Annotated in this window: 52 protein-coding genes and 3 pseudogenes (2 of these 55 running past the window's edge); 24 read left to right on the forward strand and 31 right to left on the reverse strand. The window is 69.8% G+C overall.

The window, feature by feature from the left end; all coding sequences use genetic code 11:
- Positions 1-759 carry the 3' portion of a DUF2855 family protein gene (locus ACN263_RS01575; RefSeq protein WP_422738052.1) on the forward strand. The gene continues 309 nt to the left of window position 1, outside the view, so the window shows 759 of its 1,068 coding nt (coding positions 310-1,068); the start codon falls outside the window, past its left edge; its stop codon occupies positions 757-759.
- Positions 760-772: 13 nt separating this feature from the next.
- Here ACN263_RS01575 and ACN263_RS01580 read toward each other — a convergent pair whose 3' ends face one another.
- On the reverse strand, positions 773-1,573 hold the full coding sequence (locus tag ACN263_RS01580; RefSeq protein WP_422738053.1) for an SDR family NAD(P)-dependent oxidoreductase: 801 nt from the start codon (positions 1,571-1,573) through the stop codon (positions 773-775).
- A 223-nt stretch (positions 1,574-1,796) separates the two neighbouring features.
- Between ACN263_RS01580 and ACN263_RS01585 the strand changes: the two genes are divergently transcribed.
- Genes ACN263_RS01585 through ACN263_RS01595 form a run of 3 tightly spaced genes read left to right on the forward strand, consistent with a single transcriptional unit; the run spans position 1,797 to position 4,937 of the window.
- Entirely contained in the window at positions 1,797-3,629 is a 1,833-nt protein-coding gene (locus ACN263_RS01585; protein ID WP_422738054.1) for a sigma-70 family RNA polymerase sigma factor, read from the forward strand.
- Positions 3,629-4,255: a DUF305 domain-containing protein gene (locus ACN263_RS01590; RefSeq protein ID WP_422738055.1), complete on the forward strand. Its 627-nt coding sequence runs from the start codon at positions 3,629-3,631 to the stop codon at positions 4,253-4,255. The genes ACN263_RS01585 and ACN263_RS01590 overlap by 1 nt, the downstream gene beginning before the upstream one ends.
- Positions 4,242-4,937, forward strand: a complete 696-nt coding sequence (locus ACN263_RS01595) for a hypothetical protein (RefSeq protein WP_422738056.1) — start codon at positions 4,242-4,244, stop codon at positions 4,935-4,937. The genes ACN263_RS01590 and ACN263_RS01595 overlap by 14 nt, the downstream gene beginning before the upstream one ends.
- 270 nt (positions 4,938-5,207) lie before the next feature.
- On the opposite strand, the gene ACN263_RS01600 is transcribed toward ACN263_RS01595, so the two are convergent.
- From ACN263_RS01600 to ACN263_RS01610, 3 genes are read right to left on the reverse strand one after another with little or no spacing between them, the layout of a single operon-like run.
- Positions 5,208-8,075 (reverse strand): FAD-binding and (Fe-S)-binding domain-containing protein, encoded by a 2,868-nt coding sequence (locus ACN263_RS01600; RefSeq protein ID WP_422738057.1) that lies wholly within the window; start codon positions 8,073-8,075, stop codon positions 5,208-5,210.
- A 25-nt stretch (positions 8,076-8,100) separates the two neighbouring features.
- Positions 8,101-9,276, reverse strand: coding sequence for an anhydro-N-acetylmuramic acid kinase (locus ACN263_RS01605; RefSeq protein WP_422738058.1), 1,176 nt, complete (start codon positions 9,274-9,276; stop codon positions 8,101-8,103).
- A gap of 11 nt (positions 9,277-9,287) precedes the next feature.
- Positions 9,288-10,847 carry a sodium:solute symporter gene (locus ACN263_RS01610; RefSeq protein ID WP_422738059.1) on the reverse strand — a complete coding sequence of 520 codons (1,560 nt, stop codon included), beginning with the start codon at positions 10,845-10,847 and terminating at the stop codon, positions 9,288-9,290.
- 243 nt (positions 10,848-11,090) lie between these two features.
- On the opposite strand from ACN263_RS01610, the gene murQ reads away from it, so the two are divergent.
- Positions 11,091-11,984, forward strand: a complete 894-nt coding sequence (gene murQ, locus ACN263_RS01615; protein ID WP_422738060.1) for an N-acetylmuramic acid 6-phosphate etherase — start codon at positions 11,091-11,093, stop codon at positions 11,982-11,984.
- A gap of 10 nt (positions 11,985-11,994) precedes the next feature.
- Here the strand turns inward: murQ and ACN263_RS01620 are convergent, their stop codons facing one another.
- From ACN263_RS01620 to ACN263_RS01655, 8 genes are all read right to left on the reverse strand, one after another.
- Positions 11,995-13,287 carry a GAF domain-containing protein gene (locus ACN263_RS01620; protein WP_422738061.1) on the reverse strand — a complete coding sequence of 431 codons (1,293 nt, stop codon included), beginning with the start codon at positions 13,285-13,287 and terminating at the stop codon, positions 11,995-11,997.
- A 93-nt stretch (positions 13,288-13,380) separates the two neighbouring features.
- Positions 13,381-13,650, reverse strand: a complete 270-nt coding sequence (locus ACN263_RS01625; RefSeq protein ID WP_422738062.1) for a hypothetical protein — start codon at positions 13,648-13,650, stop codon at positions 13,381-13,383.
- A 28-nt stretch (positions 13,651-13,678) separates the two neighbouring features.
- Positions 13,679-15,541: a hypothetical protein gene (locus tag ACN263_RS01630; protein WP_422738063.1), complete on the reverse strand. Its 1,863-nt coding sequence runs from the start codon at positions 15,539-15,541 to the stop codon at positions 13,679-13,681.
- Complete coding sequence (locus ACN263_RS01635) at positions 15,538-15,861, reverse strand: hypothetical protein (protein ID WP_422738064.1); 324 nt, start codon at positions 15,859-15,861, stop codon at positions 15,538-15,540. Before ACN263_RS01635 ends, ACN263_RS01630 begins: the two co-directional genes overlap by 4 nt.
- On the reverse strand, positions 15,851-16,282 hold the full coding sequence (locus tag ACN263_RS01640) for a YbaB/EbfC family nucleoid-associated protein (protein WP_422738065.1): 432 nt from the start codon (positions 16,280-16,282) through the stop codon (positions 15,851-15,853). Before ACN263_RS01640 ends, ACN263_RS01635 begins: the two co-directional genes overlap by 11 nt.
- A 171-nt stretch (positions 16,283-16,453) precedes the next feature.
- Positions 16,454-18,895: a ricin-type beta-trefoil lectin domain protein gene (locus ACN263_RS01645; RefSeq protein ID WP_422740564.1), complete on the reverse strand. Its 2,442-nt coding sequence runs from the start codon at positions 18,893-18,895 to the stop codon at positions 16,454-16,456.
- A gap of 306 nt (positions 18,896-19,201) precedes the next feature.
- Positions 19,202-20,569 (reverse strand): ricin-type beta-trefoil lectin domain protein, encoded by a 1,368-nt coding sequence (locus ACN263_RS01650; RefSeq protein ID WP_422738066.1) that lies wholly within the window; start codon positions 20,567-20,569, stop codon positions 19,202-19,204.
- Positions 20,570-20,913: 344 nt separating this feature from the next.
- Positions 20,914-21,330, reverse strand: coding sequence for an ATP-binding protein (locus ACN263_RS01655; RefSeq protein ID WP_422738067.1), 417 nt, complete (start codon positions 21,328-21,330; stop codon positions 20,914-20,916).
- Between the two features lie 182 nt (positions 21,331-21,512).
- On the opposite strand from ACN263_RS01655, the gene ACN263_RS01660 reads away from it, so the two are divergent.
- Positions 21,513-21,863 (forward strand): STAS domain-containing protein, encoded by a 351-nt coding sequence (locus ACN263_RS01660; protein ID WP_422738068.1) that lies wholly within the window; start codon positions 21,513-21,515, stop codon positions 21,861-21,863.
- 7 nt (positions 21,864-21,870) lie between these two features.
- Here ACN263_RS01660 and ACN263_RS01665 read toward each other — a convergent pair whose 3' ends face one another.
- Entirely contained in the window at positions 21,871-22,830 is a 960-nt protein-coding gene (locus ACN263_RS01665) for a PP2C family protein-serine/threonine phosphatase (RefSeq protein ID WP_422738069.1), read from the reverse strand.
- Positions 22,722-23,111: a hypothetical protein gene (locus ACN263_RS01670; RefSeq protein ID WP_422738070.1), complete on the reverse strand. Its 390-nt coding sequence runs from the start codon at positions 23,109-23,111 to the stop codon at positions 22,722-22,724. The genes ACN263_RS01665 and ACN263_RS01670 overlap by 109 nt, the downstream gene beginning before the upstream one ends.
- Before the next feature lie 140 nt (positions 23,112-23,251).
- Here ACN263_RS01670 and ACN263_RS01675 point away from each other — a divergent pair, with 140 nt between their 5' ends.
- Together ACN263_RS01675 and ACN263_RS01680 are read left to right on the forward strand one after the other, a co-directional pair.
- Positions 23,252-23,785 carry a SigE family RNA polymerase sigma factor gene (locus ACN263_RS01675; RefSeq protein ID WP_422738071.1) on the forward strand — a complete coding sequence of 178 codons (534 nt, stop codon included), beginning with the start codon at positions 23,252-23,254 and terminating at the stop codon, positions 23,783-23,785.
- A complete protein-coding gene (locus tag ACN263_RS01680) occupies positions 23,772-25,004 on the forward strand; it encodes a hypothetical protein (protein ID WP_422738072.1) in 1,233 nt (410 codons plus the stop codon). Before ACN263_RS01675 ends, ACN263_RS01680 begins: the two co-directional genes overlap by 14 nt.
- A 56-nt stretch (positions 25,005-25,060) precedes the next feature.
- Here ACN263_RS01680 and ACN263_RS01685 read toward each other — a convergent pair whose 3' ends face one another.
- The 4 genes from ACN263_RS01685 to ACN263_RS01700 all read right to left on the reverse strand — a co-directional run bounded on the left by ACN263_RS01685 (position 25,061) and on the right by ACN263_RS01700 (position 28,128).
- Positions 25,061-25,561 (reverse strand): cupin domain-containing protein, encoded by a 501-nt coding sequence (locus ACN263_RS01685; protein ID WP_422738073.1) that lies wholly within the window; start codon positions 25,559-25,561, stop codon positions 25,061-25,063.
- Between the two features lie 31 nt (positions 25,562-25,592).
- Positions 25,593-26,540 (reverse strand): NADP-dependent oxidoreductase, encoded by a 948-nt coding sequence (locus ACN263_RS01690; protein WP_422738074.1) that lies wholly within the window; start codon positions 26,538-26,540, stop codon positions 25,593-25,595.
- 114 nt (positions 26,541-26,654) lie between these two features.
- Positions 26,655-27,158, reverse strand: a complete 504-nt coding sequence (locus ACN263_RS01695) for a MarR family winged helix-turn-helix transcriptional regulator (protein ID WP_422738075.1) — start codon at positions 27,156-27,158, stop codon at positions 26,655-26,657.
- A 61-nt stretch (positions 27,159-27,219) separates the two neighbouring features.
- Positions 27,220-28,128, reverse strand: coding sequence for an alpha/beta hydrolase family protein (locus ACN263_RS01700; RefSeq protein WP_422738076.1), 909 nt, complete (start codon positions 28,126-28,128; stop codon positions 27,220-27,222).
- 77 nt (positions 28,129-28,205) lie between these two features.
- On the opposite strand from ACN263_RS01700, the gene ACN263_RS01705 reads away from it, so the two are divergent.
- Positions 28,206-28,799: a TetR/AcrR family transcriptional regulator gene (locus tag ACN263_RS01705; RefSeq protein WP_422738077.1), complete on the forward strand. Its 594-nt coding sequence runs from the start codon at positions 28,206-28,208 to the stop codon at positions 28,797-28,799.
- A gap of 13 nt (positions 28,800-28,812) precedes the next feature.
- Here the strand turns inward: ACN263_RS01705 and ACN263_RS01710 are convergent, their stop codons facing one another.
- Positions 28,813-29,478: an alpha/beta fold hydrolase gene (locus tag ACN263_RS01710; protein ID WP_422738078.1), complete on the reverse strand. Its 666-nt coding sequence runs from the start codon at positions 29,476-29,478 to the stop codon at positions 28,813-28,815.
- Between the two features lie 116 nt (positions 29,479-29,594).
- Here ACN263_RS01710 and ACN263_RS01715 point away from each other — a divergent pair, with 116 nt between their 5' ends.
- Together ACN263_RS01715 and ACN263_RS01720 are read left to right on the forward strand one after the other, a co-directional pair.
- Positions 29,595-29,987, forward strand: coding sequence for a YrdB family protein (locus ACN263_RS01715; RefSeq protein WP_422738079.1), 393 nt, complete (start codon positions 29,595-29,597; stop codon positions 29,985-29,987).
- Between the two features lie 193 nt (positions 29,988-30,180).
- Positions 30,181-31,530 carry a glycoside hydrolase family 6 protein gene (locus ACN263_RS01720; RefSeq protein WP_422738080.1) on the forward strand — a complete coding sequence of 450 codons (1,350 nt, stop codon included), beginning with the start codon at positions 30,181-30,183 and terminating at the stop codon, positions 31,528-31,530.
- A 12-nt stretch (positions 31,531-31,542) separates the two neighbouring features.
- Here ACN263_RS01720 and ACN263_RS01725 read toward each other — a convergent pair whose 3' ends face one another.
- Positions 31,543-32,778 carry an MFS transporter gene (locus ACN263_RS01725; protein ID WP_422738081.1) on the reverse strand — a complete coding sequence of 412 codons (1,236 nt, stop codon included), beginning with the start codon at positions 32,776-32,778 and terminating at the stop codon, positions 31,543-31,545.
- A gap of 223 nt (positions 32,779-33,001) precedes the next feature.
- Between ACN263_RS01725 and ACN263_RS01730 the strand changes: the two genes are divergently transcribed.
- On the forward strand, positions 33,002-33,655 hold the full coding sequence (locus ACN263_RS01730; RefSeq protein ID WP_422738082.1) for a CGNR zinc finger domain-containing protein: 654 nt from the start codon (positions 33,002-33,004) through the stop codon (positions 33,653-33,655).
- Positions 33,656-33,685: 30 nt separating this feature from the next.
- Here ACN263_RS01730 and ACN263_RS01735 read toward each other — a convergent pair whose 3' ends face one another.
- Positions 33,686-34,516, reverse strand: a complete 831-nt coding sequence (locus tag ACN263_RS01735) for a M23 family metallopeptidase (RefSeq protein WP_422738083.1) — start codon at positions 34,514-34,516, stop codon at positions 33,686-33,688.
- A gap of 743 nt (positions 34,517-35,259) precedes the next feature.
- Here ACN263_RS01735 and ACN263_RS01740 point away from each other — a divergent pair.
- The 3 genes and pseudogenes from ACN263_RS01740 to ACN263_RS01750 form a co-directional block, all read left to right on the forward strand.
- Positions 35,260-35,364, forward strand: a pseudogene (locus ACN263_RS01740) (superoxide dismutase); the annotation flags it as partial.
- 131 nt (positions 35,365-35,495) lie between these two features.
- A pseudogene (locus tag ACN263_RS01745) lies at positions 35,496-35,815 on the forward strand (superoxide dismutase).
- Positions 35,816-35,820: 5 nt separating this feature from the next.
- Complete coding sequence (locus ACN263_RS01750) at positions 35,821-36,081, forward strand: superoxide dismutase (protein ID WP_422738084.1); 261 nt, start codon at positions 35,821-35,823, stop codon at positions 36,079-36,081.
- Positions 36,082-36,129: 48 nt separating this feature from the next.
- On the opposite strand, the gene ACN263_RS01755 is transcribed toward ACN263_RS01750, so the two are convergent.
- From ACN263_RS01755 to ACN263_RS01765, 3 genes and pseudogenes are all read right to left on the reverse strand, one after another.
- A complete protein-coding gene (locus tag ACN263_RS01755; RefSeq protein WP_422740565.1) occupies positions 36,130-37,392 on the reverse strand; it encodes an ATP-binding protein in 1,263 nt (420 codons plus the stop codon).
- Between the two features lie 134 nt (positions 37,393-37,526).
- A pseudogene (locus tag ACN263_RS01760) lies at positions 37,527-37,904 on the reverse strand (hypothetical protein); the annotation flags it as partial.
- A 53-nt stretch (positions 37,905-37,957) separates the two neighbouring features.
- A complete protein-coding gene (locus ACN263_RS01765) occupies positions 37,958-40,306 on the reverse strand; it encodes a TOTE conflict system archaeo-eukaryotic primase domain-containing protein (protein ID WP_422738085.1) in 2,349 nt (782 codons plus the stop codon).
- A 61-nt stretch (positions 40,307-40,367) separates the two neighbouring features.
- Here ACN263_RS01765 and ACN263_RS01770 point away from each other — a divergent pair, with 61 nt between their 5' ends.
- The 3 genes from ACN263_RS01770 to ACN263_RS01780 all read left to right on the forward strand — a co-directional run bounded on the left by ACN263_RS01770 (position 40,368) and on the right by ACN263_RS01780 (position 42,441).
- Positions 40,368-40,679, forward strand: coding sequence for a hypothetical protein (locus tag ACN263_RS01770; RefSeq protein WP_422738086.1), 312 nt, complete (start codon positions 40,368-40,370; stop codon positions 40,677-40,679).
- Positions 40,680-40,685: 6 nt separating this feature from the next.
- Positions 40,686-41,837 carry a hypothetical protein gene (locus ACN263_RS01775; protein WP_422738087.1) on the forward strand — a complete coding sequence of 384 codons (1,152 nt, stop codon included), beginning with the start codon at positions 40,686-40,688 and terminating at the stop codon, positions 41,835-41,837.
- A gap of 130 nt (positions 41,838-41,967) precedes the next feature.
- A complete protein-coding gene (locus tag ACN263_RS01780) occupies positions 41,968-42,441 on the forward strand; it encodes an RNA polymerase sigma factor (protein WP_422738088.1) in 474 nt (157 codons plus the stop codon).
- Positions 42,442-42,523: 82 nt separating this feature from the next.
- Here ACN263_RS01780 and ACN263_RS01785 read toward each other — a convergent pair whose 3' ends face one another.
- Positions 42,524-43,225 (reverse strand): DUF6308 family protein, encoded by a 702-nt coding sequence (locus ACN263_RS01785; RefSeq protein WP_422738089.1) that lies wholly within the window; start codon positions 43,223-43,225, stop codon positions 42,524-42,526.
- A gap of 238 nt (positions 43,226-43,463) precedes the next feature.
- Here ACN263_RS01785 and ACN263_RS01790 point away from each other — a divergent pair, with 238 nt between their 5' ends.
- The 5 genes from ACN263_RS01790 to ACN263_RS01810 are packed head-to-tail and all read left to right on the forward strand — an operon-like array spanning position 43,464 to position 47,320.
- Positions 43,464-45,122, forward strand: coding sequence for an AAA family ATPase (locus ACN263_RS01790; RefSeq protein ID WP_422738090.1), 1,659 nt, complete (start codon positions 43,464-43,466; stop codon positions 45,120-45,122).
- Positions 45,079-45,609, forward strand: coding sequence for a hypothetical protein (locus tag ACN263_RS01795; RefSeq protein ID WP_227457532.1), 531 nt, complete (start codon positions 45,079-45,081; stop codon positions 45,607-45,609). The genes ACN263_RS01790 and ACN263_RS01795 overlap by 44 nt, the downstream gene beginning before the upstream one ends.
- The gene (locus ACN263_RS01800) at positions 45,606-45,824 is read left to right on the forward strand and encodes a DUF2997 domain-containing protein (protein WP_011905833.1); all 219 of its coding nucleotides are present in this window, start codon (positions 45,606-45,608) and stop codon (positions 45,822-45,824) included. The genes ACN263_RS01795 and ACN263_RS01800 overlap by 4 nt, the downstream gene beginning before the upstream one ends.
- Positions 45,808-46,665 carry a ComEA family DNA-binding protein gene (locus ACN263_RS01805; RefSeq protein WP_422738091.1) on the forward strand — a complete coding sequence of 286 codons (858 nt, stop codon included), beginning with the start codon at positions 45,808-45,810 and terminating at the stop codon, positions 46,663-46,665. The genes ACN263_RS01800 and ACN263_RS01805 overlap by 17 nt, the downstream gene beginning before the upstream one ends.
- Complete coding sequence (locus ACN263_RS01810) at positions 46,658-47,320, forward strand: 4Fe-4S single cluster domain-containing protein (RefSeq protein WP_422738092.1); 663 nt, start codon at positions 46,658-46,660, stop codon at positions 47,318-47,320. The genes ACN263_RS01805 and ACN263_RS01810 overlap by 8 nt, the downstream gene beginning before the upstream one ends.
- Before the next feature lie 262 nt (positions 47,321-47,582).
- Here the strand turns inward: ACN263_RS01810 and ACN263_RS01815 are convergent, their stop codons facing one another.
- The 5 genes from ACN263_RS01815 to ACN263_RS01835 form a co-directional block, all read right to left on the reverse strand.
- Positions 47,583-48,623: a restriction endonuclease gene (locus ACN263_RS01815; protein ID WP_422738093.1), complete on the reverse strand. Its 1,041-nt coding sequence runs from the start codon at positions 48,621-48,623 to the stop codon at positions 47,583-47,585.
- 182 nt (positions 48,624-48,805) lie between these two features.
- Positions 48,806-49,246 (reverse strand): Mov34/MPN/PAD-1 family protein, encoded by a 441-nt coding sequence (locus ACN263_RS01820; RefSeq protein ID WP_422738094.1) that lies wholly within the window; start codon positions 49,244-49,246, stop codon positions 48,806-48,808.
- Positions 49,243-50,817 carry a ThiF family adenylyltransferase gene (locus ACN263_RS01825; RefSeq protein ID WP_422738095.1) on the reverse strand — a complete coding sequence of 525 codons (1,575 nt, stop codon included), beginning with the start codon at positions 50,815-50,817 and terminating at the stop codon, positions 49,243-49,245. The genes ACN263_RS01820 and ACN263_RS01825 overlap by 4 nt, the downstream gene beginning before the upstream one ends.
- A complete protein-coding gene (locus ACN263_RS01830) occupies positions 50,814-51,830 on the reverse strand; it encodes an SMODS domain-containing nucleotidyltransferase (RefSeq protein WP_422738096.1) in 1,017 nt (338 codons plus the stop codon). Before ACN263_RS01830 ends, ACN263_RS01825 begins: the two co-directional genes overlap by 4 nt.
- A 199-nt stretch (positions 51,831-52,029) precedes the next feature.
- Complete coding sequence (locus ACN263_RS01835; RefSeq protein ID WP_422738097.1) at positions 52,030-53,112, reverse strand: SAVED domain-containing protein; 1,083 nt, start codon at positions 53,110-53,112, stop codon at positions 52,030-52,032.
- Between the two features lie 1,086 nt (positions 53,113-54,198).
- Here ACN263_RS01835 and ACN263_RS01840 point away from each other — a divergent pair.
- Positions 54,199-54,897, forward strand: a complete 699-nt coding sequence (locus ACN263_RS01840) for a GIY-YIG nuclease family protein (RefSeq protein ID WP_422738098.1) — start codon at positions 54,199-54,201, stop codon at positions 54,895-54,897.
- A gap of 90 nt (positions 54,898-54,987) precedes the next feature.
- Here the strand turns inward: ACN263_RS01840 and ACN263_RS01845 are convergent, their stop codons facing one another.
- On the reverse strand, positions 54,988-55,923 hold the final stretch of the coding sequence (locus ACN263_RS01845; protein WP_422738099.1) for a Z1 domain-containing protein. 1,968 nt of this gene lie beyond the right edge of the window; 936 of the gene's 2,904 nt are visible here — the last part of the coding sequence; its start codon lies off the right edge, out of view — the gene reads right to left on this strand; its stop codon occupies positions 54,988-54,990.

Below are 55,923 nucleotides of genomic sequence, written 5' to 3' on the forward strand. Positions count from 1 at the left end.
GCCGGCCACCTGGTGGTCCGGCCGGACCGGGTGGACGCGTCCGGGTTCCGCGACGCGAGCCCGCACCGCGCCGGGTTGCCCTCGCCGTACAACGCGTACCGGGCGACCGACGGCGACCCGGCCTACCGGGCCGAGCAGGAGGATCTGCTGATCCTGTTCCGGCCGCTCTTCTTCACCTCGTTCATGCTGGCCGACCAGGTCGTCGACAACGACTTCTACGGCGCGCAGGCGCTGGTCCTGTCGTCGGCGTCGAGCAAGACGGCGTACGCCGCCGCGTGCGAACTGCACGGCCGCGGCACCCGCCTGATCGGGCTCACCTCACCGGGCAACGTCGCGTTCACCCGATCACTGGGCTGCTACGACGACGTCCTGCCGTACGACGCGATCGACACCCTCGACGCGGTCGACACCGTGTACCTCGACCTGTCCGGCGCGCCCGCGACCCGGGCCGCGCTCCGCGAACGCCTCGGCGACCGGCTCGTGCGCGACATCGCCGTCGGGCTCACCACCCAGACGCCCAACGCCGAGGCCGCCGGGGAGGTCTTCTTCGCGCCCGTACAGATGCGCAAGCGCAGCCAGGACTGGGGGCGCGACGGGCTCGACGCGCGGTTCACCGACGCCTGGCAGCGCTTCGTCCCGAAGGTGAGCGGATGGCTCGACGTGCGGGTCGGTCACGGTCCGGAGGCGCTGCGGGACGCCTGGCTCGACGTCCTCGCCGGCCGTACGCCCCCACGGGTCGGTCACGTCGTCCAGTTCTGAGCGCCCGCCGCCATCACGGCACGATGGCGTCCACGTACCCGCCGTCGACCCGGACCGCCGCGCCCGTCGTCGCGGAGGCGAGCGGCGAGGCGAGGTACGTGACCATGTTGGCGATCTCCTCGGGCTCGATGAGCCGCTGGAGCAGCGACTGCGGCCGGTGCAGGCGCATGAACTCCCGCTGGGCCTCCTCCCAGGGCAGGCTGTCACCCACGAGATCGGCGACGAGGTCCTCCACGCCGCCGGTGTGGGTCGGCCCGGCGAGCACCGAGTTGACGGTCACGCCGGTGCCGGCCGCGGCCTTCGCGAACCCGCGCGAGACGCCGAGCAGGGCGGTCTTCGAGACGCCGTAGTGGATCATTTCGGTGGGGATGACGACCGCCGAGTCACTGGCGATGTACTGCACCCGCCCCCAACCGCGATCCATCATCGCCGGCAGGTAGGCGCGGGTCAGCCGGACGCCGGCCAGCACGTTCACCTCGAAGTAGCGACGCCACTCGTCGTCCGAGATCTCCAACGCCGCCGTGGGACCGAAGACGCCGAGGTTGTTGACCAGGATGTCGACGCTGGGCAGCAGGTCGAGCGCGCGAGCCGTACCCTCGTCGGTCGACACGTCCGCGGCCACCTCGACGACCTCCGCGCCGGGGACCTCGTCGCGCAGCGCCTTCGCCGCGCGCTCCACGCCGGCGGCGGTACGGCCGTTCACGGCCACCCGCGCCCCCGCCCGCGCGAGCCCCACCGTGATGGCCGCGCCGATGCCCTGGGTCGAGCCGGTGACCAGTGCGGTCCTACCGGCGAGATCGATCTGAACCGTCATGTCCCATCCCCGTCCTTGCGCGCCACGCCCGCTTACCGCAGCCTCGACCGTATCGGTGCCGGCCGGACCCGGCAGGGTGAGTCGGACAGATCACGCCCGCCGCCGAGGCCGGTGTCCGGTCCGAGCAGAAAACCGTAATCTGACCTGCCACCGCTCGTCTCCGATCAGGAGCGGTCAGCGCGCACCGGCGCTGTTCTCGTCGAGCGCACAAGGAGTGGAACCCATGTCGTCAGCCGGTCGGGCAGTACCCGATTCCGGGTTGGTCGTCGCGGCGCGACAGGGCGACCGGCGCGCTCTCGACGACCTCGTGGCGGCCTCGCTTCCGCTGGTCTACAACATCGTCGGGCGGGCGCTGCGCGGCCACGCCGACGTCGACGACGTGGTCCAGGAGACCTTGGTACGGGTGATCCGGCACCTGCCCACCCTCAACGACCCGACGGCGTACCGGTCCTGGCTGGTGGCGATCACCATCCGCCAGGTACGCGACTGGGACCAGCGCCGACGGGTCGCCCTCAACCGGGACGCCGGACTGGACGCGATCCACAACGTGCCCGACCCCGCCTCCGACTTCGCCGGCATGACGATCCTCCGGCTCGGCCTCACCGACCAGCGGCGGGAGGTCGCCGAGGCCACCCGGTGGCTCGATCCGGACGACCAGGAACTGCTCTCGCTGTGGTGGCTGGAGGAGACCGGCGAGCTGACGCGTACCGAGATCGCCGAGGCGGCGAATCTGTCGCCGGGGCACGTCGCCGTACGCATCCACCGGATGAAGGAGCAGATCCAGAGCGCCCGAGGTGTCGTCCGCGCACTGAACGAACGACCCGGGTGCCCGGACCTGCGCGCCGCGACGGCCGAGTGGGACGGCAACCCCAGCCCGTTGTGGCGCAAGCGGTTGGCCCGGCACGTCCGCGACTGCGCGTTCTGTGGCCGCCTGGGCGCCGCCTTCCTGCCGATCGACCGGCTGCTCGCGGGGATGTCGCTGCTGCCGCTGCCGGCCGGCCTCAGCGCTCACATCCCGCAGGCGACCGCGCCCATGGTCGTCGCACCGGCCGTCGGACCGTCGTCGAACGTCGCCGGCCTGGCAGCGCACGCGCCCAGTGGCCTGCTGCCGTCCCTCGCGGCCTCGGTGGCGGTGGCGGTCACCGCGGTCACCGCGTTGGTGGTGCTGCTGCCGGCTGATCCGGCCGCCGCGCCACAGGCCGCGCCCTCCTGGGCCGCCGCGCCGCCCGCCTCGCCCACCGTCGTCGCCTCGCCGAGCAAGTCGCCGTCACCGAGCGTTCGTCCGTCCCCCTCGAAGGCGCCGGTGGTGCCGGCGGTCAGCTCCGCGCGCAAGGGCGTCGGGGTGTGGGACTTCGCGGGTGCGAGTCAGGCGTTGGCCAACTCGAAGGCCGGTTGGTACTACACCTGGGGCACCCAACATCCCGGCATCACCACTCCGCGAGGCGCGGCGTTCGTGCCCATGATCCGTAGTGCGGAGAACGTCAACGCCACAGACCTTGCCCGGGCTCGGGCGGCCGGGCCCTACCTGCTCGGCTTCAACGAGCCGGACCTGGCCGAGCAGGCGGGCATGACCGTCGAGCAGGCACTGGACCTGTGGCCGCAACTGATGGCGACGGGCAGCAAACTGAGCAGCCCGGCGGTCGCCTTCGGTGGCGCTGACCCGCAGGGTTGGCTGGGCCGGTTCATGGCCGGCGCCGAGGCCCGGGGTCACCGGGTCGACTTCATCGCCCTGCACTGGTACGGCGGCGACTTCACCACGGCGGCGGCGGTGAACCAGCTCCGGCAGTACCTGCAAGCCGTGTACCAGCGGTACAAGAAGCCGATCTGGCTGACCGAGTTCGCGTTGATCCGCTACGACGGCGGGCGTCAGGTGTTCCCGAGTCAGGAGCAGCAGGCCGCCTTTCTCACCGCGGCCACCAGCATGCTCGGCCAACTCTCCTACGTGCAGCGGTACGCCTGGTTCGGGCTGCCCGCGACCGACAAGGACAAGTCCGGGCTGTTCAGCGACGGCACCAGGGCCACGGCTGTGGGCCGCGCGTTCCAGGCCGCGCGCTGATGATCGCCCGCAGGGCCCCCGCCTGGCGGATCGCCGGTGTCGTCGTGACGCTGGCCGTGACGACGCTGGCCGTCGGCCTGACCCGGCACGCGAGCCGTACCGACCAATCCGCCGCGCCCGCGTCGTCGGCCGCCGCTCCTGCCGCGTCGGTGCTGCTCAACGGCACCGACGACGCCTTCATCCAACTGCTGCTCCCGATGGACGAGGGCGCGCTCGCGCTGATCGACCACCTCGACACCCGTCCGTCGGCCACCGACCCCGCGCTGCGCGCCGTCCTCGGTGACATCCGGACGGCGCACCGGACGGAGGTGTCGGAGCTGCGGCGTCTGCTGGCCGCCGGCAACGTCCCGGAGCAGAACATCCACGAGGGGCACCAGATGCCCGGCATGGTGACCGACGACCGCCTCGCCGAGCTGCGCGCCGCCCCCGACGCCGAGGTGCCGTCCCGGGCCGTGGGCCTGCTCCGGGCGCATCTCGAGCAGACCGTCGTGCTGTGTCGGGGCGAGCAGAACGCCGGGGGCAGCCCGGAGGTGCGGGCGCTCGCCGGCCGGATCCAGACGACGCGGGCCGCCGAGCTGAGCGCTCTGGCGGGTCGACCCGGCGCGACCGGCGATGCGGACCACTGACCGGTACGACACGGTGGGCGGTCCGGCGCGGGTGCCGCGGGCTGCCCACCGTGCCGCGACGACCGCGTACGCGGACAGCGTCCGGCGCGGTCGTACCGGTGGGGCGGTGCCGCGCGGCCAGGGTGCGGCGACCATACCGACGGCGGGTTGGCGCGGCGGTCACCGCCGTGCCCCGAGCCACGGCACCCTCGTCGGCGCGACCGCGATGGTGGGCCTGGGGTGGCTGCTCGCGATCCTCGCCGCGCCGCACGTCGACCTCTCCCCGGCCGGGCGGACGGTCGCCCTCTTCGGTCACCTGACCTGCCTGGTGGTGGGCTTCGGCGCGGTGTTGACGGTGGACTGGTTCAGCCTGCGCTGGTTGATGCGCCGCGAACCGCTCGACGCCGTGCTGAACGCGGCACGGGCGGCTCACCCACTCATCTGGCTGGGCCTGGTCGGTCTCGTCGTCAGCGGCGCGGCGTTGGGACCGGACACGTCCTCCGCGCTGGTGTGGGTCAAGCTGTTCGCGGTGCTGGCGGTCGGCGTCAACGGGCTCTTCCTCGGCCGGGTGCGGGACCGGCTCGTCGCGGCCCAGGGCCGTCCGCCCTGGGCCGCACTACTGCCCGGCGTCGCCGCCGCCCTCACCTCTCAGCTCGGCTGGTGGGCCGCGACCCTGATCGGGTTTCTCAGCGCCAATCGCTGACCCACAAACGCCCTGCGCTTCCTGCGCGCGGCGCTGACGGCGTACCCCCGGTTCTGTTGCCTTTGCTCTGCTTCACTCCACGCAACACCGCGTGTCCGGTAATCGGACGTCTGCCGTTGCCTATGGTGAAGCAGAGCAAAGGATGCGCAGGACATTGCCGGGAGGCGCGGCCGGCAGCGCAGTCCGGCCCCCAACGGGGGCTGTCGCGGACTGCCCAGCGTGCTGCGACGACCGGTACGCGAACACCGCACGGGCGTCGACTCTCGTCGGCTAGGCCGGCGGCTCGACCGCCTCGGCGAGCACCTCCAGCACGTGCCGGTACGGCTGCCCGGTGGCCCGGCTCATGCCCAGCTCGCAGGTGCGGTTGCAGGAGGCGTACGCGTCGTGCGGGCGCTCGTTCACCTCGGCGGCCTGGGCGGCGGTCGCGCCGGCGGTGACCTCGGGATGCAGCAGACCCCGGTCACCGGCGAAGGCGCAGCACCCCCAGCTGTCCGGCACGGTCACCGTGTCGGCGACCGCCCGGGCCACCGTGTGCAGGTCGTCGACACCGTCGAGGTGCACGGTCGAGCAGGTGGGGTGCAGCGCGAGCGAACCGAGCCGCCGGGGTTCGGGCAGCGCCGGCAGCAGGTGTTGGGCGGTGAAGGTGACGCTGTCGACGACGCGCAGTCCGGCGTACCGGGCCCGGTCCTCCTCCGGCAGGGCGGCGGTCAACTGGGCGAGGCCGTGGGTGCAGGACGACGCGTCGCACACCACGGGCAGCCGGCCCTGGTCGCTGGCGGCCCAGAGCACGGCCAGGGTGCGCTCGGCCATCTCGCGGTGCCCGGCCGGGTAGCCCTTGGACTGCCAGGGGGTTCCGCAGCACAGGCCCGCCGTGCCGGCCGGTACGACGACCGGCACCCCGGCCAGCTCGCACAGCCGCAGGAACGCCGCCGCCGAGCCACCGGACGGGCCGTCCTCGGCCGCGAAGACGCTGCCGATGCAGGCCGCGAAGAACACCGCCTGGGCGTCCGGCGTGCTGCGCGGCGTGGGACGGGGTGCGCCGGCACGCGGGATGTCGTCGCTCCACTGTGGAACGAGTTCGGTGCCGCCGAGGGACCGGAGCACCCCGGTGGCGGCGCGGACCACCGGCGTCGGGGTGACGTGCGCGGTGTTCAGCCCGACCCGGACGCCCGCCACGGCGGCCTTCCAGTGCCGGGCGACACCGGCGGCCGTGCGCTGGGCGCGCGGGCTGTGCCGCTCGGCGCGCAGTCGCTTCATCGCCGCCCCGGTGTCGATGCCGACCGGGCAGGCGGTGACGCAGAGACTGTCGGCGGCACAGGTGTCCACCGCCGCGTACGCGTAGTCGTCGGTCAACTCCCGGCGGCGCTCCTCGTCACCGGCGGCGGTGGCGAGGGCGATCTGCCGTTGCAGCACGATGCGCTGCCGGGGGGTGGTGGTGACGTCGGCGGTGGGGCAGACCGGTTCGCAGTAGCCGCACTCCACGCACGCGTCCAGCTCCTCGTCGACCGTCGGCACGGCCTTGAGCTGCCGCAGGTGCACGCTCGGGTCGTCGTTGAGCAGCACGCCCGGGTTGAGCAGGCCGGTCGGGTCGCACAGGCGCTTCAGCTCGCGCATGACGTCGTACAGTTCGTCGCCGTACTGGCGGCGGACGAAGGGCGCCATGGCCCGCCCGGTGCCGTGCTCGGCCTTGAGGGTGCCGCCCTCGGCGAGCACGAGGTCGACCATGTCGTCGGTGAACCGCGCGTAGCGGTCGACCTCGGCCGGCGTGTCGAACGACTGGGTCAGCATGAAGTGCAGGTTGCCGTCGCGGGCGTGCCCGAAGATGACCGCGTCGGGGTAGCCGTGCCGCTCGAACAGGTCGATCAGCCCGTCGCAGGTGCCGGTGAGGCGGGCCATCGGCACCGCGATGTCCTCCAGCAGCGCGGTGGTGCCGGGCGGGCGGGCCCCGGCGACCGCCGTGTAGAGGCCCTTGCGCAGGTGCCAGAGCTTGGCGCGTTCGCGCGGGTCACGGGTCAGCTCGGTGCCGGTGACGGCGGGCAGCCGATCGAGTACACCCCGGGCGTCGGCGAGCGTCGCGGCCAGGTGCTCCGCGCTGTCCTCGGCGAACTCGACGAGCAGCGCCGCGTGGCCGGTCACGGTCAGCCCGCGCAGGGCCGCGCTCGCGCCGGGGTCGCGCTGGCTGACGCGCAGCGCGGCCGCGTCCAGCAGTTCGGCGGTACGCGCGCCGGCGGCGAGCAGGGCGGGCAGCGCGTCGGTGGCGTCGGTGAGTCCGGGCAGGATGAGCAGCCCGGTGGCGGCATGCGGGTGGATCTCGACGGTACGGAAGACCGCCTCGGCGACGAAGCCGAGCGTGCCCTCGCTGCCGATCATCAGGTGGGCGAGCATGTCGACCGGGTTGCTGTGGTCGAGCAGCGAGTTCAGCCCGTACCCCATGGTGTTCTTCATGGCGAACAGCCGCTCGACGGTGGCCCGCGAGCCGGGGTCGGACCGCACCCGGTCGCGCAGCCGCAGCAGCCCGGCGTGCAGCTCCGGTTCGGCGGCCCGCAGCCGCTCGTCGGCGTCGCGGGCGGCGGAGTCGACGACCGTGCCGGACGGCAGCACGAAACGCAGCGACTCCATCGTGCGATACGCGTTGTCGGTGGTGCCGCAGGTCATCCCGCTGGAGTTGTTCGCCACCATGCCGCCCACCGTGCAGGCGGCCTCGCTGGCCGGGTCCGGGCCGAGCCGACGGCCGTAGCGGGCCAGCCGGGCGTTGGCCTGCCGGATCGTCAGCCCCGGTTGGAGCCGGATGCGCCGCCCGTCGTCGAGCACCTCCGCGGCACGCCAGTCGGTACGGACGTCGACCAGCACGCCCGCGCCGCCGGCCTGCCCGGCGAGGCTGGTGCCGCCGCCGCGCAGGGTCAGCGGCACCCCGGCCTCCCGGGCGCCGGCCATCAGCGCGCCCACCTCGGCCGCCGAGGCGGCGCGGACCACCGCCTGCGGCTCGAACAGGTACGGCGAGGCGTCGTGTGCCGCCGCGAGCCGCCGGGGCAGTTCGGCGCTGGCCCGGCTCGGGTCGTCGAGCCGGGAACGCAGCAGGTCGGCGACCTCGCGGGCACGGACGCCGGCGGCGGTCGGCGCGGGTACGACGGTGCTCATGGCGGATCCTCCCGGAAGGGGGCGGTCAGTCGGCCGTGTCGATCAGCAGCCGGTTCGGGGCGGTGCCGGCCGGGGCGGGCAGCCGCAGCGGCTCGCGGCCGGGGGTGATGCTGCCGAGCACCGAGGCGTGCCGCGCGCCGGTGCCCGAGGGCAGGGTGCCCGGCAGCCCGTGCACGGTCAGGTAGCCCAGCAGCGCGAACGCCAGCGCCTCCTTGGCGTCCGACGCGACACCCACCTCGTCGCTGGACGTCAGGTCGACGCCGGGCAACTCGTCGACGAGCATGCCCATCAGCGTCGGGTTGTGCGCCCCGCCGCCGGAGACCACGAGCCGGGTGACGCCGTGCGCGCGGCAGGCGTCAGCCACCGTGAGCGCGGTCAGCCGGGTGAGCGTGGCCAGCACGTCCCGTGGGTCCGGGGTGGGCACGTCGGCCAGGGCGGCGAGCAGGTACGGCAGGTGGAACAGCTCCTTGCCGGTGCTCTTCGGGCCGGTCAGCCGGTAGTACGGCTCGTCGAGCAGCCGCCGCAGCAGCGCCGGGCTCACCTGCCCGGCGGCTGCCCCGCGCCCGTCCCGGTCGTACTCCTCGGCGCCGCCGGTGAAGTGGCGTACGGCGGCGTCGAGGAGCGCGTTGGCCGGTCCGGTGTCGAACGCGAGGGGATCGGCGTCCGGCGCGACCACCGTGATGTTGGCGATCCCGCCGAGGTTCAGGGCGGCCGGGACGCCGGGCAGCCCGCGCAGCAGCAGCGTGTCGAAGAGGGCGACCAGCGGTGCGCCCTGCCCGCCGGCGGCGACGTCGCGGCTGCGCAGGTCGGCCACGACCGGAAGACCGGTGGCCTCGGCGATCCAGGCCGGCTGACCCAGTTGCAGGGTGCCCCGGACCACGCCGCCCTCGACCCAGTGGTGCATGGTCTGGCCGTGCGAGACGACCAGGTCGGCTCGACCGTCGCACAGCTCGGCGAGGGCCCGCGTGCCGGCCTCGGCGAACGCCTGGCCGATGCCGGTGTCCAGCACGCAGATCGCCTCGGTGGTGGTCGGCGCGGGTGGCAGGGCGGCGGCGATCCGGGCGCGCAGCTCGTCCGGGTACGGGTGGCTGAGCCGGCCCAGCGGTCGCATCCGCAGGGTGTCGCCGGTCAGCGTGAACTCGGCGGCGGCGGCTTCGATGCCGTCGTACGAGGTGCCGGACATCAGGCCGATCACGCGCATGGCGGTCTCCTTCACGCCCGGCCCACGGGTGCCGCCGCCGTCTCGTCGTCATCGTCGACGCGGCGGTGGTCGTACGGCTCCGGCGCCGGGTGGAACAGGCTCGACACCGCGCCGACGGCCAGGGTGATCAGGACACCGATCGGCACCAGCCACTGGGCGGCGATGGCGGTCGCGGTGGTGGTGCCGGCCGTCGTCACATCGATCTTGACGTAGCGGACGATGTAGGTCATCACCGCGACCGTGACGAGGAAGGCGATCACCGCGTCGACCTGGTTGGCCCGCTTGACGAGGCGGCCGAGCAGGAAGGCCCCGAGCAGCGCGCCGTAGGTGTAGCCGGCGATGGTCAGACCGGTCAGGTAGACGTTTCCGGTGCTGGAGCTGAACGCGCAGGCGAAGATCGCCATCAGCACCGCCCAGACCAGGGTCATCACCCGGGCCAGCCGGAGCATGGTGTCGTCCGACGGGACCTTCTTGAAGAAGCTGTGGATGAAGTCGGCGACCGTGGAGTTCGACATCGAGTTCAGCGCCGACGACAGCGACCCCATCGCCGCGCCGAGGATGCCGGCGACCAGCAGGCCGGAGATGCCCACCGGCAGGGCGTGCAGGATGAAGTTCGGGTACAGGTTGTCGGTGCTGTTCAGGCCCAGCTCCTTGAAGGTCTGGCCCTTGTTGTACGACCACAGCAGCGCACCGACCAGCGAGAACGCCGCGAACTGGATGACCACGAAGATGCCCGAGGAGACCATCGCCAACTGACCCTCGCGCAGCGTACGGGTGGACAGGATGCGCTGGACGATGAGCTGGTCCGAACCATGGCTGGCCATGGCGAAGATGGCGCCACCGATGATCGCGGTCGGCAGGGCGAACGGGCTGGTGAGCACGTGCGCGAGGTCGAAGTTGGTGTCGAAGAGCTGGAACTTGCCGGCGTCCAGCGCCTGCGAGTAGCCGTCGAACCCGATGGCGTGGCTGAGCACCGCGATGGCCAGGATCGCCCCGCCCAGGTACAGGCCCATCTGGATGGCGTCGGTCCAGATGACCGCCTTGATGCCACCGAGGTAGGTGTACACCACCGTGATCAGCGTCAGCACGACGATGATCGCCTGGTAGCCGACGTTCAGCCCGAACTCGTCGAGGAGCAGCTTGATCGGGATGGCCGAGGCGAACAGTCGTACGCCCTCGGCGAGCAGGCGGGTGAAGACGAAGGTGACCGACGCCAGGCCCTGGAGTTTCAGGCCGAACCGCTCACCGAGGTACTGGTAGGCGCTGACGAAGCCACCCCGTTTGTAGAGCGGGATGAGCACCGCGGCCACGATCACGCGGCCGATCACGTAGCCGAGGGCCAGTTCGACGTTGCCGAAGCCCTGACTGCTGTACGCGCCGCCGGGCACGCTGATCACGGTCAGGACGCTGGTCTCGGTGGCGACCACGGAGAACGAGACGGTCCACCAGGGCAGCTTGCCCTCGCCCACGAAGTAGTCCTTGGACGACTTCTGTTTGCCGGACAGGCGTAGTCCGACAGCGGCGATCACCACGAGGTACAGCACGATCACGACAAGGTCGAGTTGACGCACGGTTCACTCCCAACCAGCGGGGTTGTCAATAAGTGACGTTGGCCCACACTATCGCGAAACTTTTTGCCAGTGCCCCTCCGGTCTGGTTACGCTGTGGTCTCAGCCTGCTGATACGGGGCGGACGCGAGGCCCAAACGGTGCGTTGCCGACGGATTCTCAACGATCTGGCACGCGTCGCCGAACTGGTCAGGAAGCACTCGCCCGGTCGGCGACTGAGACACCAGCGGAAGGAACGAACACCCCGTGGACCTCAGCACCCTCGGCACCGAGACCCGCAACGACAAGACCACCGACCTCGACCGGATGTCGCCCACCGAGATGCTCCTCGCCATGAACGACGAGGACCGTACGGTCGCGGACGCCGTCCGCCGGGCCGTGCCGGACATCGCGGCCGCCGTCGACGTCATCGTGGCGTCGCTGCGCCGAGGCGGTCGGTTGATCTACCTGGGCGCCGGCACCAGCGGCCGGATCGGCATGCTCGACGCCGTCGAGTGCCCACCCACCTTCGGTACGCCGCCCGAGCGGGTCATCGGGCTGCTCGCCGGCGGGGCGGGCGCGTTCGGTGTCGCCGTCGAGGGCGCGGAGGACGACCCGGCCCGCGCCGTCGCCGATCTCGACGCGATCGGCGTCGACGACCGCGACACCGTGGTGGGGCTCGCGGCCAGCGGTCGTACCCCCTATGTGGTGGGTGGACTGGCGCACGCCCGCACGCGCGGGGCGACCACCGTCTCCGTCGCCTGCAACACCGACGCGGTGGCCAGCCGGCACGCCGACGTCGCCATCGAGGTGCCCACCGGCCCCGAGGTGCTCACCGGCTCCACCCGGCTCAAGGCCGGCACCGCCGAGAAGCTCGTCTGCAACATGCTCTCCACCGCCACGATGGCCCGGCTCGGCAAGGTCTACGGCAACCTGATGGTGGACATGAACGCCACGAACGAAAAGCTCGTCGACCGGGCCCGCCGCATCGTCGCCGAGGCCGCCGAGACCGATCTCGACACCGCCGCCGGTGCGCTCGCCGCGGCGCACGGCCACGCCAAGACGGCCATCGTGCTGTTGCTCGCGCACTGCACCGCCGAGGAGGCCGCGGCACGGCTGCGCGACGCCGACGACGACGTGCGGGCCGCCGTCGCGGCCTGACCGGCAGCGGTCAGCGGTTGACGTACGCGGCGAGGCCGCCGAGTTCCTCGCTGGCGATGAACACCGACCGGACGTTGAGGATGGCCTCCTCCACGTGTGCGTCGCAGCCCCAGGCCGAGTCGCCCCACGAGTCGGCGATCTTGATCCGGGCGGGGGCGGAGCAGCCCTGGCCGCCGCCGAGCTGGCAGTGCTCCGGATGCGGTCGCGCTGCCTGGGCCGCCGCGGCGGTCCGCATCCGCTCGGTGAGCTCCGCGGCGGCGGCGGCACGTTGCTCCGCCTCGGCGCGCAACTGCCGCTCCGCGCGTACCGCCCGGGCCAGCTCCTCGTGGGCTGCCCGGGCTTGTGCCTCGGCGGCCGTCTTCGCCTGCTCGACCCGGTGCCGCTCGATGGCCAGGGCCGCGGTGTCGGCGAAGACCCGGGCCAGGGCCAGGTCGGTGTCCTGCGGGACGCGCGGCGTGCGGTGGTACATGGCGAAGGTGCCCAACAGGCCGCCGTCGCGGGCCAGGATCGGCATCGACCAGCAGGCGGCGAGACCGGCCCGCTCCGCCAGCTCGCGGAAGTCCGCCCAGAACGGGTCGGTGGCGATGTCGGTGACGATGACCGGCTCCCGCCGGTGCGCGGCGGTGCCGCACGAGCCGACGCCCTCGCCGGTGGCGATCCCGTCGATGGCCTCGTTGTAGAACTCGGGCAGGCTCGGCGCGGCACCGTGGCGCAGGTGCCGACCGTCCGCGTCGGCGAGCAGCACCGAGACGAGCACCTGCTCGGGCGCCAGGTCCTCGATGCAGCGGGCCATCCCGTCCAGCACCTCGGCCAGGGGCGCCTGGCGCGCGATCTGCTCCAGCAGGGCGCGGTGCTCGGCCATCAACCGCTGGGCGTGCTTGACCTGGGTGATCTCCACGCCGATCACCCGGATGCCGGTCACCGTGCCGTCGACGTCGCGGCGCGGCTCGTAGGTGAAGTCGAAGAACGCCTCCCGCGCGTGCGGGCCGACGCCCAGCACGATCCGGGCGTCCCGGCCGGTGTACGGCTCGCCCGTGCGGTAGACCTCGTCCAGCAGGTCGAGAAAGCCCTGACCGGCCAGCTCGGGCAGCAGTTCGGCGACCGTGATGCCGGTACGCGCGCGTTCGGAACCGACGGCGGCGAAGAACGCCGGGTTCGCCGCCTCCACCACATGCGTGGGCCCCGCGAGGGACGCGAACACCGCGATGGACTGCCCGAACAGCGTCCGCAGATCCTCCTGCGCCGCCTGCCCGGCGTCCGAGGTGCGTACGGCGGTCGCCCGCTGGTCCGGTACCGCCGTCATGCTGTGGTCACCCCTTCCCGGTCCGGCGGGTCGGATGCCCACGCCCCGCCAGGATACGAAAAGGGCGGCGGAGTCGCCGGGGGAGGGCGCGGGTCAGCCGCTCTCGTCCACGAACTTGTAGTAGCTCATCCGGAACCGTTGCAGCAGGGCGCGCATGAACTCCGGACCGGCCTCCGGCGACACCCGCTCCGCGCCGACCGGCACGCCGTTGTCGTAGAAGTCCTGTGCGAGCGCCCCCCACTCCGGGTCGAGGACGGTCAGCGACACCGGTTGGCCCGGCTGCCACCGGAACTCGGCCACCCGACGATTGGTGTGTTGGGCGAACGTGTACAGGGCCACCCTGGTCGCCGCCTGCTCGGTCATGCCTGCCTCCTGGTCCACCACGGCTTGTTCACCACGGGCTCGGCGGGCGGAAAGCGTTCCACGCCTCGCCCGTGATCATGCCTCGGGCACGGATCTCGTTGAACCGGTCCATCGCACCGGAGAGCGCCTGCTCACTCAGGCCGGTGCCGCGCAGCCGGTCCGCCAGCACCGCCGGGTCGGTGTCCTGGAGTCGGGCCATCGTCTCCGGGCTGAGCGGCCGGTTCATCTGCTGCGTGACGAAGTCCGAGCGCAACGGCTCGGCGTTCGACTCCGGGAACGAGTAACCGTGGTCGATGGCGACCAGCCGACCGTCGGGCCCGGTCAGGTAGTTACCCATGTGCCGGTCGGTGTTGCCGCTGATGTAGTCGAGCACCGCCATCCGTTCGCTCTCGGCGGCCGGGTACGCGTTGGCGGGGCGGCCCGGGCTCGCGTTCTCCACGAACTCCTGCATCGACCCGGCCCCGTGTGGACCGTCCCAGCGCGCCGTCGTCGGCACCAGACCGAAGCCCAGATCCTCGTCCAGGCGCGAGGCGGCGACCTCACGCGCGGCCAACTGGTTCTCCGGAATGGTGGAGCGCACCTGCACGAACTCGTTCTCCGGCACGTTCGGCTTGTAGACGCCGTGCGTGCCGTCGGTGAACGTGACGTCGTACGCGTCGTTGACGTGTCCGCCGGGGTCGAGCTCGGTCATGCTGTGCACCTCCCTGCCGAGCAGCCGCAACTCGGCCTCGCTCGCATGATCGGGCAGCCGCGGATCGGCGTCGGCACCGGCCTCCGGCGTGGCGCTCCCGTCGGGGTCCGTCGGCTCCCCGCCGTCGTGCGACGTACCTCCGTCGTGCCCAGTACCGCCGTTGGAACCTGCACCGCCGTTGGAACCTGCACCGCCGTCGTGCGGCGGTCCGCCGGGTCCGCCGCCTGCGGGGGGTCCGCCGGCTCCGGGGGGTCCGCCGTGTGCCGGGCCGCCGCCGGCCGGTCCCGGCTCGCGGTCCACGTCGGGAGGCCAGTCGTCCTGCCGGGCCCTCGGCGGCGGATGCCCGCCGCCGGCCGGATCCGTGTAGCCGCGCGCGCCCGGGCCGGGGGCCGGCATGTCGGTGGAGCGCGACCCACCCGGGGTACGCCGCAGGCCCCGCAACGCCGTGCGGAGGGCGTCGAGCAGTTCGCCGAGCTTGGACAGGATCGGCCGCAGGCGGCTGACGCTGCGGGCCAGCGCCGTGAGGAGCCCGGAGACTTTGGCGGCCCACTTGGCGACCAGCGACGAGACCTGCGCCGCGACCAGGGGGGTGGCCGCGCCCAGGGTCAGGCCGGCCTCGGCGAGCCAGACCCACAGCCGGACGGCGAGGACCGAGACGAAATCGGCGATCAGGTCCCGGACGAGTTCCCGGACCAGCGCCACCAGCAGGCCCGCGCCCTCGACGACGGTCCCGATCAGGTCGGTGGCGTCCGCCAGGCCGGCGAGGTGGCGCAGGTGCTGGTCGCTGTAGCGGCGGTACGCCTCGGACGCCGGGCCCGTCCAGGTGGCGATCTCGGTGCGTACCGCCTCGGACAGCGCGGTGGCCTGCTCGCTGACCTGCCGTGAGACGTTGTGCCACGTCTGCGCGTACGCGGTGATCTGGTCCGGGTCGCCGGCCAGCCAGTCCAGGGCGTCGGAGAGCGGCTTGACGTGCTCGATGAGCCAGGCCACCCCCCAGGAAACGATCGACCCGATCGGGTCGACGCAGGTCGCCAGCACCTCCATCGAGGTGCCGAAGCCGCCGATGGTCAGGTCGACCCAGGAGCCGCTCTCGATGCCGTTGCGCAGGTCCACCAGGCTTTCGACGAGACCGAGGCCGCTGTACGAGGTGGTGGTGTCCTGCCGGGCGGCGATCAGCGGGTTCGCCACGTCGGTGCTCACCGGTGCATCCGCCCGAGGGAGGAGGAGATCGTCGCGTCGGTGTCGTGGTAGGCGTCGACCGTCTCGTCGAGCGCCCCGGCCGCGCTGTGCAACGCCTCCTGGGCCGCCGCGAGGGCCTCGGTGGCCGGGCCCTGGAGGAAGTCCAGCAGGAACGGGAGGGCCTGGCAGACCGGCAGGTGCCCGTACGCGTCGGCACCCATCCGCACGTACGCCGCCGCGTCGTGTGCGACGCCGACCCCTGCGGAGATCCGGTCGACGGAACGGGCGTGGGTGGTCAGCGCCGCCGTGGTGACCTCGAACCCGGCTGCCTCAGCGCCCACGGCCACCCCAGCTCCCGTACCCCTCTTCGTCGTCGTCGGGCACCTCCGGGAAGCGCGACTCGTAGCTGCCCACGACGGCGCGGGCGGTCTCGGAGTCGGCGCCCACGGTCTCCGCGGCGGCCTCGGCGACCTGCGGAGCCAACCGTCCCTGCGCCCGGCGCATCACGGCCAGCACCTCGGCGGCGATCTCGTCCGCCCGCCAGCGCAGCACCCGATCGTCGAGCCGCAGGTCGGTCATGGCGCCGGACGCGGCGACGGTGACCTGGACCGCGCCGTCCGCGCCCTCGGCGGTGGCCGACATCGCCGCGACGCGCTCGGACAGCTCGTGCGCGCGGGCGGCCCGTTCGGAGATGTCCGCCGCCCAGGAGGCGACGAACCGTTCGGTCGCCGCCCCGAAATCGGCGCTCGGGAACTGCGCCATCAGACCTCCCCCGTGTGACGGCTGCCGGCGGCCCGAGCGAATGTCGCCGGCAGCGGCGCGGCCACCACACGATACGCCCCCACCCTCCGACGTGGAGCCCGCGCCGGAACGGCGACTCCCGGCCGCTCGGGTGAGCGGCCGGGAGCCGTCAATCGGGTACTGGTTCGTCGGTCAGCCGCGGATCCACTGCTGGTTACTGCCGCCGGTGCAGGTCCAGATCTGCACGGCGGTGCCGTTCGCGGTGCCCGCGCCGTTGACGTCCAGGCAGAGCCCCGAGGCGACCCCGGTGATCGTGCCGTCGCCGTTGACGCGCCACTGCTGGCCGCCGCCACCGTTGCAGGTCATGATCCGCGCGCGGCTGCCCGTCGCGGTGCTCGCCACGTCGAGGCACTTGTTGCCGTAGACGGTGAGCTGGTTGCTGCTGGTGAGCGTCCACTGCTGGTTGGCCCCGCTGTTGCAGTCCCAGATCTGCACGACCGCCCCATCGGCCTGGCTCTGGCCGTTGACGTCCAGGCACCGGTTGGAGCCCGCGCCACGGATCGTCCCGGTGGGGCCGGGCTCACCGGAGTTGCCGACCGGCGTGATGGAGAGGTTGTCGAACTGGGCGGTGACTCCCTGACCCGTGCCGTAGCCGATCTGGCCGGCGACCCACGTCGAGTCGGAGGCCGTGCCGACGGTGCTGCCGTCGATGCTCGCGGTGAGGGTGCTCCCGTTGAGCGTCAAGGCCAGGGTGTGCCAGCGTCCGGTGCCCAGCGCCGAGGTGTTCCCGCTGGCCAGCGTGCGCCAGTTGCCGCTGGTGTTGTTGCTCCGGATCGACCAGGCGCCACCGTCGGTCACCCGGAAGTAGTAGCCGTTCAGGTTCTGCGGCCCCTGGTGGTTGTAGGTGTTCGCCCGCCCGATGAGCTGCGCGTAGCCGGACTTCTCCAGCAGCACGTCCGAGGAGACCGTGTAGTTGCGCCAGCTCAGGTCACCCAGCAGCGTGTACGGCTCGGCCTGGCCGGAGGTCCAGAAGATCGGCGTCTGCTCCGACATCTGCCGTACGCACCGGCCGGAGCGGCCGGCCGCGCAGGCGGCGATCTCGAACGAGCCCTGCTGGTCCATCAGGTACTTGGCCTCACGGCCGACGTCGTAGCTGTCGAAGGTATCGCTGTACGGCAGCTTCAGGGTGCCCTGCGCCGGGCTGGTCGCCGTGCCCTTGCCCTGCCCGCTGGTCGTCGTGATGCTGTAGACGTAGCCGGGCTGGACGGTGAGCGAGAAGCGTCCGCCGCTCGGCGTGAGGTCGCTGCCCCGGACGAAGTGGTCGGCGGTGTTGTTCGACCTGACGTTCGTCGACCAGACGCGGACGGTGCCGGTCGACAGCCCGCCGGTGACGGTGAAGTCGAGGGTCTGCGCCGATCCGGCGTCCATCGTCTCGATGATGGTGCTGTAGTCGCTGTTGTTCGTGGACTTGAGCGACACGTAGCTGCCGTTGTTGCGGTTGCCGCCGAGGTAGCCGCTCGATCCGTCGAGGTAGCGCCAGCCCGGTGCGGTGAACTGCGTGGTCTGTGCCATCACCCAGGCGCTCTTGCCGATCGAGTAGGCGCCGGACCAGGGCTGCTGGGCCACCGCCACGCCGGTGGTGGCCCACGGGATGTTGGGGGTGATGGCGGCGATGGCGGGCCAGTTGATGTAGCCGGTCATTTTGCCGTCGATGTAGCCACGGTTGATGCCCCGGGCCAGTGCCTGCGCGCCGGCGTTGTAGTCGTCGGAGCCGTTCTCGCTGGCCCAGAGCGCCTTGCCGGTGGAGATCGCGTTGTTCGAGCTGGGGCAGCTGGACTGGGCGCTGCGGTAGCCGCAGACGTAGTGGCTGCCGAAGACCTGCACGGCGTTGGCGAACGCCGGGTCGCGCAGCGACTCGTCGGCGGCGCCCCAGCCGAAGTCGTCCGAGGCCACGATCTTGACGCTGCTGTAGCCGCGCGAGTTGAGGGTGGAGCGCAGGTTCTTGTACCAGGTGGCGTTGTAGCCCTTCTCGTTCCACCCGCCCAGGTAGTTGATGGTCAGCCCGTGGGTGGCCGCGCAGTCGAGCCAGGCGACCAGGTACTCGATCGAGTCGTTGGACCAGAAGTTGCCGTTGCCGATCCAGCCGGGTGCGCCCCAGGCCAGGCCCGCCAGGGCGATGTTGGCGTTGCGCGCCCGCGCCTGCTCCATCAGCCACCACTCGTAGCCCCGGTTGCAGTTGATGGCGCCCCGGGTGTGCTCGTGGCTGGGCTCCGCGCCGGAGGTGGAGTTGGTGTCGCCGCCGATCTCTGTCTTCAGCAGCTGCATCGCCGCGCCACGGCCCGGCTTGAACAGGTAGTCCAGGATGTCGCTGCGCTGCGGCTCCGGGTAGTCGATCAGCAGTCTGCTGTTGCCACCGCCGCCGCTGACCGCGCCGATCCCGTCGAGCGCCCGTCCACCGGACCCGCCGTTGATGGTGATGGCGGTCGCCGCCTGCGCCGGGGAGGCGACGGCGGTCAACACGGCTGCCGCCCCCACGAGCGCCCCCGCCAGCGCGGCCGTTAACCGACGTGGACGGCGCGTGTGTCGCCATGACCAGCGTCGTGCCGCCTCGCCGGCACTCTCTCTACCGAACATCTGATTCGCCTCCTGGACCGTTCCCGACACCCGAAGCCCGTACGGCAGGTTGTCGAGCTGTCGCATGGCACAGGGGCCGATGATCGAAGATCGTTGATGAGCAGACGTCATATGTTAAGCACCGCATGGATCGGCGGTCAATGCCTCAGGCAACCTTAATTGCCACCATATGTGTGGACGGACGTCGGTAAAGGTTCGATGAATGTGCCCGGTGCGGGCCGGCGGCGAACCCTGAGGGGTCCGCCGCCGAACCGGACCCGTGGCGCGGCGGCGCCACGGGTCCCTACCGTCGCGTGAGCGTCCGGCTCAGCTTCGGGTCCACCGCTGGTTGGCGGCGCCGTTGCAGTCCCGGATCTCGGCGCGCGTGCCGTTGGCGGTCCCGTTGTTGACCAGGGCGAGGCACCGACCGGACCCGACCCCGGTGATCGAGCCGTCCGAGTTGAACCGCCACTTCTGGTTGGACTGGCCGTTGCAGTCCCAGATGATCACCGAGCTGCCGTTCGCCGTGGCGGCGCCGTTGACGTCGAGGCACTTACCGCCGAACACCCGCAGCTCCTGGGCGGCGGTCGAGGTCCAGCTCTGGTTGCTCTGGCCGTGGCAGTCCCAGATGATCGCCGCCGCACCGTTGGTCTGCGAGGCGCCGTTGACGTCCAGGCAGCGTCCGGAGGCCGTGTTGCGCACCGCCGACGTGCTGCTCGGGGGCGGGGTGGTCGGACTGCCGGTGGGCGACACGGTCGGGCTCGGCGTCGGGTCGGTGCTGCTGAACTGCGTGAAGAACCGCCACACCTCGCCCTTGGTCCAGGTCCGCGCGCCGCTGTCTCCGCCGCCGTCCACCGGGCCGGGGGTGTGTCCGCCGTCGAAGGCGGCCCACACCACGGGATAGCCGGACCGGCAACCGGAGTACGTGGTGGTGATGTGGGTCAGGCTGCCCGCTCGCGGCTCGGGCGGGCTCTGCGCGGTGCACCCGTTGTTGCGGACGAACGTGTCGCGCAGGGACCGTCCGGCGGAGACGTTGAGCACCGGGTCCCCGATGCCGTGGATGCCCATGTACGCGATCGGCTGGGTGCCGCCGCTGCACCCGCTGAGCTGCCCGCCGGAGTAGACCGCGACGGCGCGGAAGACGTTGGCGCGGGAGCAGGCCAACGAGTAGCTCATGCCTCCGCCGTAGCTGAAGCCGAGCGCGAAGAGCTGCGACGTGTCGACACAGAGGTCGGCCTCGATCAGGTTGATCATGTTGTCGACGAAGGTGATGTCCTGACCGCCGGGGTTGGCCCAGCCGTTCCCGTTGCCCTGGGGGGCGACGAAGATCGTGCTGTTGTTGGCCTGCTGGCGCAGGCCGTAGTAGGACCAGGCCGCACCGTCCGATCCGCCACCGTCGACGTCGTTCATGGTGCCGCCGTTCCAGTGGAATCCGAAGATCAGCCGGTACGGGTGGTTCCGGTCGTAGTTGTCAGGGATCCGCAGGATGAAGCTACGGTTCTGGCCGCTGCTCTGGATGGACCGTTGACCGCTGGTCAGCGTGGGTGCCTTGCCGCACCCGGCGGTTGCGGCCGCTGCGACGTTCGCGGCCGACGCGGTGGTGCTCGCGCCACCGGTCACTATCGCCGCACCCACGGTCGCGACGACGAGCGCCGCCGTCGCAAGAGAACCGAGGATGGGTCTACGTCCTGTCATGATGGGCTCCCGCCAATCGGCACGAAGGAAACAGGTGAGGGGATCCACGGCGGCCACGACACGCCACCGCTCACCGCTGCCGACGCCGCTCGGCGCGGACGAAACCCCGACGCGGTGTGCCCACGGCGACCGGTCGGCTCGTCGCCACGGGTGTGCACCGCTGGTCTCGCTGCCCAGGCGGGACCAGAGGGTCGTCGAATCGTCGGTGGCCCATGCCGTACGCCCGAACGCCACGCGACCGACCGTCGCTACGGCCGAATCGATTCGGCCCCGACGCTAGATCTGGCAGTGAAATATGTCAATGCTGTGTCGAGTGGGTTGCGACCCGGTCCCAGCGGCCGGCACTACGACGCCGTTCGTACCTTGCTGAGGTGTTTGGTGATGCGCAGCAGCACCCGGTCGGGTGGTCCGTCGGCGAAGGTGGCCGTGTCGGAGAGCGCGGCGATCAGCGGCAGTCCACGGCCGCCGATGGTGAGCGGCGCGGGAAGGTCGGCGGTGAGCTTGGCGACGTCCGGGGTGCCGCCCCGGTTGCCGATTTCGAGCAGGCAGACGTCGTCGTCGATGCTGATGGTGATGTCGACTGTGCTACCGGGATCGGCGTGGATCACCGCGTTGGAGCACGCTTCGCTGATCACCACGGCCAGGTTGGCGCGGACGTCGTCGGCGACGTCGGTCAGGCTCAGCAGGGTGGCGAGGACGTGCCGGGCCCGGGCCACCGTCGACGGCTCGCGGGGGAGTGACAGTGTCATGCCGACCCGCATCGCGTCGCTCCTTTCCAGGCCTGTGCGTCGCCAGCCCGGACCACCCTGTCATACCCACGGCCGGGCACCCCGATACCCGGTTCGCCACGACAGGTCAGGATCTCTTCCGAAAGCGGTCGGCGTCGGGTTCTGGCACGGTAGGAGACGAACAGCGGCCGAGCGACCGCAGGTGAGGGGGAGTGGTGGATTTCGCGTTGGCAGCCCGGCGAGGACGGGTCGGCACGGTGGTGGAGGTCGCCGGCGAGCTGGACATGAGCACCACATCGCGGCTGCGGGACGGGCTGCTCGAGGTGGTCGCGAGCGGGGCCCGGGTGGTGGTGGTCGACCTCACCGCCGTGAGGTTCATGGACTCCAGCGGCCTGGGCGCACTCGTGGTGGCCTACAAGGAGTTGCGGGCGCGGGACGGGTGGCTCGGTCTGGCCGGCGTCCAGCCGCCGGTACGCAAGGTGCTCTCGGTCACGTCGGTGGACCGGGTCATCGAATCGTTCGACACCGTGCAGGACGCCGAGGAGGCGTCCCCGGCGACGCCCTGAGTGTCGTTCAGTGGCTGCTGGCGCGGGAGATGTCGGCGCCGCGGACGCTGCGTCGTGGCCCGTGGCCGTCGTACCAGTCGATGACGAGCAGGGTCGCGTCGTCGGCCAGCACCGGGCCGGCGATCGCCAGCACCCGGTCCGAGAGGGCCCGGACCGCCTCGCGCGGGTGCAGATGGGCGATCTCGAGCAGCGCCGCACCCAGGTCCAGGCCGGCGGCGTTGCGTTCCCGCATCCCGTCGGTGACGATCACCAACCGGTCGCCGGGGACCAGCGAGATCTCCGCGCTGCGGTAGCGCTCCTCGGGGAACATGCCCAGCGGGAAGTTGCGGGGCAGTTCCACCGGTACGACCCGGTCGCCACGGACCAGCAGCGGCGGGATGTGCCCGGCGTTGAGCAGTTCGCAGCGACCGGTACGCAGGTCCATCCGGCCCAGCACGGCGGTCACGTACGCGCCGGGCACGTTGGCGTGCTCCGCGAGTGCCCGGTTGGCCTGGTCGGCCTGCGCGACGAGGCTGTCGCCACGACGGCGGCTGTTGCGCAGGCTACCCACCCCGAGGGTGGCGGTCAGGGCGCTGGCCACGCCGTGCCCCATCGCGTCGGTGACGCTGACGTGCAGCAGGTCCCGGGCCAGGCTGTAGTCGAAGGTGTCCCCACCGACACTTGCCGCCGGTTCCAGCCATCCGGACAGCGCGAAGGCGCCGGCCTCGCAGGTGAACGCGGCGGGCAGCAGTCGGCGCTGGATCTCCGCCGAGAGGGTGAACGGGGTGCTGCGCTGACCCCACTCGAACAGGTCGGTGTGCCGGCGGTTGGCGATGACCACGAATGCCAGGGCGTGTGCGGTGCGGGCGATCTGCGCGATCACCTGGTCGTCGGGCTGCTCGGGAAGGTCGATCTCCAGAAGGCCGATCGCCTCGCCGCGTTCGGTGACCGGTGCCAGCACCGTCCACCGGCCATCGCCCTGCACCACCTGGGTGCTCTGCTGCCGGAGGACCTGTTCGCGGGGCCCCCGTCGAACGGCAGGACCTCGGCCGCCTCCTCGTCCTGGCGACGGCCCGGACCATCGGGGGCCGGTTGGTGGGTCAGCCGGACCAGCGCGCGGCCGCTGAGGTCGGCGATCAGCAGCGAGACACGGGACGCGCGCAGGGCCGCGGCGATGGTGCCGGTGACGGCCTCGACCGCCTCCACCGGGGCGGCGTCCTCGGCCACCTGCAACACCCCGGTCAGGACCGACTGCTCGCTTTCCGCCACCCGTCGAGCATAAGCGCCCGTCCTCCGGGCACCGCACCGTCGGCACCCGCTGCTGCGTAGTCGTGCAACTACTTGTCCGGCCGGTGCAACTTCCCGGTACGGCGGCTCCGTTCTACCTCCGGCACAAGGAGGCAGTCGACGTGAAAGCCGAAGACGAGCAGGCATTCCGCGAGTTTGTGACGGCAGAGATGGCATCCCTGCGCAAGCTGGCGTACGTGACCTGCGGCGACTGGCACACGGCAGAGGATGCCGTTGCCAACGCGCTGGTCAAGCTCTACCCGCGCTGGCGCAAGCTGGATCGACCCGATCTGTACGTCAAGACCATGGTCTACCGGGCCGCGATCGACGAGACCCGTCGGCCCTGGCGGCGGGAGCGACCGGCCGGTGATGCCATGCCGGACGTGGTGGTGCGGGACCCGGCCGCGGCGACCGACGAGCGGATGCGGCTGCGGGTGGCGCTCGACGCCGTACCGGCCCGGCAGCGGGCCGCGGTCGTGCTCCGGCACTACCTGGGTCTGAGCCTGGAGGACACGGCGGGCGTCCTGAACTGCACGGTCGGCGCGGCCAAGAGTCAGGCATCCCGTGGCCTGGCGAAGCTGCGCGAGTCACTCGCCGGCGAACGCGTCAATCTCACCGGGAATCCGATGGAGGAGTGGACCAATGCAGTTGCGTGACCTCGTGGACACGGTGACCGGAGACGAGCCGCCGATGGCCCGTACCGTCGACGACATCGTCGCGTTGGGGCGGCGGGCCGAGCGGCGTCGCCGCGCCGGGTTCGCCTCGGCCGGCGCGGCCGGCCTCGTCGCGGTCGCGGTCGCCGGGGTGCTCGTCCTGCCCACGGTGGGCGGCGAGCAGAACGCGACGCCGGCCCCGGCCGGCGCGACGACGTCCAAGCCCGACCAGGCCGCGTGGTCCGACGCCCCGCCGTTCACCTTCACCTTCACCGGGTACGACGCCGGCACGCTGCACGTGCAGGACCCGATCGTCGCGTCCACCGCGTACCAGATCGCCTCCGTCTACTCCGACGGTCACGACTCGAACGACCGGCCGGTGACCGAGGAGGAGGCCACGGCCCCGGACCCGGGCCTCAGCATCGAGCAACAGAAGAGGCAGGCGGCCGGTGGCAGGCCGAACCTGTGGGCGTACCTGACCGTCTACCGGCCGGGCGCGTTCGACCCCGCCGGAATCAGGGGCGGCACGAACGTCAGCGTGGCGGGTCGCAAGGCCGTGCGGGCGACCCTGCCGGTCGGCCTCGACCCGCGCAACGAGGCGGACACGCGCAACAAGCTGTTCGCCTGGGAGTACGCCGACAATGCCTGGGCGGCGGTCACATCGATCTCCACCGACGCGGCGACGCCGACCTTCGAGGACCTGGGCGGCCTCGTCGAAGGGCTGAAGCCCAGCACGCCGAAGCCGGCCCTGGTGCCGTTCACGGTGGGCTACGTGCCGGCCGGCTACGCGCCGTTGCAGATCGGCACGCACGCCATGCCCGGCCTCAGCGGCATCGCGGCGGCCCGCGCCGGTGACTACGGTGGCGCGACGTACACGAGGCCGGCCGCGCCCACCTCGGGTCTGACCGCGCCCTACGACTCGGCCGAGGACGGCATCGCGGACGGCTTCCACATCTTCGTCACCCCGAACACCAGCTCGAACCAGTCCCCCGAGCCCGGTGCCACGAGGTGTCACAAGGCGTCCGACGAGAGCGGCCGGAACGCCGGCGGCTTCTGCAATGTCTGGAGTGCCGACGGCGCATTCGTCCTCCAGGTCAGCTCTCAGGGGGTCGGCGGCCACCTGTCGCAGGCCGAGTTGGAGAGGGTCGCCCGGGGGATCACGGTGGCCGACGTGCGGAACGAGTCGACCTGGACCCCGGCCGCGCGGGCGCTACGGCCGTAGGGGGCCTGCGCCACGGCGGTGATCGCACGTACGGGTGCGGTCACCGCCGTGGCCGGCTACAGGAATTCGCTGCGATAGGTCGGTGCCAGGTCCACGGCGCGCTGACGGCGCTCCGCGAGCTGGTCCTGCGACAGTCGCGGCGGCGGCGCGTCCCAGCCGTCGACGATGTCGCCGATCCGCGTGAAGTACTCCTCCTGGCCGGCGGGCGTGCACATGCACAGCATGCGGGCGGGCGCACCGGAGACGTTGCGGAAGTTGTGCGGGGCGTTGGCCGGGATGTTGACGGTGGACCCGGCCGGTACGACGTGCTTCTCGCCCCGGAAGGTGAACTCGATCTCGCCCTCGAGGACGGTGAACATCTCCTCGAAGTCGTGCCGGTGCGGCGGCGGGCCACCACCGTCCGGCACGCGCATCTCGATCAGGCAGTACGCCCCGTTGGTCTGCGCACCGGTGATCAGCATGGCGTACGTGTTGCCCACCAGCGAGACGTACGTCGTGCCGGGGTCGTCGGGGCTCGCCACGGTCAGCGAGCGCGACGGGTCGTCGTCGGGAATCATCGCGGTCCTCTCGGTCGATGACGGGATGGGATCAGGCGTCGAGCACGTCGACGACGACCTTGCCGCTGGGCAGCGCCCCCATCGCCGCGTCGGCGTGCAGGGCCGGCAGTCCGGCCAGCGGCACCCGCCGGGCGATGTCGACGTGTAGTTCCCCGGAATCGACCAGGCTCACCAGGTGCGCGAGTTGGCCGGCGTCGCTGCGTACGAAGAGGTCGACGCCGCGTACGTCCCGGGCCTCGTCGCTGGGTGCGGGCATCCAGACGGTCGTGTTGACCAGTACCCCGGAAGGACGGATCAGGGTGAGCAGCCCGGCCAGCCGGGCCGGGTCGATGGGCGCCAGGTTGAGCACCACATCGACCGGTTCGGCGACCGCGGCGGCCACGTCGGTGGTGGTGTGGTCGACGACCTCGTCGGCGCCCGCCGAGGCGACCGCCTCGCTGCTGCCCGGACCGGCGGTGGCGATGACGTGGGCACCGGCGTGGTGGGCGAGTTGGACGGCGTACCTGCCGACCGCGCCACCCGCGCCGTTGACCAGCACGCGCTGCCCGGTGGTCAGCTTCGCGTGGTCGAAGAGCGCCTGCCAGGCGGTGAGGCCGACCGCGGGCAGGGCGGCGGCGTCGGCCAGCGGGATGCTCGCCGGTGCCGGCGTCAGGACGTCGGCCGGTGCGAGAACGTACTCGGCGGACGCCCCGGCCTCCGTCATCGGCAGGAACCCGATGACCCGGTCGCCGGCCTGGAAACCGGTGACACCCGCGCCGAGGGCGTCGACCGTGCCGGCCACGTCGAAACCGGGAGTGTGCGGCAGCGTCACCGGGATGGGGCCCTGCATGAAGCCGGCACGGATGTTGCCGTCCACCGGGTTGAACGAGGTGGCGGCGACCCGAATCCGGATCTGTCCGGCGCCGGGGACCGGCTGTTCGACGTCCTCGAAGCGCAGGACCGACGGCTCGCCGTACTCGTGGAAACGCACTGCCTTCATCACAGGGCCCTCGTCTTCTCTCGTCACTATGCTTCGTATTCGAAGCACCTCTTGACCATAGCATGCTTCATGTTCGAAGCAAGTGTGGTCGTTGTGAGCCGGCCGACAGGGCCCTCAGCGCTTGGCGCGGCCCGGGCGGGGCTTGGCGGATCGCGGCGGGTTGGCGCGCATGTGGTCCCGGACGCGGCCGAGAACCGCGCTGATCGCGGCGAGGTCCCGCTTGCTGATCGGCGCGAAGAGCAACTGCCGGACGCGGTCGACGTGACCGGGCAGCACGTGGGCGACCAGTTCCCGGCCGGCGTCGGTGACGGTCACCATGACGCTGCGTTCGTCGTCCGGCGACGGCGAGCGGGTGATCAGGCCCCGCTTGTCGAGCAGGCCCGCCTGGTACGTGAGCCCGCTGCGGCTGTAGACGACGCTGTCGGCCAGATCCGTCATCCGTAGCCTGCCCTCGGGTGCGTCCACCAGCCGGGCCAGGAGCTGGAACTGCACGTAGCTGAGGTCACCGTCGGCGCGTAGGTGCTCGTCCACCGCGTACTGAAGGAGGCTGCTGACCTCCATCAGGGCGAAGTACGCACCGAGTTGTTCCGCGTCGAGACCGGGTGTCGGGTCGCTCATCCTGCGACGATACGTGCGTCGGATTCGACGTGTGCCGTCGACCGACGTCCGGCCCGGCGGTCTACTTCTGCTCGATGGCGAAGGCGCCGCCGCTGGTCGCGGCGCGTTCGCCGAGGTCCTGCCACGCGGTGCCGTCGAGCCCGAGAACCTTCAGGAGGTACGCGGAGACGGCGTCGGCGACGAGTGCCACCCGCGCCGGGTCCTCGTCGGTGGTCTCGGCGACGCTCTCGCCGGCGATGCCGCCGAGGGTGTGGTGGCCCTCGGTGATGGTGAGCATGCTCTTGGGCGCAGGGCTGAGGTGATAGGCGTCGGTGAACCAGTCCGGCCCGCGGGTGGACATCGCCGACCGGTCCTCTCCACCGGTGACGACCAGGGCCTGCGTGGTCATGGTGGAGTAGTCGGGACGCATGAACGGCAGGTGCTCGGCCGCGAACGGGGTGAGGCTGTCGCCGGTGCCGGTCGCCGCGATGAGGACGCCGGCCGTGACCGTGCGGTGGGAGAAGTCCTCGCCCGGTGTGTCGTCGGCGTCGAGCACGCGAGCGCCCAGCAGGGTACCGACCGTCTGGCCGCCCCAGGAGTGCCCGACGGCGGCCACCCGTCCCTCGTCGGCGCGGCCGCGCAGGCCCGCCTCGTCGAGGATGCCCCCGAGGTTGTCCAGGATCGCGTGCAGGTCGGCGATCCGTACCCGCCAGATGGTGCCGAACCGCGGGTCGTCGAACCCGATGCCGTTGCGCCGGGAGTCGAGATGGGTGGGTTGGACGACGACGAACCCGGCCGCCGCCCACCTGTCGACGAGCGGCTCGTAGCCGTCCATCGACCAGGCGTTGCCGTGCGAGAACACGATCACCGGGAGGTCCCGGCCAAAGGTCGGTGCGGTGACCTTGACGGCGAGGTCGATGCCGCGTCCCACGGTCGGCACCCGGATGGGCTTGACCGCTACGAGCCGCTGGGTTGCCTGTTCGGTGTGCATGGTGCGCTGTTTCCTCTACGGGTAGGTCGGTCTGCCATACTTTGGCGGAACCGTGTTCCGTCAACCGTAGCGGAACAATGTTCCGCCAACAAGGAGGGGCTGTGACCGACTCGCGCGGCGCGCGTCACGAAGGCGTCCGGCGTAACCGCGAGGCTCTCCTCGCCGCAGCCGCCGCCGTCTTCGTGGAGCAGGGCGTACAGGCACCCATCCGGGACATCGCCGGACGCGCGGGGGTGGGTCTCGGCACCGTCTACCGCCACTTCCCGAGCCGGGCGGAGTTGGTCGTCGCGGTCTACCGCCACCAGATCGACGAGTGCGTCGCCCTCGCCGCCGCGTTGCGGGACGACGCCATTCCCGCCGGCGAGGCGCTGACCCGGTGGATCGGCGCTTTCGTGGAGTTCCTGGTCACCAAGCACGGTCTGGGCGTCGCCCTGCAGTCCGAGGACCCGAGCCTGCTCACCCTGCACACCCTCATGCTCGACAGCCTCGTCCCCGCCTGCGCGTCGTTGATCGACGCGGGCGTGGCGGCGGGCGACATCGATCCGGCGGTGACCGCGCACACCCTCATGCGCGCGGTAGGGAATCTGTGCATCCTCGGTCCCGGCTACGAACGTGCCGACGCGCAGGACATGGTGGCCCGGCTGCTCGTCGGCTGCCGCCGCCGGCCCTAGAACGTCGCTTGGGTCACTCGTCGAGCAACAGGGCGGCGACCGCCTCCGGCGCTTCACGCATCGCGTCGTGCCCGGTGGGCAGGTCGTGGACCTGCCAGTCGGGGTCGCCGTCGAGTCGTGCCCGGAGTTCGCGGAAGGGGGTGCCGTCCCAGCCGGAGCAGTAGACGAATTCGCGGCGCGGGACCTGGGCGACAGCGCCGGTGAGTCGGATCGCCTGTAGGAACGAGGCGAGCGGGTGCGGCCGACGGCGGGGGTCGCCACCGGCCGGCGGTCGGACGGCGTAGCCGGTGGCCGCCGCGCCGGCGGCGAACATCTCCCGGAACCGGTCACTCGTCGCCGACCAGCACGACTCGCCATCGCGCGGAACGTAGGCGTCGAGGTGTACCAGGCGTGCGACGCGGCCCTCCGCGCGGTCGGCGGCGGCGGCGATCACCATGCCGGCGTAGCTGTGGCCGACAAGCGTCGCGTCGGTGATCCGGTGCTGATCGAGGTGCCGCAGCACGTCGTCGGCATGGGTGTCGAGGTTGGCGGTCGCCACCGTCGCGTTGTCGTCACCCGGTCGTAGGCCGGTCAGGGTCAGGGCGTGCACACGGTGGCCGGCGTCCACCAGGAGCGGGACCACCGCCTCGAACGCCCAGCCACCCTTCCAGCCGCCGGGCACGAGCACGAACGTCGCCATCTCTTCCTCCTCTTGCGGCCCCCGACGCAGCATGGCGCTCCATCTGACGTGGGTCGATACGCGGGAGGTCCCTCAAGCGCTTGACGACTCTAGCTAATAACATTAGCTTTGAGGCTATGACTGATAGCCAAGGTGTGGTCGAGAAGGCCGGATGGGTCGCCCGGCCGGGGTCGGTGGGCCCGATTCGTGGGCTCGCGCTGTGCCTGCTCTTCCTCCTGGAGTTGGCGGTGCTGGCCGTCGGCGTCCGCTGGGGGTGGGCGCTGGGGGCGCCTCTCCCCGCCCGCCTCCTCGCCGCGGTCGCGGTGCCGTCGCTGCTCGCCGGGCTCTGGGGCGCGCTCGGTTCGCCGCGTGCCCGGGTGCCGCTCCGCCCGCCGGCCAAGCGGGCGTTCCAGGCCGGGTGGTTCGTGCTCGGCGGCGTGATGCTCGCGCTGCTCGGGCAGGTGTGGCTCGGTGTCGGGCTGGTCGTCGTCTGGGTGGCCGTCACCGTCCTGCTGCGTGGAGCGGCATGAGACGGCGTCCGCGTCCGCCGAGGAGCGCCCACTGGTAGCGCCGGACCGAAAGTTTCGCGCACCTTGGCAGCGGCGCGCGCCTCCGCTACCTTCATGGGAACGCTCCCACGAACTTAGATACATCAATGTGATCAGGAGGAAACACGACGTGGCTATCCTCTCCCTCCGGCGGCGCAGATCCACGGCCCTCAGCGTGGCTGCGGTCGCGGGCGCCACCGCTGCCGGCGTCTGCCTCGCCGTCGGCAGCGCGTCCGCCGGCACGATCTCCGGGCCGCTCTACCGCGATCCGACGTCGGCGGTCGTCCGCTGGGTCGCCGCCAACCCCGGCGACTCGCGCGCCGCCGTCATCCGCGACAAGATCGCTAGCCAGCCGCAGGCCCGCTGGTTCGCCAACTTCAACATCTCGACCGCGCAGTCCGAGGCCGCCGCGTACGTCGACGCCGCCAACGCGGCCCAGCAGATCCCGGTGCTCTCGGTCTACCAGATCACCAACCGGGACTGCGGCGGCGCCAGCGCCGGTGGGGCGCCGGACCTCAACCAGTACCAGAGCTGGGTGTCCAACTTCTCCCGCGGGCTGGGCAACCGGACGGTCATCATCATCCTGGAGACCGACTCGCTCGCCCTGCTGACCTGCCTGAACAGCAACGAGATCAACGCCCGCAACCAGGCCATCTCGACGGCCACCCGCACCATCAAGTCGGCCAACCCCAACGCCAAGGTCTACCTCGACGCCGGCCACTCCACCTGGAACAGCGCGGGTGAGACGGCCAACCGGCTCCGGGCCGCCGGGGTGCAGTACGCCGACGGCTTCTTCAGCAACGTGTCGAACTACAACCCGACCTCCAGCGAGGCGAACTTCGGCCGAGCGGTGATCTCCTCCCTCAACGGCATGGGCATCTCGGGCAAGCGCCAGGTGATCGACACCAGCCGCAACGGTGGCGCCAGCGGAGACTGGTGCGGTGACGACAACACCGACCGGCGCATCGGCATGTACCCGACGACGAACACCGGCGACAGCAACATCGACGCGTACCTCTGGGTGAAGCCTCCGGGTGAGGCCGACGGCTGCCGCTACACGGCCGGTTCCTTCCAGCCCGACCTGGCCTTCAGCCTGGCCAACGGCGTACCGAACCCGCCCACCACGGCCCCGCCGACGACCCCGCCGCCGACGACCGCCCCGCCGACCACGCCGCCGCCCACCACGCCGCCCCCGACCACCCCGCCCCCGACCACCACGCCGCCGCCGACCGGTAACGGCTGCTCCGCGTCGGTGGCGCTCAACCAGTGGTCCGGCGGCTTCACCGCGAGCGTGACGGTCACCGCCGGCTCCGCGGACATCAACGGCTGGACCGTGACCATCACGCTGCCCAGCGGCGCCGCGGTCACCGGGGTCTGGAACGCGCAGGCCAGCGGCACCAGCGGAACCGTCCGGTACACCAACGTGGGCTACAACGGACACGTGGGCGCCGGGCAGTCGACCAACTTCGGCTTCCAGGGCACCGGCACCGGTCCTGGCGCGACGGCCAGCTGCGCGGCCGCCTGAACATAGCCCGTGTCACGGCCCGGGGCGGAGGACCACCTCCGCGCCGGGCCGTGTCGCATCCCGGGGTACGTGTTCCAGTGGCGCTCTCCCGCTTCTTCTCGCACGGGACAGTTCGTGACCCGCGAGCAGCGCCAATGCCGTGGCCGTCAGCAGTCCACCGAACAGCGGGACGACGCGTACCCCGGCCGTCGCGAGCAGACCCGCCCCGATGAGCGATCCGGCCGCGAGGCCGACGTTGAAGGCGACGCTGAGGCTGGCCGACGCCATGTCGGTGCCCGACGGGGCGACCTGCATGATGCGGTGCTGGATGCCCGCGATCAGCGAGCTGAACGACATCCCGGCCACGGCGAGCAACGGGATCGTCGCCACCTTGCTCGCGCCCATCGCCCAGAGACAGAGCAGCGCGGCGGTGATCAGCCCGAGCAGACCCAGCACGACACCGAGCGGAAACCGGTCCAGGACACGGCCGACCGCCCAGGTGCCGACGACGCCGAACGAGCCCTGGACGAAGAGCAACGCGCCGAGCGAGGCTGCGGCGAAGCCGCTCACGTCGAGAAGGAAGACGGTCATGTACGTGAACGCGCCCATGGCGCCGGTGACCGCGAGAACGGTGGCGGCGAGGAGCACGACGAAGCGGTGCCGGTCCGGCATCGACCCGAGGTCTCCGGGGCTCTCGCGCGGTGTACCGCCGCTCGGCAGGAGCAGGGCGACCGCAACGCAGATGGCGAAGCCGAGGAGGGCCATCGCGGCGAAGGCGGACCGCCAACCGTACTGCCCGGCCAACCAGGTACCCAGCGGTACACCCAGGACCGGCCCGAGCGCGTTGCCGATCGAGAGTCGCGCCACGATGCGGCCCCGGATGTTCGCGGGGAACATCGAGATCGCCACGGGAAACACCACCGCCCAGAAGACGCCGTTGGTGGTGGCGGACACCAGCCGTGCGGCGAGCAGCACCTCGTAGGAGTTCGCGAAGGCCGACACCGTCGTCGCTGCGACGAACACCCCCAGGGTGCCGACGAGTAGCGGGCGCCGTGGCAATCGCTGAGTGATCCGGGTCAGCGGTAGCGCCACGATCATGACCACCACGGCGTACCCGGTCACCAGCAGGCCGGCCTCGGACCTGGACCGTCCCAGGTCGGACGCGATCAGCGTGAGCAACCCGATCGGCAGCACCTCCGTGGTGACGTAACAGAAGGTGGCTGCGGACAACGCGGCGAGGGCATAGGCCGCCCGTCGAGGGTGCGCCATGGGCTACCTCCCAATCCCGTGGACGCTAGGCGTCCGCCAAGCTGATTCCAGCTAATCCAGGTTAGACGGTAGCATTGATCAATCGATGTCGGTCTCCCTCGTGGCGTATCGATCTGGTCGCCGAGACATTATGGGCCGGTCAGCACGCCTCACCGCATCGCTCGGAGGGTGAACCCTGAGGAAGGTCAACCACCATGAATGCTTTAGGTGGTAGCATCGCCGTATGCCGCTCGATGTTTCCGAGCTGCCGCTGGTCGGTGGGCACCCGGTGCTCGATCTGGTCAACACCCTCGAGCGAGGGGGCAGCTCACCGCCGCACGACTTCCTGTCCGACAGCTCCGCCCTGTTGCGCTGGTCAAGCCGGGTGGGCGTGCTCAGCGACGCGGAGTTCCGCCAGGTCAGCAGGGTCTGGCGCGACGAGCCGGCGGCGGCGCACGCGGGGCTCGCCGCGGTGCGGGACATCCGCGAAGGGCTGCATGTCGTCCTGCTCGCCCTGACCACCGACGCGGACGGTGACCCGGCAGGTGATCCTGTCGCGGCCGGCGCAGCGCTGGTCGCCCTGCACGAGCGCTGGTCCGGTGCGGCCGCTCGGGCGCGTTTCGTGCTCGAGCCGTCGCGGGTACGGCTGGCCTACGGCACGGTTCCGGCCATGTTGGTGCCCGACCGGCTCGCCGAGGCGGCCCGGGACGTCATGGTGACGGCCGACCTGACCCGGGTGCGCCGCTGCCCGGTGGGCGAAGGTGGCTGTGGCTGGCTGTTCCTGGATCAGAGCCGCAACGGCTCCCGTCGCTGGTGCCGCATGGCGGACTGCGGCAATGCGGTGAAGGCGCGACGGCTCACCGAGCGCCGGCGCGCCGGCCGACCGTCGCGCTCGTAGACCTCCGGCGTCCGCTCGGCGACTGCTGAATCAGCCGATGCCGTCGACCGCGGCCCTGAGCGCATTGATCGACGGGTCCCAGCTGAAGTTCAGGACGGGGAGGCCGGAAGCGGCGGCGTTGCTGTCGCCGCCGAGGACCACCGCCCGCGGCCTACCGGTGCCCTGCGGAATCACCAGGTACCAGCTGCCCTTCACATTCGCGATGAACACGTCGTCTACCTCCTGGTCGGGCGGGTTCGGGGCGGTGACATCCCCGACGTAGTTCTCGAAATCCACCGTCGCCCGGAAATCTGTCGGACCACCGGTGTTCAGCCAGAGGCTCGTGTGCACGTGCGGTCCGACCCCGGAGTCACTGCCGTTCGCCGAGGCGCCGGTGTACGCGATGGTCTGGCCCCGTGACACACGCTGGCCGGTGGAGACGGTGATCGAGGAGAGGTGCAGGTGTCGGCTGTAGTTGCCGTCGTCGTGGGCCATCCCCACGACGCGTCCGGTCGCGGTGGAGGTGTCGGTCTTCACGAGACGGATCGTGCCGTTCGCAGCGGCCATGACGGGAGTGCCCTTGGCGACCGCATAGTCGGTGCCCGGCTCACCCGAGGGCGGCGTCCGGTTCCGGTGATCCTGCCAGGAGCTTGAGATGCGCGCGTTCCCGCACGGCCGCTGATAACTGCCGCCCGCACGCGCGGAGTCAGGCAGCAGGCCGAAGGCGGCCGACAAGCCGGACGCCGCCAACGCGGCGCTCGTGAGGAACCCGCGCCTCGACAGTCCACGCAGGTAGGCAAGGCCGTCAAGATCCTCGGATCGCGGACCGCCGTGGCTAGAGCCCGGAGGAAGGTCAGGTCGAGGGTCCTCGTCGAGGATCATCGATGCAATTTAAGGCTCACCCACCTTGACGGGCAAGGTCTCTGGGTGATCACCGCTCGGTCCGCCTCGCGCGGACCGGGCCGGCCGCACCCCTGAATCGTCGGCGGTGGTCCTGGCTCACCGAGGCCGAGCAGTGTGTCGTCCTGTCCGGCCGGGTGCTCACCCGTGACGGGGTGCCGCTCCCTGCTCGGGCTGTGGTCCTGGCCTGGAACAACAGGGGTACAGGGAACGTGGGTGAACCCGGGCCACTCCCTGCCAGCCCAGGTGGCCCCCCAGGTCGCTAGACTGTGCCCTCGCGCCCTCGTAGCTCAGGGGATAGAGCATCGGTTTCCTAACCCGACGCTCCGTGTGTAGCCCCAGGCCGATGACCTGCGGCTTCTCTCTTTTCAGGTGTTCTGCGCCGGTCGCGCCCGCGCGCCGCTGTGATCGCCTGCTGAAGCCCAGCAGAAGTGCATAAGCGCTGCTCAGCGCCACTTTCCCGTGGGCCGCGGTGTCGGTCTCGTGCGACGTGTTGCGCCCGGCTGTACGTCCGGCCTCATCGCGGCGTGGCTCGTCCTTATTGCCAAAGCTTGGCAACTACGTAATGCTGGCAGCAGTGGGCGGGTGCTCCGGCACGCGATGATCTGCACTTCCGCCGGGGTGCCCGCCCAGCTCACGGTGTCGACGATGGGTGTGAGGAGTTGCTGGTGGCCGTCTACTCCTTGCCCGACATGCCGTACGACTACGGTGCGCTGGAGCCGGCGATGTCCGGCGAGATCCTGGAGCTGCACCACAGCAAGCACCATGCGGCGTACGTCAAGGGCAGCAACGACGCCCTGGAGCAGCTCGCCGAGGCCCGGGACAAGGGTGACTTCGCGGCGCTGGTCGGGTTGGAGAAGATGTTCGCGTTCAACCTGTCCGGGCACTGCTGCACTCGATCTTCTGGAACAACCTGTCCCCGGACGGCGGGGACCGCCCCGACGGGGAGCTCGCCGCGGCGATCGAGGAGCACTTCGGCTCCTTCGACGGCTTCGCCGGCCAGCTGTCCGCGGCGACAAAGGGCGTGCAGGGCTCCGGCTGGGGGTCCTGGCCTGGGAGCCGCTCGGGCAGCGGCTGATCGTCGAGCAGGTCTACGACCACCACGGCAACGTCGGGCAGGGCTCCACCCCGCTGCTGGTGTTCGACGCGTGGGAGCACGCCTACTACCTGCAGTACCGCAACGTGCGCCCGGACTACGTCGACCGGCTGTGGAACCTCGTTGACTGGGCCGACGTCACCGCGCGCTTCGAGGCCGCCCGCGCCGCCGCGCCGAAGCTCTGACCGGCGTGACCGGTCCGGTTCCGGTCGCCGCCGACCTCGTGCAACGCGCCGCCGGGGTCATCGCCGCCCGCCACCGCGGTGACCTCGCCGGCGCCGAGGCGCTGCTCGCGTCGTTCGAGACCGACCAGGCCCGCACGCTCGGCTTCTACCTACTGGCCGACCTCGCCCTCGGCCTGGTCCGCGCGCAGACCGGCCAGTCCCTGGACGACCTGGTCCGGGAACTCACCCTGCTCGTCGCCACCACACCACCTCCCCCGCCCGGCTGAGGGGCATGCCCACTCCCATGACAGCTGAGGAGCGGCCTGCGAGCGAGGTCAGCCTGCTGTCGAGGCGGAAACCTGCCATAGGGCGCTGACCGGCATGGCGCGGAGTCTTTCGCCGAACGGCAGCGTGGAGGTGCCGGTGTAGAGGACGATGCCGGCGATGAAGTCGTCGCCGAGGCGGTCGGCGAGGCGCCGTAGCCCGCGGAAGTCGTCGGGACCGACGGTGGTGGCTGCTTTGACTTCGATCCCGACGACCTGGCCGGTTCTGTTCTCGAGCACCGCGTCGACTTCGTACCTGCTCTGGTCGCGGTAGTGAGACAGGTCAACGGGCTGCTCGGACCAGGTGAGCTGGCGAGAGAGTTCGGACAGGACGAATGATTCGAGTAATGGGCCGAATGGTGCGCCCGGCCGGAGCAGCGCCCGGGCGTCGGTCGCGGTCTCGTTGGCGGCGATACCCGAGTCGACGAAGATCATTTTCGGTGCGGCGGTGGCGCGGGTGCCCAGGTTGCGGGACCAGCCGGGGATCCGCTTGATCAGGAAGATCTCCTCCAGAGCTTGGAGATAGCGGGCGATCGTCGGCCGGCTCAGTCCGAGGGCGGATTCGAGGGAGTTGGCGGCGATGATGGTCGCGGATCTGGCCGCGAGGAGGCGTACCAGCTTGCGGAGTTCGCCCTTGTGCTGGATGTCGGACAGTTGCCGGACGTCGCGGTCGATGAGCGCTTGGACGTAGGCGTCGAGGAATCGTTGGCGGCGGCGTGGGTCGGTGCGGGTGGTCGCCTCGGGTAGGCCGCCGCGCACGATTCGGGCTGCGTAGTCGGCGCGGGTCACGTCCGACTCGTGTCGCAGGTCCGGGCCGAACGCGAAAATGGCATCGACGAATCCGTCCGGCGCTTGGTCGAGTTCGCCTTGAGACAGCGGCCAGAGTTCGACGGTTTCCATCCGGCCGGGCAGGGCGTCCGGGGCGGCCACCATGCCGAAGAGGCGGGACGAGCCGGTGAGCAGGTACCGGCCAGGGCGCGGGTCCTCGTCGACGGCTGCCTTGATGGCCAGTAGGAGCTCCGGGGCGCGCTGGATCTCGTCGACGACCAGGAGCTCGGAGGAGTCCACGAAGCCGACCGGGTCGGCGATCGCCGCCGCCCGGTCCTGTGCCCGGTCAAGGTCGCGGCGCTCGGCGAGACGATCGCCGGCGACGATGCGGACCAGCGTGCTCTTGCCTGTCTGGCGTGCTCCGCTGATCAGCACGACGCGGGTGTCGGTCAGCGCGGCGTCGACCTGCGCGGCGGCCCGACGTGGAATCAGGTGCGGTGTCGGCACGACATCATGATAGCCAGTAGGGTTTCGATCTGCGAGGGCCCTCGCATTCGATTTGCGGCAAGAATGCGTTCGAAATGCGGCGGCTCGGTGTTCGATTTGCGGGGCCTCTGGGGCGTTCTTGCAAGGGTCTACCGCTATGTCACGTTGTTGCAAGTGATGGCGAGTTCGGGGAAGGTGTCCTCCCAGCGCTGGCGGAGCTGGGATGGCAGCCAGAGGGTGGGCCAAAGCCGTCGGAGGAGGTCGGCGTCGAGCCAGGTGTTCAGGTCCTCGACGATGCTGGCTTCGGTGAGTACCACCTTGTACATGCTGGCCAGCCGTGCGGGCCGGTCAAGGTCGTACTCGGCGTGCCCGGACCAGTCGAGATGGCGCGGAAGCATCACCGTGCCTCCGGTCGGGCCGTGCAGTTCGGCAAGGGTTTCGGCCACCACGTAGGGCCGCAGGTCGCCGTAGGGTCGGTAGTCCGCCGGCGGCTGGGGTGACGTCCTGCGCCGGCTGAGGTTGGTTGCTCGTCTGGTCACACCCCATAGCCGGCGGGACCAGCCAAGGTGATCACGATCGGATGCACTCATGTGCGGGTGAAGCCGAGGGCCCGGTATCCGGGCATGCGGCGTGGGAGTGAGGCGGCGAGGATGGGGGTGGCCGGGTCGTGGTAGTCGTGGACCTCGGCGAGGTCCTTGCCGGGCGCGGCGCGGATGACGCGGCCGGCGCATTGGACGAGTAGGCCGTCGTAGGAGATCGGGCCGGCGAGGAAGAGGGTGTCGAGGGCGGGGGCGTCGAAGCCTTCACCGATGAACGGTGTGGTGCCGATGACGAGCAGGCCGTCGCCGGCCTTCGCGCCGTCGAGCCGGTCAACGATGGCCCGCCGATCGCGGGTGCTCATCGCGCCTTGGAGCACGAGCGCCTGATGTCCGCGTGCGGCGAGCAGGGCGGTGAGGGTCTCGACCTGGGCGACCCGGCGGGTCAGGACGAGACAGTTGCGACCGCGGGTCAGGGCCGCGGCGACATCGTCGGCGATCTGGGTGTTGCGGGGCTCGTCGAGGGCGAGTCTTCGGTGCACTTCGGCGAGCGCGCCGGGCGCGTCCAGGTCGACGTCGCCGGGCTGGAATGTGGTCTCGTGGATGAACAGCGCTCGACGGGGTCCGGCGTCGGTGTGCATCGCTGCCGCGAGGGTGCCTTGTTCCTCGTCGGTCAGGGTGTGGCGGACGGGGCCGAGTTGCCAGGTGACGAGTTGGCCGAGGCCGTCGCGTCGGGTGGGGGTGGCGGTGAGGCCGAGCCAGAACTGCGCGGCGATCCGTTTGACCGAGTGCTCGTAGGCTGCGGCGCCGAGGTGGTGGCATTCGTCGACGATGACGTGCCCGTACCCCTGGGTCAGGGTGGCGACGTCGTCGCGCCGGGCGAGGGAGGGCAGCAGCGCGATGTCCACGGTGCCGGTGAGCTTGCGTCGGCCGCCGCCAAGTTGACCGGGCTTGATGCTGAGGAACTGCTCGATGCGGGTGCGCCACTGGTCGGCTAGGGCTTTGCGGTCGACGAGAACCAGGGTGGAGGTGCTGCGTTCGGCGATCACGGCGCAGGCCATGACGGTCTTGCCGGAGCCGGGTGGAGCGACCAGGATCCCGTCGTCGTGGGCGAGCAGCGCGCCGACCGCGTTGGCTTGCCTGCTGGTGAGTTCGGCGGTGAACGCGGTGTCGATCTCGGTCCCGGAGTTTCGTGCGTCCGTGACGGCCAGCCGCGACCCGGCGCGCTCGACGATCGTGGCGATGGTGTGCCGCAGTCCCCGCGGGAGCACCAGGCGATCATCGAGGGTGAGGTCGTAGCCCTGGATGAAGCGTGGGGTGTCCCAGGTGGACTTGCGGAGTCGCTGCAGCTCGTAGAACTTCGGGTTGGTCATGGCGGCGGCGTGCTTGAACGTCGCCAGCGCGGCGGGCGTGAGCTGCCTGACGTCGATGCTCAGCCCGGCACCAGCCTCCGCGTGGACCACCGCAGGGAGCGGAGGGCGGACCTGGGTCGCGGTGGACCGGCTCATCGTAGCGACGTCCGCGCCGGTGAGGGCGTGCTTGGCCTGCCGGGCGACGTGTTCGGCTTCGCCGGGGCTGAGCCGATCCAGCGTTGACAGGAACGCCCACTGGTCGGCGTGCGGCTCAAGGGTGCCGAGGTCGAGGAAGGTGGTCAGTCCGTCCTTGCGGCGGCGACCCTGAAGCGGCGCGGCGATGAGGTTGCCGAAGCCACCCTCGGGCAGCACGTCCTGGTTGGGGAACAGCCGGTCGTAGGACCGCAGATCCATCGACCCGCGCAGAACCATCGCCTCGCGCAGCAGAACCGTGCCAACGGCGCGCGCGGTGGCCGCGGGAACAGCGCCGGTGAAGAAGACCCACACGTGGGCGCCGCGGCCCGACTGGGAGATCTCCAACGCGGCGGGCACCACGCTGGCCCGTGCCGCCTTCACGTACGCGAGGGCGTCGAGCATCGCCGTCGGCCCGTCGAAGTCGGCCACGACGAAGTGGCAGGTGTTGCCGGGCATCAGCGGGTACAGGCCCATGAACACGTCGCCGACCAGATGCGCCGCGACGACCTCCGTCGTGCGGGGCAGGTAGGTGGCACCCCGCCGGTCCATACCCTTACGCCAGCCGCCCGCGACCGCGGGCATCCACCCGGCAGCGCCGGTACGGGCGTTGTCCCACCGCACGGCGTACACGTCGGTTCGGGCCCGGAACCGGTCGGCGAACAACGTCAGCTTGTCCCGAGTCGGCGAAGCCATGGTGACCAGCCCTGGCGGCTCAACCGGCGCGGACAACTGCTCCGGCGCCGCAGACGTGTCCTGGCCGCGCAACTCCAGCAGACGCGCCAGCCGGGCGTTCTCCGCCCGTAACCGCTCCACCACCCGCCGAAGATCGACGAACTCGGCCACCGAACCCATGCCGACCATCCTCGCGTATCAGGCTCCGAACACCCCGGCACCGGTCCGCTATCCTCCGCCGATGGCATCGAAGGGGACCGCCGCGCCGGAGGCGATGATCGAGGAAGCCACCGTCGACACGGACGGTCACGAGGACCAGCGCGCCGGCCTGTTCGCCATGATCGAGGAGCATCTGGCGGTGCCGTTCACCACCACCGTCCTCGGCGTCGAGGTCACCATAGGCAAGATCGAGCTGGCCGCGGACAGCATCGCCGCGGTCTGCGCCCGAGGCCGCCACCGGCAACGGGTCGGTCTTCTCGACCTTCCGCTACCCACCCCTATGCCGGACGGTGCCGCGTGGATCGACGCCTACCGGCACTGGGCCGGGAGGTAGGCCACGGTGAGCGAGTACCAGTACTACGAGTTCACCGCCGTCGACCGTCCCCTCACCGGCCGGGAGCGGGCCGAGTTGCGGTCGCTGTCGACACAGGCCGACATCACTGCCACCAGCTTCGTCAACACCTACGAGTGGGGCGACTTCAAGGGCGACCCGCGCACGCTGATGGAACGGTACTTCGACGCGCACCTGTACCTGGCGAACTGGGGCACCCGCCAGCTCATGCTCCGGCTACCGAAACACGTGCTCGACCTCGCCATGGTGGCCCAGTACTGCCAGGGCGACAGCGCATCCGCGTGGACGGCCGGCAAGCATGTCATCATCGACCTGCACGACGAGGACGAGGACGGCGCCGACGAGTGGGACCTCGACGGCCACGGCCTGCTCACCTCGATCATCCCGGTCCGGGCCAGCCTCGCCGCCGGCGACCTGCGCCTGCTCTACCTCGCCTGGCTGCGCTGCGTACAGTCCGAGGACATCGCCGACGACGAGCCCGAACCGCCCGTCCCCGCCGGGCTGGACACCCTCGACGCGCCCCTCACCGCCGTCGCCGAGTTCCTGCGCATCGACCCCGACCTGATCGCGGCTGCGGCCGCCGGATCGCCGCCGGACGCCTCTGGCGAACCGACCGCCGTGCAACTACGCACCTGGGTCGTCGGGCTGCCCGCTCGGGACAAGGACGCCATCTTGACCGACCTGATCACCGGTGGCGACAGCCATCTACGAAACCGACTACTGCGCAGCTACCGCGACGCGCATCCCACCGACGCGTCCACCCCGACGGCCACCCGTACTGCCGGTCAACTACTCGCCACCGCCGCGGAGCTGCGCGCCGTGCGGGAACGACGGGATGCCGAGCAGCGGGAACGCGACCGGGCTCGCCGGGAACAGTCCGCCGCAGCTGCCCGGCAACGGCACCTCGACACTCTCGCGGTCGACCAACCCGCCGCCTGGCAACGGGTCGACGAACTCATCGCCACGAAGAAGCCCCGCGAATACGACACCGCCGTTCAACTCCTCGTCGACCTGCGCGAACTCAGCGAACGCTACGGGGACAGTTCGTCGTTCCAGCACCGGCTGGCCGAGCTACGGGTGGCGCACGCCCGCAAGCCCAGCCTGCTCGAACGCCTCAACCTCGCAGGCTTCGACACCTGACGGCGTGGTTCGCCGCCGGGTGAGCTGACCATCATTGCCTGTACGCGCTGCGGTTCTCGCGCCAGCGCCACGGCCTCAGACGTCGACCGTCGGCCTGCAACAAGGACGGCGTGGGCGGCCATAGTGTGGTGTGAGGCATCAAGTATGGCCGCCGGACGAGGAATTGTGGTCCTCGATCGCCGCCGGTGACGAGGCGGCGTTCGGTCGGATCTTTGACCGATACTCCCGCCCGGTCTACAACCACGCGTTCCGGCTGACCGGGTCGTGGTCGACGGCTGAGGACGTCACTCAGGCGACGTTCCTCGTCGCGTGGCGCCACCGGCACGACGCCCGCCTGGTGGGCAGTTCGGCGCTGCCATGGCTGCTGGTCGTCGCCACCAACGCTGTCCGCTCGGAGTGGCGGTCCGCGCGCCGGTGGCTGGCGCTGCTACGGCGTCTACCGGGTGAGCGGTACGCCGATGGTGACCTCGCAGACGAGGTTTCCGCTCGGCTCGACGACGAAAGGCGGATGAGCGTCTTCGGCAAGCGGTGGCGGCGGTCGGCGGGGTCCCGGGCATGGTCGCTCCTACTGCCACCGCGGGGGACTCCGATGCGACCGCCGTGACGGCAGAAGACGCGCGAATCTGAGGTCTCCACCAGGTTCGCAGACGGTTTGGGGGATCTCCCAGTAGTTCCACGAGACATGGTTACTGCGGACGTGTCATCGCCATCCACAGGAGGATGTCGTAGAGCCTCAGCCGTGAGAGGGGCACGCCCTGCTCGCGAGCAGCGATCTTGTCGAACTCTTCTGCGAGGACTGTGAAGTCCTCTGCGTGGGCGTGGATCTCGTCGTAAATCAATTGCCAGAGCGTGCAGCGTGCAGCTCGGGCAGCTGTCGCGATCGGCTCTACCGTCTTGTTGTCGAGGAGAGGGACCAGCCGCGGGCGCTTATGGTGCAAGGCCTTGTGTACGCGGGCTATGTCCAATCCGGGTGTTGCCATCCCTTGTCGCCAGGCCTCTCGGAGATGCCAGCCCGCGCTTCCCTGGGGTGGGTCATCGCCTAGCTCTGGCCGGTTCAACAAGAGGAAGTCCGGTTGCTGGTTGTGCGCGGCGTCGAGGTAATTGGCGGCTCGATCGGCAAAGCTGCGTAGGGCGGCGATGGCGGGCACGTCGAGACGGGCATTGAGCCCGGCGGTGACGAGGAGGTCCAGGTCGCTGAACAGAGGGCCGGGCGATGCCGGCACGCAGTCGTAGGTGCGGTAGGCGTAGGCGGGGACCTTGTGCGTGGTGAAGGCATCCGGGAACCGCGTACCTGGAGTAAGGGATCGGGTGGCCAGCGCATAGCTCCGGATGGTGTCGAGCGCTTCAGCCTGCGGGTAGATGACCGCGCCGCCTGCCAGTGTGAACACCAAGGCCCTTCCGGCTCGCCAACGTCAACAGTGATGGGCTGATGGTGACAGAGGTTTCAGCGCACCCCAAGTCCGCGCTGGCCATTTCCGCCAGCCCAGTGGGGGCAGGGCGCTGATAGATGGCATTTCACATGATCTTCAGTCTGTGTGAGGATTAATGCCGATTTCCCTAGATCTGGCCCTGCCTGTGGCCTGCTACAGTCGGCCGGCCTGGTGGCGGTCGGAGGGGGAGACGGCGATGACGAGGCCTTTCCGCGAGGCATTGTCGCAACTGCTCAAAGCGCGCTTCCCGATCCTCTACGTAGAGTCGTACGAAGAGCATCGGGTGGTCGCGGAGGTGACGGCCGTAGCCCGCGATGTGGCCCTGATTCGTACTCCCAGGGCCGTCTGGACCTGGTCCGCGACAGAAGGACTGGTTCAGCCGGACGGTACCCCGAGGAAGGGCACGACGGACCCGGAGGATGCGCTCAACGCTGTGCTTCGGATCGACGAGCCCAGCGTGCTCATATTCAGGGACCTACACGCGGCGCACGGGGGTGGCGACAGGCCTGGGAGCCCGGGTGTGGTTCGGCGGTTGCGGGATGTGGCGGCGGCCTTCAAGTCCGGCCCGGTCGCGCGGGCCTTGGTGCTTATCTCTCCCGTGCTGCGGATTCCGGTGGAGCTGGAAAAGGACGTCACGATCGTCGACTTTCCGCTGCCCAATGAGCACGAGATCCGCATGGTGCTTGAAGGGATGATCGCGGCCAACTCCGCCAGCGGCCGGATCCGCATCGGCCTGGATGAGGTGGGGAGGGAGCGGTTGGCGAAGGCAGCTCTCGGCCTCACGCTGCAGGAGGCGGAGAACGCCTTCGCTCGTGCGATGGTCAACGACGGTGTGCTTGACCTTGACGACATCGCGGTGGTGCACGAGGAGAAGCGGCAGACGGTACGCAAGTCGGGACTGCTCGAGTTCGTCGATGTCGATGTCGACCTGGCCGACGTCGGTGGTCTGGAAAATCTGAAGCGGTGGCTGGCCAAAAGGGATAGTTCCTGGTTGGCGGAGGCGGCGGAGTACGGGCTTCCCGCGCCGCGCGGTGTGCTGATCACTGGCGTGCCCGGCTGCGGCAAGTCGCTCACCGCAAAGGCCGTCGCCGCTAGCTGGGGCTTGCCGCTGCTGCGCTTCGACATCGGTCGGGTCTTCTCCGGACTGGTCGGATCCAGCGAGCAGAACGTGCGCAACGCTATCCGCACCGCCGAGGCCACCTCACCGTGCGTTCTCTGGGTCGATGAGATCGAGAAGGGCTTCGCCAACGGCGGCGCCGCTGGTGACTCGGGAACGTCATCTCGCGTGTTCGGCACCTTCCTCACCTGGCTGCAGGAGAAGACGGAGCCCGTCTTCGTCATCGCGACCGCGAACAACATTGAAAGCCTCCCGCCTGAGATGCTGCGTAAGGGGCGCTTCGATGAGATCTTCTTCGTCGATCTCCCGACCATCGCGGAGCGCGCGTCGATCTGGGCCGTGCACATCGCAAAGCGGATGACGCATCCTGCTGTCGCCAGAGACCTCACCGTCGACGACGCACTGCTGAAGGAGCTCTCGGGGCTGAGTGAGGGCTATTCGGGAGCCGAGCTCGAGGAGGCGGTCATCGCCGGCCTTTTCGACGCCTTCTCGGAAAGACGCCCGTTGCGCAAGGACGATCTAATCCACGGCGTGGTCAACATGGTGCCGCTCAGCGTGACCCAGGCGGAGCGGATCAGCGCCATCCGCGCCTGGGCGAATATGCGTGCTGTGGCGGCCACGGCCGCGGAAGACTGTGACCTTCCTGGCCGTTCCGGGACCACCATTGCGTCCACGGCTCCTACCCAACCCGGCGATGCACCACCCCCTCACAGTGGTGGAAGATCGGTCGAGTTTTGATGTCGACGACAGGACCGAGGGGAGTGCCACGTTGAGCGTCTCACTGATACTGGTGCCGCTGGCCGTGGCCACGGTCGCCGCCGTGCGCGGCGCCACCGCCAGCCGCGACGAGCGTGGCCGCGTCATCTGCCAGGTGCAGACGCGGATGCGGGATGAGACGTTGCTCTCGGCGGCGCTGCGCGAAACCAACGCCGTGGTCACCGCCGACCATCAGGAGATCGTGGCGTCCTGGGGCCGCGTACAGGCGACTTTCCAGCGCGGGCCGGACGCGGTGTGGTCTGCGCACCTCACGGGTGACGTCGACGAGCAAGGAGCCGTCGACATCGTTCGGGCCATCGACGCCGAGTACGGGCGGCAGGTGCAGCGTGCGGTGCTCGAGCGGCTGCGGGAACGCGCACCGGCCGCCGGACTTCGGCTCGAGTCGGAGACCGTCGCCGAGGATGCGAGCGTACGGATGGTGTTCGCTGTCGAGGGACGGCCGTCATGACGGAAAAGCCACAAATCCTGCTGACCGTGACGAGCGCGGGCATCGTGAGCGCCGAGACCAAGGGCCTGGCGGGAAGCGGCTGCCTCGACTACATCACGATCCTGGAAGATCTACTCGACGCACACACCATTGAAAGTGCCTACACCGCCGACTACACCAGAACGAACGTGAACACGCAGAACCTCCAGGAAGAGCGCAATGTCGAACGTGCCTAACGGGCCCTGGACACCTCCACTGCCTCCCGCCAACCCGGGCGCGAGCCTGCAATGGCGGATCCAGCACAGCTGGTGGCTCCTGCTCCCAATTTTCGGCATGGGCTGCCTCGCCGGAGCAGGCTTCCTCTACGTCGGGCTTCGCGCCCGACGGCCGGACTGGTGGATCCCCGGCATCGCCTACACCGTCATCGGTGCAGGCACCATCCCCTTCTTCGACGACCCAGGCAAGACGACCACCGTGGGCGGCTGGGCTGCCGGCACGCTCTTGGCCATCTGGGCGGCGAGCATCTTGCACGCCTGCCTCATCAACTCGGCGTGGCTGCGCTGGCGGGCAACCCACACTCCCTGGTACGCGCAGCCAACCGCACCACCGCCGACCTGGACCGGCAGCCCCTACCCCCCGGCGCCCCCCGGGCCATCGCGCTACACGCCAACATCCCCGCCACCGTCGGTCGCCAACATCATGCCGAACCCGGCCACCTACTACGGGGCTGGGCCAGCAGCAGTACCAGCGCCTCCGCAGCAGTCGTACGGCACGCCGCCGCAGCCCTCCACGGTCTCGCCAGCCACGGCCGGAGGCCCGGCGGCCATCGATGTCAACACGGCCACCTTCGAGCAGCTCGCTGCGCTCCCGCACCTCCACACAGACCGCGTGCACCGGGTGATCGCCGAGCGGCAGGCACGCCGCGGGTTCGGCAGCGTAGAGGAGATCGCCGCAGTGGCGAATCTTGCACCGCACGAGTTCGCCCATCTCCGGAACCTGCTGACCTGCACACCTCCGCAGTGGCGGCAGCCTGGCCAGGCGCCGCCACCACCCCACGGCCGTGTGCTCGATGTCTGATGACGAACTCGCTCCTCGACCTACCATCAACTCGGCGGTGGTGTCAGTAGCGAGGTTCCTTGGTTCAACTCACGCGGAGGGACCGGGCGAGCGCACCGCGGTCTGGGTGCAGGGCTGCGCCATCCGGTGCCCCGGCTGCTTCAACCCGCACATGTGGAGCTTCCGAGGCGGGGAACAGGTAGCAACAGACGACCTGGTGACCCGCATCCTCGACTCGGGCACCGCCGGGCTGACGCTGCTCGGCGGGGAACCCTTCGATCAAGCCGCCGCATTGTCCAAGGTCACTCGCGCGGTACGGAGCGCTAGCCGATCGGTCATGACCTTCACCGGATACACCGAGGCGCAGCTGCGGCAGGCCATCGAGGCGGGCCGCGCCGATGTTGCCGCGCTGCTCGGCGAGACGGACCTGCTCGTTGCTGGACCGTTCCTCAACGACCGGATCGACCCCGTTCGGCCCTGGGTCGGCTCGACGAACCAGGAGTTCGTCGTGCTGAGCGACCGCTTCCCGCATCTACTCGACCATCTGCGACGCACGCCCGACCGCGTCGAGATAAACGTCGACACCTCCGGCCAGATCGCGATCAACGGGTGGGCGGAGCTGGAGTTGCTGGACGAGCTGCTCGCGCCAGTGGCCCGACCCCTACGCAACCGGTGACTCCCGGCAGTGTCTCCTGCGAAGTGCATCGCAGCGTGGGTTACAGGGTGACTTGGCGGGCAGTCGTCCTCGGCCACAGGGCGGCGAGGACGATCCAGACCGCATAATCGCGAACGTCCTCACCAGGCATGCGGTTGACCGCGATGAAGACCGCTTGCTCCGCGTCAAGCCACGGCAGCTCGACGCCGACGCAGGCGATGCTGCCCAGTGTTGGCCGGAACAGGTGCGAGTTGACAGCAGCCCGCGACCGGACGGAGGGGAATTAACCCCGACGCCAGTCGGCCGCATCGTAGACGAGCCTGTAGACCTGAACATCCTGTCTAGCTGCGTACACGATTGTGATATCGGAGAGTAGTTGCTTATAAGTCGCACGCCGAGCCCGATATTTCTCCGGATCATCTGCCATCCAGCGTTCAATGCTGTCCGGAAGACTAAAGCGGAACTGAACCCGTGGGTCCACCGACTCAATTAACCAACTTCCTGCAGTATCGGTCTCGCCCACATGTCGGAGCCTGACCCGCATGACTGGTCGCTGAGCCAAGGCATCGAGCGTCGCAGCCATATCGGTTACCAGCAACGGCAGAATCAGCGGGGCGGCAGGGAAGCCGAGCAGCATTCGAGCTTTCCAGTCGTCGACTATGTATGCTGCGAACTCATCGACTATCCCGCCAAGAATCTCACCAGTAAGGCCCCCACTCGCAAGTTCGCCCGTGGCATGACCGTCTGTGCCGAGTAGCCTTCGAAGCTCATTGCGTACCCAGCCCGTAGGAAAGCCGTCGCTCCCCCAAGCTTCTACTAGACGCCGGGCCAAGTCGCGAACGGCCTTACTGAGGTCCTTGAATGTCGACGTCGAGAGATCGACGAGAACGATTTGATGGGCCTGTGCGTATTCTTGCGCGTCGCGGGTGAAACCCGAAGTGGAGAACATTGAGTAAAGATAGTGGTACCGCTGCTGGGGCAAGCTGGGGCGAGCTTGAGAAGCCCAGTTCTGATTTACATCATGGATTACCCCGTGAGCGTTTCGGACCTCTCCCAGCCCGATAGCCCCAGATTTATGGCACTTAGCCTCTACAAACATGCGAAGCGGTAGCGAAAACGGTGGTACGTAGATTAGCTCACCGAGCACGTCGGCCTGATGTTCAGCGCCTCGGCCACGGACCCGGAGTCCATTTGGACCCGCTACCAACTCGTCAGGGTCATCGCTCGCTCGGGTCAGCAACTTGTAGCCGCTACTTAAGAGCATCCACGCAATGATCTCTTCCAGCACATACCCGGCAAGTTGACCTGCCCCTATGCGAGCCATGCGCCATATTAAGACAGTGTGCGGTAAGCCGAACCCCCAGCGCTCCCGCCGCCCGCCCGGAACTCCTCTTGGAGCCGCTCACCGCGGTGAGCGTGCGCCTCTGCGCTGAGCAGTGATGCGCTGATCCGAGACAGGGTTTAGCACGTATCACATGCTAACCCCGATCTGGCGTGGGGAAAGCTTCAGGCAGTAACCTCGAGGACCGTCTGTGACCTGCCACGACGAGCCGCTCGTATGTCGAGGACGCCGCCGGAGCTGTGCACGATGAGCAGCAACGGCTGGGGGTAGGCGCGGGAGGCGCTGCGGATGGATTTGAGGTCCTGCGCGCTTGCCTCACAGGGCGCCGGATGGCTGTGCCAGTCGCCGACATAACCCATCCAGGGGTGCCCGAGAGTGGCGATCGCCCGGTCGAGGGCCTGCTGGGCAAGGTTCTCGCGCCGGATCCACGAGGTGCCGGAGGCGGCCGGATCCACTACCTCAACGGCAGAACGGACGATCACCCTGTCGCTGTCCCACCACCCAAGAAGTAGACCGCCGGCCTCCAACGGTGCGGCACGTCCGGCCGCTTCGCTAATGGTCTGACGAGCGTCGGAGTGAATCACCACTGGAACAGGGCCGGTCACAATGCCACCGGGACGGAAACGGCATCCGATGTGAGCAGACCGAGCCGGTCGAAGGGCGGATCAGGCTGGGGCCGGCGCACGTCGGCCATAGTCGCCGGCAGGGCGCTTTGGTGGGTCGCCTCGTCGATGATCATCCGGCAGGCGAGTTCGGCGGCGGCGATGACCGCCGCTGGTGGCGTCCGCGAGACAGGTTCACCGCACCCGGCCTCCCGTACTCCTGCGCGGACTGGTTCGTTGGCCAGGGCCGGTAGGTGTTGTTCTGCGCGACGCAGGGGGAAGCGGTCAGCCCTGATGATGTCGCCCTCGCGCTGTACACAGGCGGAGATGACCGTGTGACCGGTCCAGGCGCCGACGATGTCAGCGGCCGTCGCGAGCAGGCTGCTGGCACCGGCGTGGGCGGTGGCGTCGAGCACCACGTTGTGGGTCTTGACCAGTTCGACGGCGTCGCCCAACTGGGTGATGTCGCGGTTCCGCCGCTCCACCTCGCCGACGTCGAACCCCGTGGCCGCCAGCCGGTCCATGACCGCGGTGACCTTGTATTTCCCGACGTCGTTACTGCCGGCGAGGTGACGTACGACGTTGCCGGGACGCAGACGCTCACCGTCGATCAGGGTGAGACGGCGGACGCCGGAGCGGAACAGGATGTCGGCGGCGAAAGACCCGAGCGCGCCAGCACCGACCACGGCGATCCGGACATCAGCCAGTTCCACTGCGGTGTTACCCGCGCGTATCGACCGGGTGGCCAGGCTGGTGTCGGCGCTTTCGCAGGCCGTTATCGACGGAACGGGGCCGCGGCGCCGTACAGCAACAGCTAGGGCGGCGCGGTGGCCGTTTCGGGAGTACCGCAGCAGGAGATAGCCGACGGCGCCGAGCGCGATCAGACGACTGACTTCATCGGCGCGTCCAAGAGTCTGCGCGAGATCGGCCCATCCCCGAGGTGGGGAGCTGACCTCCCCCAGATCATCGACCCACGCGAGTCCAAGGTCCTTCGGATGTAGCTGCTGAGGTCCCCGCGGCGCGATGACTCCCGGCCGCCGGTTGCCGGTCACCTCGATGGTGCGCGGTGTGGGCCCCGGTGCCGTCTTGTAGAGCCCGACTTTTCCGGTGAGCACGTCGGCGTTGTAAAGCACGAAAGTGTCGGCGTCCTGCTCCAGGTACCGTTCGAGGTCGCAGGCATCGTCGTCCGGCCAGCTCACGGCCGTCTGCTCCAGCCAGTTTCGCACCCGATCCAGTAATACCTGGGGTTCTCGCCATGGCGCGGCGTCGACCGGATGGGCGCTGCCGTCCCAGAGGCAAAGATTGCCGTGAAGCCCCGGCAGGGCGGGCCGGTCGATGTGGAAGGTCAGCTCCATCGTTGTTCCGGGATCGAGCACCCGAACCGCCGGCGCGGCGAACGGAAACCGATCGGTCAGCTCCACCTCGATGCGGGCATGGACGAGGCCGTGGACCGGGTGCTGCCACGCCAGGTCGCCGCGTAGCCGATGCCCGTCGTCGCCGAAGCCCAGTTCCCCGAGGCGCGCACGCCAGGAGTCGGCTTCGGCGACGAGGTCGCTCTGCCAGGAACTGCTCATGCGTAACGGCCGCTCCCGGCCGGAACGGCGGACGCACCCCGGGTCACCGCCGACGCCTGCTTCCGGGTGCCATCGGCGTTGCAGTACTCCGGCAGCGGGAAGACGTACTCCTCGGTCGTGGTGTTCTTGGTCGTGCCGAACAGCTCACGCCACATCACCGCGGCCGGGCAGTCCTCCGCGTCCAGGGCGTCTTCGGCCAACGTCGCCGCCTCGACGATCCGCTCGGCCGCGGCAGCCAACTGCTCTGCCGTGGCCTTGGTCTTGATCTTCTTGCCGTCCAGCGTCGGGTCGTCGAGGCCCTCGTCGGCGACGTCCACGAGCAGGTCGGCGATCTCGCGGAGCACGACGGTCAGGTACCCGGCGTACGTCGTCTCGTCCGGCTTGGCGTTGCTGAACGCGTGATACGTGAGAACCTCGAAGAAGTAGCCGCCGGGCTGGTCATCGACCCAGACCCGGCGGATCTGACGGACGAGCTTGACGACGGGAACGTAGACCCCGCTTCCGGGATCGTCGTCGTAAAGCAGGTAGTCCTTGTTCGCCTGCGTCGTCAGCTCGGCCATCTCGGTGGGGTTGGTCTCGACCCACCGGGCATTCCCGTCGTCCTCGATCTTCTCCGGGATCTCCCAGTGATCCCCGCACGGCCGGGCGATGACCACATCGACGGACAGATCGTAGTCCGGGAAGTCCACCATCACAGACCGGTGCTGGCGCGTGACCCGGCCGGGGAACGCCGCCTCCAGAACAGCCTCGACGTGGTCGAGGATCTTGCCGGGGCGCAGGTCTTTACCGGCCTTGCTCAACCGGGCGAACACATCGACGTCCTTGACCCGGCGAATCGACACGTGCCGGCCGTAGGAGCCGATCAGCAATGGATCGACCCCGAGCTTCACCAAGAGGTCGTCCGCCTCCAACGCCGCCGTGACCTCGGCATGCGCCGACTGGGCGTTCTTGGCATCCTCGGTGGGCTCGATGTTGCTCAGTGCCGTCTTGAAGTGGGTGGCCAGCGTGGCCATGTGCTCTCCGTTCCCTGGCAGGTGCGCCTGGTACGGCCGCCGAGGGGGTGAGGTCACGGCCAGTTTCTACGACGCTGTGGACGGCGCCCGCATTCCCGAAAGAGCCGAGCACCGACGAGACGGTACGGCGCGGGTACGACAACCTCGCCCCACCAGCAGGACCAGCCGCCAGCCTTGGGCGTACCGGCGGAATGCCACGTCAGCCGTTCGGGGGAGCAGGGAACGGCTCGTACACGTTCGCAACAGGGTTGAAGGTGTACGCCGTCCACTGCCCGGGGGTGGGCGCAGCCAGCCGGGCACCGAGCGCCACAGCGATCGCCACAGGGCCGCTCAGAAAGATCGCGTGGCGGCCCGTCCGCGCCTCGGCCGGCAACGGCGCGGCATCCCACGCGTCGCACGTCTGCGAGACGACCCCGTTAAACGTTTTCATGTCCTGCTTCAGCAGCCGGTTCTCGTTGCGAAGCAGCAGCAGCCACCCGATGCCGCGCTCACGGCACGCCTTCACCACCGCGTCCCGGAACTGATCCCCGCGACTCTGCAGATCGAGCGCGAGCGCCACCTTCGTCATGTCGCCGCCATCGACCGCCTCCAGCCGCTCCACCGTCAGCGGGGCGGCTTTCACGTCCACCGCCCGCAGCGACGTCGCCGCGAAGAACGCCGGAGACCCCGTGTCCTGCCGAAGCTCATGCACGGCGACATGCTGTGCGTGCGTGTACCCCAGCCGCGCGCCCAACCAGAACGCCACGTGCAGCGGCATCGTGGGGATCACATTGACGTGGGCTGCGTCCGGAGCGAGCCGCTCCGCGATCGTCGTGGCCCGTAGCGTCTCCTCCGCCAGCAGATCAACCAGTTCACGATCACGAACGGGATCACCCCACAACTCGATCTCCGCCTTCAGCGTCACCGCCGCTGAACCCTGGCTGAACCGCTCCGCCTGTTGATTCCGCTGCTCGGCACGGGCCCGACCGCGATGGACATCCACTGCGTTCACGATGATCCCTACCCGCAGCCCCATCCGAGCCCGGTGTCGCAGCCAGAAGCCGACCGCCAGGACGATCAAACCCACGACGACGGCAACTACGAACCCCAGCCGGCCCGGCTTCTCACCGGTCATTAGCGACTTGCTCGCCTCCGTCAAAAACGTTCCGGCGACCAGGCCCCCCACCGCGATGACCGCCGACCCATCGGCCACCAACGCACGCAAGCCCTGCGCACTGACGGGCTGCTCGCCCGCGCCCACCACCGTCAAACGCGGTGTATCGGAACGCTCCACTGTTGTCACGAGGCCACCACCGTCACGAAGAGAAGGCCCGTCCTCGTGTGGAGGGAATCCACGATAATCTAGAGCGGGCAGTGCTCGTCAGCGTAGGACATGGGGAACAACCATCGGTCGGCACCGAGTACCGCCGACCGGCGCGGCGAGAACGCGTTGCGTAGGAGGTCGAGGTTCGCGCGACTGAACTTCACGCGGCGCCAACAGCTGTTGAGACCTCTGTTCACCGCTGCCCTCGTCGCCAGAGCGTGTAAAGAGTGACGACCGTGCCCGTGACCGCGACGAGACCCGTTTCTCCGGCCGTCATGTAGACGGCGGCTGCCAGCCCAAGCAGCCCCAACAGCGCTGTGAGCTCAATGACAAGTTCCGAGGTGCGACGGGGACGACTGTGGCTTCGGCTGGGCTGCTGAGCGGCGTCCGTGGACGGCTTGACTCTGACCATAGACGTACTAGAACATGAGCTATCGAAGTTCTCCACGCCTCGAACAGCTTCGAACGATCGCGAACATCTGAAGAGGTCGAAGCCCATCTAGGCAGCGTTTTCTGGTGTTCGACGACGTTCATGTTCGTTCAGGGAAGGCAGGCTGGGCGTACATGACGGCGCACCCTGATCAAGATCCCATGCAACGGTTCGCCGCTGAGCTGAGAGCCTTCCGCCTCAGCTGTGGCCGCCCGAGCTTGCATGAGGTCAACAGGCTAGCCAAGAGGAATAACTCCTCCCTCGCGCCTTCGACCATGAGCACGATGCTCAACGGCAAGCGCCTCCCTGGCTGGCCCCTCGTTCAGACCTTCGTCCGGACTCTGCTCCAGATCCGCGATGCCGACACATCGTTAGGAAGCGACCATGATGAGGAGGTCCGAGAGTGGAAGCGGAAGTGGGTGACGGCCAGTTTCGGACCTGCCACTGACAAACGCTCGGGGAGCGCCGGGCCGCTAGGGCGACACATGACCGCCCCGTCGGTCGTAGCTCGCGAGCGCCAGAGTCGTGCAGCTGTTGAGCCGACCGAAGAGGTCCGGGATTCAGGACCATCAGATCAGTTCGACGAGCGGGGGCCGTTGGTCATCCCTGCTTCCAGGCCGCGTCGCCTAGAGCTGTTGACACCGCAGGTCCGAGCTTTTCACGTCCTGCTGGACCAAGCCCTCAGCGAAAAGGACACCGACGGACGCGTCTGGGGAAACGCCCGTTTTGGGTGCTACGCGTTTTACGACCTCGACGGCGAGGTCCTCTATGTCGGCTCCGCGGGCGAAGGGCTGCGTACCCGTGTTCGCCGACATCTCACCGGATATCGGACGGATGCAGTTGCCACTCGCATTCTTGATGTGCACGAAGTGGCCGAATTGGAGCTATGGCCGATTTGGGCATTGGAAGAGGTGGGCCGGAGTGATCGGTTACGAGTGCAGAACGAGCTGTCAGGAATTGAGGGCGCCATTTACCGCCGGGCGGTGGCCGAGAACCAATTCGGACCCCCGCTGAACGAGGTAATTCCGGCCGACATGAATCCGGCGACTCTTCCCCCGTCCCGGCGTTTCGCTCTACTCGACGAAAGCACTAGGCAGGAGCGCAGCCATCCCGACGCTCGCCTTGCCCGCCGTGCCGAGAATCTGGCGCGTCTTGCCTCAACGGTGCTTGAGCGAGGTAGCCCCAATGACGGCATGAGGCGTGCACTTCTGATCCAAGCGGCGAGATTCACGGCACTCGCGGCTACGCACCTCGCCTATGTGCGCGGCTTGCCTAAGCCATATCCGGCCGTGCTCGATATCGCAGGTCTCCTCGATTCACCAGAGGTTGATTGATCCGGAACCCATCATGCCGTAACCGCCATTCCGGGCAGCGGCTTCCGTCGGCACTTCTCGGGATATCCCTACTCGGCGCATCAGCGGTTCTCATGGCATATCGACGACCAGGGCGTAGGGGTTCGTCTTGTCCACTGTCACCCAATGCAATATCTTGCCGCCAGCTGGCACCGTGGAAGTTGGGGTGACCAGGTGGAACCCGATTGTGACCTCTTCGTCTTCGACGGCTTCGCCCTCACGTCCGGAGAGGTTGCCCTTCTCAACGGTCGGGTAGAGGATGATCGCTCCGGTGGAGGCGCCCCTGAGGGCGTCGGCGACGAGATCCGGGGTCGCTGTGTCTAAACCGGCAATCCTCATTGCTGCGTTCCGGTGTCGTTCCTCGCTGAACACTCGGAACGAGGCGCTGGACGAGGTGCGTTGGCGTTCGAAGATGCTGAAGGGCCCGTGTCCGGCGACGAGGCGTCGTGTGGTGGACCTCGTCTGCTGGGGCAGGAGCACGACCCACCGTGCGAGTTGGTCGTCGCTCAGGCGGCGCAGCCAGGCGAGTTCGGGTTGGAAGGTGTCATCGGCCAGCCACTTAAGGTTGCCGAGCACAGCCAGAAGCACTGCGTGACTGACGATTGCCGCCCCCGCCTCGTAGGTGGTCTTGGCTCCCGGCACCACGAACCTGACAGACCGTTGGGCTGCGGCAGCGAGTAGCGGTTTCCACTGTTCGAGGTTGTGCTTAATCTTGGTTCCGACGGAGGGGAAGGCCACGGGTTCCATGGGCTGGCCGGGTGAGCTCTTCAGGACGAGCTTGGCGTTCCACATCTTGTTGCGGCCGGTGGGTCGCAGGTCCGGGCGGTGCTGGGCGATCAGAGGTGGGATCTGCCGGGGGGTCAGCTGGGGCCTGCCGTCGGCCGGGGCCGCGTACTGGCGTAGTTCGCGACGTAGAAATTCCTCGTCGCGGCAGGCAGCCTCGAACATGTCGTGTAGGTCTTCGGTCGTGTAAAGACGAACCAGGTCTCGGAAGCCGTGCCGGAAGCC

The organism is Micromonospora sp. WMMD729, from assembly GCF_049315225.1.
Classification (GTDB): Bacteria; Actinomycetota; Actinomycetes; order Mycobacteriales; family Micromonosporaceae; genus Micromonospora.

What these genes read in the sequence shown, in the direction of transcription:
- ACN263_RS01580 (WP_422738053.1), bottom strand. Translation starts at nt 1,573, where the DNA reads ATGACGGTTCAGATCGATCTCGCCGGTAGGACCGCACTGGTCACCGGC.
- ACN263_RS01585 (WP_422738054.1), top strand. Translation starts at nt 1,797, where the DNA reads ATGTCGTCAGCCGGTCGGGCAGTACCCGATTCCGGGTTGGTCGTCGCG.
- ACN263_RS01590 (WP_422738055.1), top strand. Translation starts at nt 3,629, where the DNA reads ATGATCGCCCGCAGGGCCCCCGCCTGGCGGATCGCCGGTGTCGTCGTG.
- ACN263_RS01595 (WP_422738056.1), top strand. Translation starts at nt 4,242, where the DNA reads ATGCGGACCACTGACCGGTACGACACGGTGGGCGGTCCGGCGCGGGTG.
- ACN263_RS01600 (WP_422738057.1), bottom strand. Translation starts at nt 8,075, where the DNA reads ATGAGCACCGTCGTACCCGCGCCGACCGCCGCCGGCGTCCGTGCCCGC.
- ACN263_RS01605 (WP_422738058.1), bottom strand. Translation starts at nt 9,276, where the DNA reads ATGCGCGTGATCGGCCTGATGTCCGGCACCTCGTACGACGGCATCGAA.
- ACN263_RS01620 (WP_422738061.1), bottom strand. Translation starts at nt 13,287, where the DNA reads ATGACGGCGGTACCGGACCAGCGGGCGACCGCCGTACGCACCTCGGAC.
- ACN263_RS01625 (WP_422738062.1), bottom strand. Translation starts at nt 13,650, where the DNA reads ATGACCGAGCAGGCGGCGACCAGGGTGGCCCTGTACACGTTCGCCCAA.
- ACN263_RS01640 (WP_422738065.1), bottom strand. Translation starts at nt 16,282, where the DNA reads ATGGCGCAGTTCCCGAGCGCCGATTTCGGGGCGGCGACCGAACGGTTC.
- ACN263_RS01645 (WP_422740564.1), bottom strand. Translation starts at nt 18,895, where the DNA reads ATGTTCGGTAGAGAGAGTGCCGGCGAGGCGGCACGACGCTGGTCATGG.
- ACN263_RS01650 (WP_422738066.1), bottom strand. Translation starts at nt 20,569, where the DNA reads ATGACAGGACGTAGACCCATCCTCGGTTCTCTTGCGACGGCGGCGCTC.
- ACN263_RS01655 (WP_422738067.1), bottom strand. Translation starts at nt 21,330, where the DNA reads ATGCGGGTCGGCATGACACTGTCACTCCCCCGCGAGCCGTCGACGGTG.
- ACN263_RS01680 (WP_422738072.1), top strand. Translation starts at nt 23,772, where the DNA reads ATGCAGTTGCGTGACCTCGTGGACACGGTGACCGGAGACGAGCCGCCG.
- ACN263_RS01685 (WP_422738073.1), bottom strand. Translation starts at nt 25,561, where the DNA reads ATGATTCCCGACGACGACCCGTCGCGCTCGCTGACCGTGGCGAGCCCC.
- ACN263_RS01690 (WP_422738074.1), bottom strand. Translation starts at nt 26,540, where the DNA reads ATGAAGGCAGTGCGTTTCCACGAGTACGGCGAGCCGTCGGTCCTGCGC.
- ACN263_RS01695 (WP_422738075.1), bottom strand. Translation starts at nt 27,158, where the DNA reads ATGAGCGACCCGACACCCGGTCTCGACGCGGAACAACTCGGTGCGTAC.
- ACN263_RS01700 (WP_422738076.1), bottom strand. Translation starts at nt 28,128, where the DNA reads ATGCACACCGAACAGGCAACCCAGCGGCTCGTAGCGGTCAAGCCCATC.
- ACN263_RS01705 (WP_422738077.1), top strand. Translation starts at nt 28,206, where the DNA reads ATGTTCCGCCAACAAGGAGGGGCTGTGACCGACTCGCGCGGCGCGCGT.
- ACN263_RS01710 (WP_422738078.1), bottom strand. Translation starts at nt 29,478, where the DNA reads ATGGCGACGTTCGTGCTCGTGCCCGGCGGCTGGAAGGGTGGCTGGGCG.
- ACN263_RS01715 (WP_422738079.1), top strand. Translation starts at nt 29,595, where the DNA reads ATGACTGATAGCCAAGGTGTGGTCGAGAAGGCCGGATGGGTCGCCCGG.
- ACN263_RS01725 (WP_422738081.1), bottom strand. Translation starts at nt 32,778, where the DNA reads ATGGCGCACCCTCGACGGGCGGCCTATGCCCTCGCCGCGTTGTCCGCA.
- ACN263_RS01730 (WP_422738082.1), top strand. Translation starts at nt 33,002, where the DNA reads ATGCCGCTCGATGTTTCCGAGCTGCCGCTGGTCGGTGGGCACCCGGTG.
- ACN263_RS01735 (WP_422738083.1), bottom strand. Translation starts at nt 34,516, where the DNA reads ATGATCCTCGACGAGGACCCTCGACCTGACCTTCCTCCGGGCTCTAGC.
- ACN263_RS01765 (WP_422738085.1), bottom strand. Translation starts at nt 40,306, where the DNA reads ATGGGTTCGGTGGCCGAGTTCGTCGATCTTCGGCGGGTGGTGGAGCGG.
- ACN263_RS01770 (WP_422738086.1), top strand. Translation starts at nt 40,368, where the DNA reads ATGGCATCGAAGGGGACCGCCGCGCCGGAGGCGATGATCGAGGAAGCC.
- ACN263_RS01790 (WP_422738090.1), top strand. Translation starts at nt 43,464, where the DNA reads ATGACGAGGCCTTTCCGCGAGGCATTGTCGCAACTGCTCAAAGCGCGC.
- ACN263_RS01795 (WP_227457532.1), top strand. Translation starts at nt 45,079, where the DNA reads ATGCACCACCCCCTCACAGTGGTGGAAGATCGGTCGAGTTTTGATGTC.
- ACN263_RS01800 (WP_011905833.1), top strand. Translation starts at nt 45,606, where the DNA reads ATGACGGAAAAGCCACAAATCCTGCTGACCGTGACGAGCGCGGGCATC.
- ACN263_RS01805 (WP_422738091.1), top strand. Translation starts at nt 45,808, where the DNA reads ATGTCGAACGTGCCTAACGGGCCCTGGACACCTCCACTGCCTCCCGCC.
- ACN263_RS01810 (WP_422738092.1), top strand. Translation starts at nt 46,658, where the DNA reads ATGTCTGATGACGAACTCGCTCCTCGACCTACCATCAACTCGGCGGTG.
- ACN263_RS01815 (WP_422738093.1), bottom strand. Translation starts at nt 48,623, where the DNA reads ATGGCTCGCATAGGGGCAGGTCAACTTGCCGGGTATGTGCTGGAAGAG.
- ACN263_RS01825 (WP_422738095.1), bottom strand. Translation starts at nt 50,817, where the DNA reads ATGAGCAGTTCCTGGCAGAGCGACCTCGTCGCCGAAGCCGACTCCTGG.
- ACN263_RS01830 (WP_422738096.1), bottom strand. Translation starts at nt 51,830, where the DNA reads ATGGCCACGCTGGCCACCCACTTCAAGACGGCACTGAGCAACATCGAG.